The 56,133-nt window shown below is 70.6% G+C and carries 52 protein-coding genes, 3 tRNA genes and 2 pseudogenes (1 of these 57 only partly in view); 36 read left to right on the plus strand and 21 right to left on the minus strand.

The features are described 5' to 3' along the window. Positions 1–101: 101 nt before the first annotated feature. Entirely contained in the window at positions 102–836 is a 735-nt protein-coding gene (locus AB0J86_RS27130) for a hypothetical protein (RefSeq protein WP_363860439.1), read from the minus strand. A 121-nt stretch (positions 837–957) separates the two neighbouring features. Here AB0J86_RS27130 and AB0J86_RS27135 point away from each other — a divergent pair, with 121 nt between their 5' ends. Then, positions 958–1,488, plus strand: coding sequence for a peptidylprolyl isomerase (locus AB0J86_RS27135; RefSeq protein WP_363860440.1), 531 nt, complete (start codon positions 958–960; stop codon positions 1,486–1,488). Positions 1,489–1,515: 27 nt separating this feature from the next. Beyond that, positions 1,516–2,427 carry a rhomboid family intramembrane serine protease gene (locus AB0J86_RS27140; protein ID WP_363860441.1) on the plus strand — a complete coding sequence of 304 codons (912 nt, stop codon included), beginning with the start codon at positions 1,516–1,518 and terminating at the stop codon, positions 2,425–2,427. Between the two features lie 70 nt (positions 2,428–2,497). Here AB0J86_RS27140 and AB0J86_RS27145 read toward each other — a convergent pair whose 3' ends face one another. Continuing rightward, on the minus strand, positions 2,498–2,938 hold the full coding sequence (locus AB0J86_RS27145) for a PH domain-containing protein (RefSeq protein ID WP_363860442.1): 441 nt from the start codon (positions 2,936–2,938) through the stop codon (positions 2,498–2,500). 158 nt (positions 2,939–3,096) lie between these two features. Here AB0J86_RS27145 and AB0J86_RS27150 point away from each other — a divergent pair, with 158 nt between their 5' ends. From AB0J86_RS27150 to AB0J86_RS27180, 7 genes and pseudogenes are all read left to right on the plus strand, one after another. Next, the gene (locus AB0J86_RS27150) at positions 3,097–4,275 is read left to right on the plus strand and encodes an acetyl-CoA C-acyltransferase (RefSeq protein ID WP_363860443.1); all 1,179 of its coding nucleotides are present in this window, start codon (positions 3,097–3,099) and stop codon (positions 4,273–4,275) included. 125 nt (positions 4,276–4,400) lie between these two features. Further along, positions 4,401–5,081, plus strand: coding sequence for a transporter (locus AB0J86_RS27155; protein WP_363860444.1), 681 nt, complete (start codon positions 4,401–4,403; stop codon positions 5,079–5,081). Between the two features lie 147 nt (positions 5,082–5,228). Continuing rightward, positions 5,229–6,338 (plus strand): glycosyltransferase, encoded by a 1,110-nt coding sequence (locus AB0J86_RS27160; RefSeq protein WP_363860445.1) that lies wholly within the window; start codon positions 5,229–5,231, stop codon positions 6,336–6,338. Between the two features lie 220 nt (positions 6,339–6,558). Continuing rightward, complete coding sequence (locus AB0J86_RS27165; RefSeq protein WP_363860446.1) at positions 6,559–7,080, plus strand: hypothetical protein; 522 nt, start codon at positions 6,559–6,561, stop codon at positions 7,078–7,080. 110 nt (positions 7,081–7,190) lie between these two features. Next, a complete protein-coding gene (locus AB0J86_RS27170) occupies positions 7,191–7,886 on the plus strand; it encodes a response regulator transcription factor (RefSeq protein WP_363860447.1) in 696 nt (231 codons plus the stop codon). Next, positions 7,879–9,283 (plus strand): annotated as a pseudogene (locus AB0J86_RS27175) (HAMP domain-containing sensor histidine kinase). Before AB0J86_RS27170 ends, AB0J86_RS27175 begins: the two are co-directional and overlap by 8 nt. A gap of 58 nt (positions 9,284–9,341) precedes the next feature. Further along, on the plus strand, positions 9,342–9,938 hold the full coding sequence (locus tag AB0J86_RS27180; protein WP_363860448.1) for a hypothetical protein: 597 nt from the start codon (positions 9,342–9,344) through the stop codon (positions 9,936–9,938). 56 nt (positions 9,939–9,994) lie between these two features. Here the strand turns inward: AB0J86_RS27180 and AB0J86_RS27185 are convergent, their stop codons facing one another. Continuing rightward, positions 9,995–12,265, minus strand: a complete 2,271-nt coding sequence (locus AB0J86_RS27185; RefSeq protein WP_363860449.1) for a hypothetical protein — start codon at positions 12,263–12,265, stop codon at positions 9,995–9,997. A 131-nt stretch (positions 12,266–12,396) separates the two neighbouring features. On the opposite strand from AB0J86_RS27185, the gene AB0J86_RS27190 reads away from it, so the two are divergent. Further along, positions 12,397–13,104, plus strand: a complete 708-nt coding sequence (locus AB0J86_RS27190) for a glycosyltransferase family 2 protein (protein ID WP_363860534.1) — start codon at positions 12,397–12,399, stop codon at positions 13,102–13,104. A 90-nt stretch (positions 13,105–13,194) separates the two neighbouring features. Here the strand turns inward: AB0J86_RS27190 and AB0J86_RS27195 are convergent, their stop codons facing one another. After that, positions 13,195–14,073 (minus strand): transketolase, encoded by an 879-nt coding sequence (locus tag AB0J86_RS27195; RefSeq protein ID WP_363860535.1) that lies wholly within the window; start codon positions 14,071–14,073, stop codon positions 13,195–13,197. A 5-nt stretch (positions 14,074–14,078) separates the two neighbouring features. Further along, the gene (locus AB0J86_RS27200) at positions 14,079–14,891 is read right to left on the minus strand and encodes a transketolase (RefSeq protein ID WP_363860450.1); all 813 of its coding nucleotides are present in this window, start codon (positions 14,889–14,891) and stop codon (positions 14,079–14,081) included. A 49-nt stretch (positions 14,892–14,940) separates the two neighbouring features. Between AB0J86_RS27200 and soxR the strand changes: the two genes are divergently transcribed. Continuing rightward, positions 14,941–15,381, plus strand: a complete 441-nt coding sequence (soxR, locus tag AB0J86_RS27205; RefSeq protein WP_363860451.1) for a redox-sensitive transcriptional activator SoxR — start codon at positions 14,941–14,943, stop codon at positions 15,379–15,381. Here the strand turns inward: soxR and AB0J86_RS27210 are convergent. Continuing rightward, positions 15,368–16,345, minus strand: coding sequence for an NAD(P)H-quinone oxidoreductase (locus AB0J86_RS27210; protein WP_363860452.1), 978 nt, complete (start codon positions 16,343–16,345; stop codon positions 15,368–15,370). The two genes, soxR and AB0J86_RS27210, sit on opposite strands and share 14 nt — an antisense overlap. 268 nt (positions 16,346–16,613) lie before the next feature. Here AB0J86_RS27210 and AB0J86_RS27215 point away from each other — a divergent pair. The 5 genes from AB0J86_RS27215 (at position 16,614) to AB0J86_RS27235 (ending at position 19,103) form a co-directional block, all read left to right on the plus strand. Beyond that, a tRNA-Ser gene (locus AB0J86_RS27215) sits at positions 16,614–16,702 on the plus strand. Between the two features lie 219 nt (positions 16,703–16,921). Then, complete coding sequence (locus tag AB0J86_RS27220) at positions 16,922–18,151, plus strand: helix-turn-helix transcriptional regulator (protein WP_363860453.1); 1,230 nt, start codon at positions 16,922–16,924, stop codon at positions 18,149–18,151. A 210-nt stretch (positions 18,152–18,361) separates the two neighbouring features. Beyond that, positions 18,362–18,580: a hypothetical protein gene (locus tag AB0J86_RS27225; RefSeq protein WP_363860454.1), complete on the plus strand. Its 219-nt coding sequence runs from the start codon at positions 18,362–18,364 to the stop codon at positions 18,578–18,580. After that, positions 18,571–18,834 (plus strand): hypothetical protein, encoded by a 264-nt coding sequence (locus AB0J86_RS27230; RefSeq protein ID WP_363860455.1) that lies wholly within the window; start codon positions 18,571–18,573, stop codon positions 18,832–18,834. Before AB0J86_RS27225 ends, AB0J86_RS27230 begins: the two co-directional genes overlap by 10 nt. After that, positions 18,831–19,103, plus strand: a complete 273-nt coding sequence (locus AB0J86_RS27235) for a hypothetical protein (RefSeq protein ID WP_363860456.1) — start codon at positions 18,831–18,833, stop codon at positions 19,101–19,103. The genes AB0J86_RS27230 and AB0J86_RS27235 overlap by 4 nt, the downstream gene beginning before the upstream one ends. A 6-nt stretch (positions 19,104–19,109) precedes the next feature. Here AB0J86_RS27235 and AB0J86_RS27240 read toward each other — a convergent pair whose 3' ends face one another. Further along, a complete protein-coding gene (locus AB0J86_RS27240; RefSeq protein WP_363860457.1) occupies positions 19,110–20,303 on the minus strand; it encodes an FAD-dependent monooxygenase in 1,194 nt (397 codons plus the stop codon). An 87-nt stretch (positions 20,304–20,390) separates the two neighbouring features. Between AB0J86_RS27240 and AB0J86_RS27245 the strand changes: the two genes are divergently transcribed. The 3 genes from AB0J86_RS27245 to AB0J86_RS27255 all read left to right on the plus strand — a co-directional run bounded on the left by AB0J86_RS27245 (position 20,391) and on the right by AB0J86_RS27255 (position 23,892). After that, positions 20,391–21,089: a TetR/AcrR family transcriptional regulator gene (locus AB0J86_RS27245; RefSeq protein WP_363860458.1), complete on the plus strand. Its 699-nt coding sequence runs from the start codon at positions 20,391–20,393 to the stop codon at positions 21,087–21,089. Positions 21,090–21,468: 379 nt separating this feature from the next. Next, complete coding sequence (locus tag AB0J86_RS27250; protein ID WP_363860459.1) at positions 21,469–23,202, plus strand: PIG-L family deacetylase; 1,734 nt, start codon at positions 21,469–21,471, stop codon at positions 23,200–23,202. 147 nt (positions 23,203–23,349) lie between these two features. Further along, the gene (locus AB0J86_RS27255) at positions 23,350–23,892 is read left to right on the plus strand and encodes a YbhB/YbcL family Raf kinase inhibitor-like protein (protein ID WP_363860460.1); all 543 of its coding nucleotides are present in this window, start codon (positions 23,350–23,352) and stop codon (positions 23,890–23,892) included. Between the two features lie 171 nt (positions 23,893–24,063). Here the strand turns inward: AB0J86_RS27255 and AB0J86_RS27260 are convergent, their stop codons facing one another. Continuing rightward, the gene (locus AB0J86_RS27260) at positions 24,064–24,774 is read right to left on the minus strand and encodes a methyltransferase domain-containing protein (protein ID WP_363860461.1); all 711 of its coding nucleotides are present in this window, start codon (positions 24,772–24,774) and stop codon (positions 24,064–24,066) included. A 284-nt stretch (positions 24,775–25,058) separates the two neighbouring features. Between AB0J86_RS27260 and AB0J86_RS27265 the strand changes: the two genes are divergently transcribed. Then, positions 25,059–26,936, plus strand: coding sequence for a hypothetical protein (locus tag AB0J86_RS27265; protein ID WP_363860462.1), 1,878 nt, complete (start codon positions 25,059–25,061; stop codon positions 26,934–26,936). An 11-nt stretch (positions 26,937–26,947) separates the two neighbouring features. Here AB0J86_RS27265 and AB0J86_RS27270 read toward each other — a convergent pair whose 3' ends face one another. Further along, on the minus strand, positions 26,948–27,730 hold the full coding sequence (locus AB0J86_RS27270; RefSeq protein WP_363860536.1) for a hypothetical protein: 783 nt from the start codon (positions 27,728–27,730) through the stop codon (positions 26,948–26,950). Between the two features lie 367 nt (positions 27,731–28,097). Between AB0J86_RS27270 and AB0J86_RS27275 the strand changes: the two genes are divergently transcribed. Next, a complete protein-coding gene (locus AB0J86_RS27275; protein ID WP_363860463.1) occupies positions 28,098–29,621 on the plus strand; it encodes a peptide deformylase in 1,524 nt (507 codons plus the stop codon). A 107-nt stretch (positions 29,622–29,728) separates the two neighbouring features. Here AB0J86_RS27275 and AB0J86_RS27280 read toward each other — a convergent pair whose 3' ends face one another. Beyond that, positions 29,729–30,844: a globin domain-containing protein gene (locus AB0J86_RS27280; protein WP_363860464.1), complete on the minus strand. Its 1,116-nt coding sequence runs from the start codon at positions 30,842–30,844 to the stop codon at positions 29,729–29,731. A 297-nt stretch (positions 30,845–31,141) separates the two neighbouring features. On the opposite strand from AB0J86_RS27280, the gene AB0J86_RS27285 reads away from it, so the two are divergent. After that, positions 31,142–31,912, plus strand: coding sequence for a CPBP family intramembrane glutamic endopeptidase (locus AB0J86_RS27285; protein ID WP_363860465.1), 771 nt, complete (start codon positions 31,142–31,144; stop codon positions 31,910–31,912). A gap of 79 nt (positions 31,913–31,991) precedes the next feature. Here AB0J86_RS27285 and AB0J86_RS27290 read toward each other — a convergent pair whose 3' ends face one another. Next, on the minus strand, positions 31,992–33,362 hold the full coding sequence (locus tag AB0J86_RS27290) for a hypothetical protein (protein WP_363860466.1): 1,371 nt from the start codon (positions 33,360–33,362) through the stop codon (positions 31,992–31,994). A 152-nt stretch (positions 33,363–33,514) separates the two neighbouring features. Between AB0J86_RS27290 and AB0J86_RS27295 the strand changes: the two genes are divergently transcribed. Both AB0J86_RS27295 and AB0J86_RS27300 read left to right on the plus strand, forming a co-directional pair. Beyond that, positions 33,515–33,605: transfer RNA gene (locus AB0J86_RS27295), tRNA-Ser, on the plus strand. 35 nt (positions 33,606–33,640) lie between these two features. Next, positions 33,641–33,713: transfer RNA gene (locus AB0J86_RS27300), tRNA-Arg, on the plus strand. A gap of 339 nt (positions 33,714–34,052) precedes the next feature. On the opposite strand, the gene AB0J86_RS27305 is transcribed toward AB0J86_RS27300, so the two are convergent. Next, positions 34,053–34,244, minus strand: coding sequence for a tyrosine-type recombinase/integrase (locus AB0J86_RS27305; protein WP_363860467.1), 192 nt, complete (start codon positions 34,242–34,244; stop codon positions 34,053–34,055). A 164-nt stretch (positions 34,245–34,408) separates the two neighbouring features. Next, entirely contained in the window at positions 34,409–34,813 is a 405-nt protein-coding gene (locus AB0J86_RS27310; RefSeq protein WP_363860468.1) for a hypothetical protein, read from the minus strand. A gap of 21 nt (positions 34,814–34,834) precedes the next feature. Here AB0J86_RS27310 and AB0J86_RS27315 point away from each other — a divergent pair, with 21 nt between their 5' ends. Further along, positions 34,835–35,002, plus strand: coding sequence for a hypothetical protein (locus tag AB0J86_RS27315; RefSeq protein ID WP_363860469.1), 168 nt, complete (start codon positions 34,835–34,837; stop codon positions 35,000–35,002). 2 nt (positions 35,003–35,004) lie between these two features. Next, positions 35,005–35,486, plus strand: a pseudogene (locus tag AB0J86_RS27320) (hypothetical protein). A gap of 10 nt (positions 35,487–35,496) precedes the next feature. On the opposite strand, the gene AB0J86_RS27325 reads toward AB0J86_RS27320, so the two are convergent. Then, the gene (locus tag AB0J86_RS27325) at positions 35,497–36,093 is read right to left on the minus strand and encodes a helix-turn-helix domain-containing protein (protein WP_363860470.1); all 597 of its coding nucleotides are present in this window, start codon (positions 36,091–36,093) and stop codon (positions 35,497–35,499) included. Positions 36,094–36,249: 156 nt separating this feature from the next. Between AB0J86_RS27325 and AB0J86_RS27330 the strand changes: the two genes are divergently transcribed. The 3 genes from AB0J86_RS27330 (at position 36,250) to AB0J86_RS27340 (ending at position 39,649) form a co-directional block, all read left to right on the plus strand. Next, positions 36,250–36,807: a hypothetical protein gene (locus tag AB0J86_RS27330; protein WP_363860471.1), complete on the plus strand. Its 558-nt coding sequence runs from the start codon at positions 36,250–36,252 to the stop codon at positions 36,805–36,807. 1 nt (position 36,808) lies between these two features. Further along, entirely contained in the window at positions 36,809–38,251 is a 1,443-nt protein-coding gene (locus AB0J86_RS27335; protein ID WP_363860472.1) for an NAD(P)/FAD-dependent oxidoreductase, read from the plus strand. A gap of 213 nt (positions 38,252–38,464) precedes the next feature. Then, positions 38,465–39,649: a low temperature requirement protein A gene (locus AB0J86_RS27340; protein ID WP_363860473.1), complete on the plus strand. Its 1,185-nt coding sequence runs from the start codon at positions 38,465–38,467 to the stop codon at positions 39,647–39,649. Between the two features lie 307 nt (positions 39,650–39,956). On the opposite strand, the gene AB0J86_RS27345 is transcribed toward AB0J86_RS27340, so the two are convergent. The 4 genes from AB0J86_RS27345 to AB0J86_RS27360 form a co-directional block, all read right to left on the minus strand. Then, entirely contained in the window at positions 39,957–40,727 is a 771-nt protein-coding gene (locus AB0J86_RS27345) for a leucyl/phenylalanyl-tRNA--protein transferase (protein ID WP_363860474.1), read from the minus strand. 206 nt (positions 40,728–40,933) lie between these two features. After that, on the minus strand, positions 40,934–42,844 hold the full coding sequence (locus AB0J86_RS27350; RefSeq protein ID WP_363860475.1) for an anthranilate synthase family protein: 1,911 nt from the start codon (positions 42,842–42,844) through the stop codon (positions 40,934–40,936). Then, entirely contained in the window at positions 42,841–43,242 is a 402-nt protein-coding gene (locus tag AB0J86_RS27355) for an isochorismatase family protein (RefSeq protein ID WP_363860476.1), read from the minus strand. The genes AB0J86_RS27350 and AB0J86_RS27355 overlap by 4 nt, the downstream gene beginning before the upstream one ends. A gap of 172 nt (positions 43,243–43,414) precedes the next feature. Continuing rightward, positions 43,415–43,723 carry a hypothetical protein gene (locus AB0J86_RS27360; RefSeq protein ID WP_363860477.1) on the minus strand — a complete coding sequence of 103 codons (309 nt, stop codon included), beginning with the start codon at positions 43,721–43,723 and terminating at the stop codon, positions 43,415–43,417. Between the two features lie 705 nt (positions 43,724–44,428). Between AB0J86_RS27360 and AB0J86_RS27365 the strand changes: the two genes are divergently transcribed. From AB0J86_RS27365 to AB0J86_RS27395, 7 genes are all read left to right on the plus strand, one after another. Further along, on the plus strand, positions 44,429–45,424 hold the full coding sequence (locus AB0J86_RS27365; protein ID WP_363860478.1) for a LuxR C-terminal-related transcriptional regulator: 996 nt from the start codon (positions 44,429–44,431) through the stop codon (positions 45,422–45,424). Between the two features lie 318 nt (positions 45,425–45,742). Beyond that, positions 45,743–46,453 carry a hypothetical protein gene (locus AB0J86_RS27370; RefSeq protein ID WP_363860479.1) on the plus strand — a complete coding sequence of 237 codons (711 nt, stop codon included), beginning with the start codon at positions 45,743–45,745 and terminating at the stop codon, positions 46,451–46,453. A 120-nt stretch (positions 46,454–46,573) separates the two neighbouring features. Further along, positions 46,574–47,338, plus strand: a complete 765-nt coding sequence (locus AB0J86_RS27375; RefSeq protein ID WP_363860480.1) for an aminotransferase class IV — start codon at positions 46,574–46,576, stop codon at positions 47,336–47,338. 15 nt (positions 47,339–47,353) lie between these two features. Further along, positions 47,354–48,589, plus strand: a complete 1,236-nt coding sequence (locus AB0J86_RS27380) for an MFS transporter (protein WP_363860481.1) — start codon at positions 47,354–47,356, stop codon at positions 48,587–48,589. A gap of 40 nt (positions 48,590–48,629) precedes the next feature. After that, the gene (locus AB0J86_RS27385; RefSeq protein WP_363860482.1) at positions 48,630–49,319 is read left to right on the plus strand and encodes a cyclase family protein; all 690 of its coding nucleotides are present in this window, start codon (positions 48,630–48,632) and stop codon (positions 49,317–49,319) included. Positions 49,320–49,332: 13 nt separating this feature from the next. Then, positions 49,333–50,967, plus strand: a complete 1,635-nt coding sequence (locus AB0J86_RS27390) for a condensation domain-containing protein (RefSeq protein WP_363860483.1) — start codon at positions 49,333–49,335, stop codon at positions 50,965–50,967. 30 nt (positions 50,968–50,997) lie between these two features. Beyond that, positions 50,998–52,734, plus strand: a complete 1,737-nt coding sequence (locus tag AB0J86_RS27395; protein ID WP_363860484.1) for a non-ribosomal peptide synthetase — start codon at positions 50,998–51,000, stop codon at positions 52,732–52,734. A 306-nt stretch (positions 52,735–53,040) separates the two neighbouring features. Here AB0J86_RS27395 and AB0J86_RS27400 read toward each other — a convergent pair whose 3' ends face one another. The 3 genes from AB0J86_RS27400 to AB0J86_RS27410 form a co-directional block, all read right to left on the minus strand. Then, on the minus strand, positions 53,041–54,042 hold the full coding sequence (locus AB0J86_RS27400) for a glycoside hydrolase family 11 protein (RefSeq protein ID WP_363860485.1): 1,002 nt from the start codon (positions 54,040–54,042) through the stop codon (positions 53,041–53,043). A gap of 491 nt (positions 54,043–54,533) precedes the next feature. Then, a complete protein-coding gene (locus AB0J86_RS27405; RefSeq protein ID WP_363860487.1) occupies positions 54,534–55,193 on the minus strand; it encodes a response regulator transcription factor in 660 nt (219 codons plus the stop codon). Beyond that, on the minus strand, positions 55,190–56,133 hold the 3' portion of the coding sequence (locus tag AB0J86_RS27410; protein ID WP_363860488.1) for a histidine kinase. It continues 211 nt past the right edge of the window; the window shows 944 of its 1,155 coding nt (coding positions 212–1,155); the start codon falls outside the window, past its right edge; it ends in the stop codon at positions 55,190–55,192. The genes AB0J86_RS27405 and AB0J86_RS27410 overlap by 4 nt, the downstream gene beginning before the upstream one ends.

A 56,133-nucleotide genomic window follows, 5' to 3' on the forward strand; every position in this document is an offset into this window, starting at 1 on the left:
CCGGGTGACGACGAGCCCGGCCTCCTCCAGCACTCGAAGGTGCTTCATGACCCCGAACCGGGTCACCCCGGCCGGGGCCGGCGCGATAGCCGGTACCCGGATCAGCCGTGGCTGTTGCGGGACGAGGGAGCGGCGGCGGTGTTGCCGAGCAGGCCGTCGGAGGACTCCGCGCCCTTGGCCGCGGGCTGCTTGGCCCGTTCCGCCGTGCTCGTCTTGTTCATGGCGCCCGCCTTCTCGCCGGCCGTCGCGGCTTTGCCGCCCGGCTCCCCGGCGGCCTTCGCCTTCTCCGCCACCACCGCGGCCTTCGGCGACGCGCCGGGCTGCGGCGCGTTGGCCGAGGAGGTGCCGATGATCGACTCGGCGTCCTCGCGGACCGACTCCAGCATCTGGTGCGAGTCGTACGACTCCCAGTCGGCCTGGTTGCGGCGGCGCGCCGCCACGGTACCGACGGCGCCGGCGACGGCTCCCGCGGCGAGCAGGCCGGCCAGGATGGACCAGCGCCTGCGGGCCGAATGCGACCTCTTCTTGCCCATCTTCTGCACCTTCTTCGATGTCGCCTTCCCGGTGGCCGAGCCGGCCTGGCTGGCACCGATGGCCGCCGCGGCGGCGAGCGGGGCGAGCCGTGCCATGGTCGAACTCATGCCGCGCGACGCCGTCTCGCGGACCCGGCCGGCGGCCGGAGCCAGGTACTCGCGAGCCGAGTTCGCCCGCGGGCCGACCGTCTCGCCCACCCCGTTGGCGGCGTGCGTCGCGGCGCGCACCAGATGTCCGAGGCTCTCGCCCAGCTCGGCCTTGACGAGTTCGCCGCGCGTCCTGCGCCGCCCAATGCCAAACACCGGTACCCACCTCCTGGGTTTCGTTACCCCCGTCATCCTGCACCTTTGGATGCCTTCGCACTGGCAGAACGGGCACATGGGAGGATCCGCATGGAACCTGACCACCTACCGAGGAGTACCCGTGGCCGAGGCTGTCTACGCCACCTTGCACACCAACGCCGGCCCGATCCGGCTGGAACTCTTCCCGAACCACGCACCGAAGACCGTTCGCAACTTCGTCGAACTCGCCGAGGGCACTCGCGAGTACGTCGACCCCCGTACCGGCCAGCCCGGCTCCGGGCCTTACTACGACGGCACCATCTCGCACCGCGTCATCAGCGGCTTCATGATCCAGATGGGTGACCCGACCGGCACCGGTCGGGGCGGCCCCGGCTACAGCTTCGGCGACGAGTTCCACCCGGAGCTGCGCTTCGACCGGCCGTACCTGCTGGCCATGGCGAACGCGGGCCCCGGCACCAACGGCTCGCAGTTCTTCATCACGGTCAGCCCGACCCCGCACCTGAACAACCGGCACACCATCTTCGGCCAGGTGGCCGACGAGGAGTCGGTCAAGGTGGTGGACGCGATCGCCAACACGCCGACCAACCCGGCGGACCGCCCGCTGCAGGACGTCGTGATCGAGCGCGTCGAGATCGAGCGCAAGAACGCCTGACGTCGATCTCGGGGTACCTTTGCCTGCATGAGTGAGTCTCCGCCCACCGCTCCGGTCTGCTACCGCCACCCGGGGCGGGAGACCTACGTCCGCTGCACCCGGTGCGAGCGGCCGATCTGTCCCGACTGCATGCGGGACGCCTCGGTCGGTCACCAGTGCCCGGAGTGCGTGACCGAGGGCAGGCGTGCCCAGCGGCCGGCGCGTACCGTCTTCGGCGGTGGTACCGCCGGCCGCCAGGGCTACGTCACGAAGGCGCTGGTCGCGCTCAACGTGCTGGCGATGCTCATCTCGATCTACTCGGACCGGGGCGGCGACTCGGTCATCGGCGGCTCGGGCTTCGGCGGGCTGGCGGGCGGAGGTACCCCGATCACCAACTGGGGGTCCGTGCTCGGCCTGGCCATGACCCCGTCCGGCGAGCTGGAGGGGGTCGCGACCGGCGACTACTACCGGCTGATCACGGCGATGTTCCTGCACTACGGCGTGATCCACCTGCTCATGAACATGTGGGCGCTCTGGGTGCTCGGCCGGACGCTGGAGGCGGCGCTCGGGCCGGCGCGTTTCCTGGCCCTCTATCTGATCGCCGGGATCGGCGGAAACGTCGCCGCGTACGTCTTCAGCTCGCCGAACACCGCCACGGCCGGCGCCTCGACGGCGATCTTCGGGCTCTTCGCGGGGCTCTTCGTGATCATGCGACGACTCGGGCGGGACACGTCGGCCGTCATCCCCGTCCTGGTGGTCAACCTGGCCTTCACCTTCCTCGCGCCCGGCATCTCCATCGCCGGACACCTCGGTGGCCTGGTCACCGGGGCCGCCATGTCGCTGCTGCTGGCGTACGCGCCTCCGTCGCGGCGGACGTTGGTCCAGGCGGTCGGGGGCGGCCTCATCCTGCTCGGCCTGATCTTCCTGACCCTGGCCAGGACCGCCGCGCTCGCCATCTAGTAGGGAGCGCCTCGGCGGGGCCCGGGGCGGGGCCTCAGCCGACGGCTCGGGCTCAACCGATCATTCGGGCTCAGCCGACCGCTCGGGCGCGGGCGGCGCGGAGGGTCGCGGCGACCTCGTCCGGCGCCGCGTCGAGGTCGTAGCGGCCGAGCAGATAGAGCGCCTCGCCGGCGTCGATCTCCAGGGTGTTGGTACGCAGCCCGAGCCGGGGTCGGGTGTCGATCTCGATCCGATCGATCTCCGCCCAGCTCAGCCGCCGTCGGGACGCGAAACCGGTGACCACGGTGATCCCGTCGGCGTCCGCGGCCAGCCGCACCGGCGCGACCAGGTCGCGTACGCCCCAGACGACCAGACCGGCGGCGACCAGCAGCGCCAGGCCCGGCCGGACCGGATCGCCGTCGGCGAGCCAGAGCCCGGCCAGCACGAGCGCGATCGCGCCGCCCAGCTTGAGTACCGGCAGCGTGGGGGCGACCCGCCAGCGGGTCGGCGGTACGGAGTGATCCGGTTGCACGGCGTCAAGGATGCCAGCGCGCGGGCCCGCACGCGCCCCCGGTCACCCACCCGCGCCATCCCCGCCACCGGGCCGTGCTCGCGGGCCCGGGGCGGGAGGGGCGGCGGACGGTGTCCCGACGTAGGATCGGGACGTACTCAAGTTACCGGGGAGTAAGCATGAGGGACGCGGTCATCGTCGGCGCGGTACGCACCCCGGTCGGCCGGCGCAAGGGTGGGCTCGCGGGCGTACATCCGGTGGACCTCTCGGCTCACGTGCTGCGCGCGCTGGCGGAGCGGACCGGGCTGGACCCGTCCGACGTGGACGACGTGGTCTGGGGCTGCGTCTCCCAGGTCGGGGAGCAGGCGTGGAACGTCGGGCGCAACGCCGTGCTGGCGGCCGGCTGGCCCGAGGCGGTACCGGGCACCACCCTCGACCGGCAGTGCGGGTCGAGCCAGCAGGCGCTGCACTTCGCCGCCGCCACCGTCATCGCCGGCCAGGCCGACCTCGTGGTCGCCGGCGGGGCCGAGTCGATGACCCGGGTGCCGATGGGCGCCAGCGCGCAGCTCCCGGGCGGCGGGCTTCCCTACGGCGACCAGGTGCGCGAGCGCTACCGGGGGGTGCCCGGCTTCGCCGACGGCGAGCCGGTGCCGTTCAACCAGGGCGTCGGGGCCGAGCTGATCGCCCAGCGGTGGGGCCTGCCACGTACCCGGCTGGACGAGTTCGCGCTGGCCAGCCACGAGAAGGCCGCCGCCGCGCAGGACGCGGGCGCGTTCGAGCCGGAGATCGCCCCGGTGCCGGTCGCCGACGGCAAGTTCGCCCTGGACGAGGGGATCCGGCGGGACAGCACGCTGGCCCGGCTGGCGGAGTTGCCCACGCCGTTCGCCGCCGACGGGCGGGTCACCGCCGGCTCCGCGTCGCAGATCTCGGACGGCGCGGCGGCCCTCGCGGTCACCACCTCCGAGCGGGCGCACGAGCACGGCCTGCGGCCGCTGGCCCGCGTCCACACCGCGGTGGTCGCGGCCGACGACCCGGTCACGATGCTCACCGCGCCGATCCCGGCCACCGCGAAGGCGCTGCGCCGCGCGGGGCTGGGCATCGAGGAGATCGGCGTGTACGAGGTGAACGAGGCGTTCGCCCCGGTACCGCTGGCCTGGCTGGCCGAGACGGAGGCGGACGAGCGCCGACTCAACCCGCGCGGCGGCGCGATCGCGCTGGGCCACCCGCTCGGCGGTTCCGGGGCCCGGATCATGACCACGCTGCTCCAGCACATGCGCGACAACGGCATCCGGTACGGGTTGCAGACCATGTGCGAGGGCGGCGGGATGGCCAACGCGACCATCGTGGAACTCCTGTAACCGGACCGCCCCCGGGAGAAGATCGACGACCACCCGCCACGGGCCGGACACTCGGCTGCAATGATCTTGCTGTTATCACCGTGTTCCCTGGACGACTCATCGACACGGGGAGACTGCGAGGGACAGTGGCGACCACAGCGGCGGGACGAGAGGCATCCGAGCGGTCCGACGGTACGGCGGCGTCGCCACCGGCGACCGGCCCGGAGACGGCGCGACCGACACACCCGGGGGCCGAGCTGGTGGTCCGGATCAAGCGGCACGTACAGCTCATGCACATGGCCTGGGGGATCGCCTGGTTCGTCGGGTACGGGCTCCGCTTCGTGAACGACGGCCCGGGCGGCCGGACCTTCGTGGACCTGCCGGACGCGCTGCCGCTGGCGGTACTGCTGGGGCTGCTGGCCGCCGCCGGGGTGACCACCGCCGTGCTCGGTGTCCGGGTCTTCGGTCGGGGCGCGGCCGACGCGGACTCGACCCTGCGCGCCAAGAGGTACGGCACCGCCTGGCTCGTCGGCTTCGTGGGCCTGGTGATCACGATCGGGAAGATCGGTCACGAGCTTTCGCCGCACCAGTCCGAGCTGCTCTGGGGCAGCACCACCACCGGGCTCGTCGCGGCACTGCATCTGGCCGGCAGCGCGATCTGGCTGGACCGGACCCAGTTCCGGATGGGGCTCTGGCTGACGCTGGTCAACGTCGCCGGGGTCCTCGCCGGACCGGGCTGGCAGGCTCTGCTGATCTCGATCGCGGCCGGTGCGGTGACGCTCTTCCTCGGCATCCACGGCTGGCTGCGGCTCGGCGCGCGGTCCTGACGGGCGTTTCGCACGCCACGATCCCTCTCCCCCGGTTCCCAGGTTCCCAGGGCCGGCTCCGCATCGGCGCCGACACCCCAGTCCGATGGAAGGCTGTTCCAGGAAATGCGTCTGATCTTCGCCTCGATAGGCGCCTACGGGCATCTCATGCCGCTTCTTCCGCTGGCGGCGGCGGCGCGCGACGCGGAACACGAGGTGCTCTTCGCCACCGACCGGCAGTACCACCCGATGCTGGCGGAGGCCGGTCTGACGCCGGTGGCCGCCGGGTCGACCGTCCGGGAGGTGATGGCGTCCCTGCGGGCACAGGCGCCGGCCGGGCAACCGTTCGACGCCTCCGCTCGGGCGTTCGGCGACGTACTGGCCCGACGCATGGTTGCCGACCTGGCACCCGTACTGGCCGACCGGCGACCCGACCTGATGGTCTACGAGGTGCTCACCCCGGGCGCGGGAATGGCGGCGATGCGGGCCGGTGTCCCCGCGGTCTGTCACGGCATCGGCCGGCTCACCGGCGGACCGGTCTGGAAGGCGATGTCCGACACCTGGCTCGCCACCGCGGCGGAGTTCGGCATCGGGGCCCCGGCGCACGACGCGGAGTTCCTCGGCAACCGGTACCTGGACGTCTGCCCGCCCTCCCTGCAGCTGCCCGGATTCGCCCCCGCCCGGGAGCCCATCCCGATGCGGCCGGGGACCTGGCGGCACGCGGCCCCGTTGCCCGCGACGGTGCGGGAGCGCGACGAGAGCCGCCCACTGGTCTACCTGACGCTCGGTACCGCCTTCGGCACTCCCGACCTGTTGCGTCAGGCGGTCACCGGGCTGTCGCGGCTGCCGGTGGACCTGCTCGTCACCGGCGGCGGTCGGGGCGGACAAGGCGGACTCGGTGCGCTACCGCCGAACGTGACCGTCGAGGGCTGGGTGCCGCAGGGCGACCTGTTGCCCCGGGTGGACCTCGTGGTGAGCCACGGCGGCGGCAGCACCGTCCTGGAAGTACTGTCGAACGGGTTGCCCCACCTGATGCTGCCGCAGGGCGCCGACCAGTTCAGCAACGCGCGGGCGGTGGTGGAGGCCGGTGCGGGACGGCAACTCCTGCCCGGTGAGGTCACCCCGGAGGCGCTGGCGGAGCAGGCGGAGGCGCTGCTGCACGACGAGTCGGCGCGGCGCAGCGCCGGCAGGCTGGCCGGCGAGATCGCGGCGATGCCGTCGCCGCGGGAGGCGCTCGACCGGCTCCTCGACACCGTCGTCGGCCCCGGCGGATCCTGAGCCGTACGGCCGCCGGGCGCCGGCGGATCCCGAGCCGTACGCCCGCCCGACCCCGGCCGGTGCAGGTACCGGCCGGGGCCGGCGGCCGGATGAGTCCGGGATCGTCGCGAGTATCCGCAGCTCATGGCGGGCTTCTTCGGCCGGCGTGGAAGTTCTGTAATTTCATTTTCATCCATGCCGGCACCGCGACACATCCCGGTGGCTCCTCGTTGAACCGGTCATGGACGTGTTCTCCCGGACGTTCCTTCCCGCCGCGGTAGCGGCCGGGGTGACCCCATCGACCGTCAGTCGCCACATACCCGTCTTCCGCCGGTGTGTGGAGTCCCGCGACACCACGGTCCTGGTCGCCCGCTGTACCCGTCTCGACCGCCCGATGCAGGGCGAATATCTGCTCCTCCTCACCCACCAGCGGCTGGTGGTGACCCAGCAGACCCGACTGCTGCACCGGCTGCGACTGCACCTCAACACCGAGCTGCGGCACCTGAGCAACGTGACCTGGAACGCCGACCCCCAGCTCGGTACGGTCGAGCTGGCGGCCACCGCGGTCGACGGCATCCGCGAGCGCTTCCTGATCAAGGTCGGCGAGCCGAAGCAGGTCTGGCACCTCGACGCGCTGCTCGCCAACGCGTTCCGCGACCGGACCGCCACCACACCGGCCGCGCTCTGGGGCACCCGGGCCGCCACGCCGGTCGGTACCAGCGAGGCGCGCAACCGCAGCTTCAACCCGGCGGTCGCGATCTGACCGACCAGGCCGGGTGCGTCGGCGTCGAGTGGTGGGCGTACCGGGTTCTTACCTGATCCGAACATGGCGGTACGTGGCCGGTGGCGCGCCGGTCGGACATCATGGGCGGCGTGACCGTCGACGTACCGCGGCGCGGCCTGGTCCTGCTCGTGGAGGACGAGCCGGCCATCGCGGACCTGGTGCGGCTCTACCTGAGCCGGGACGGGTTCGGGGTGCACGTCGAGCGCGACGGTGACGCCGGGCTCGCCGCGGCCCGCCGGCTGCGCCCGGTCGCCTGCGTCCTCGACATCGCGCTGCCCGGCCTGGCCGGTACCGAGATCTGCCGCGAGCTGCGGGCGGCCGGGGACTGGACCCCGGTGATCTTCCTGACCGCCCGGGACGACGAGGTCGACCGGATCGTCGGCCTCGAACTCGGCGCCGACGACTACGTCACCAAGCCGTTCAGCCCGCGCGAACTGGTCGCCCGCGTCCGCGCGGTGCTGCGCCGTACCGCGGGTGCCCCGGACGGCGCCGGACGACCCCGTACCGTCGGCCCGGTCACCCTGGACCCGGGCCGCCGGACGGTCACCGTGGCCGGCGTCCCGGTGCAGCTCACCTCGACCGAGTTCGACCTGCTGGCGCACCTGATGAACCGTCCCGGCCGGGTCTTCACCCGGGAGGAGCTGCTGGCCAGCGTCTGGGGGTACGCGTCGCACAGCGGCACCCGCACGGTCGACGTGCACGTGGCCCAGGTACGCGCCAAGCTCGGCACGGGCGCGGAGGTGATCCGTACCCATCGCGGCGTGGGGTACGCCGCCGATGGCTGATCGGCGCCGGCCCGGCCGTACCCTGACCGCCCGCGCGGTGCTGGTCAGCTGCGCGGTCGCGCTGGTCTCGGTGCTGGTCACCGCGCTCGTGGCGGTACCGATCGCCGGCCGCGCGGCCGACCGGCAGGCCCAGGCGGCGCTCTCGGCGCAGGCCGGACTCGCCGTGGAGGCGTTGCGGACCCGCATCGGGCGGGGCCGTACGGCCGACGAGGAGCGGATCATCCGGCAGCTGCGCCAGCAGCGGATCGACGCGTACCTGATCCGGGGCGGGAAGGCCGACCGGCCGGGACTGCCGGCCCCGGTGGTGCAGCGGGTGGCCGGCGGGCACAACGTGAGCGCCCGGCGGCCGGTCGCCGGCCGGCTCGCCCGGGTCGAGGGGCGCTGGCTGCCCGGCGGCGACGGCGTGGTGCTGGCCCGGCCGTTGACCACCGGCCTCTGGCGGCAGGTGGGCCGCAATCTCTGGCTGCCGCTGCTCGCCGGGCTCACGGCCGGGGTGCTCGCCGGACTCTTCCTCGCCCGGCGGCTGGCCCGGCCGATCCGCACCGCCGCCGCCGTCGCGGCCCGGCTGAGCGCCGGCGAGCGCGACGTCCGCCTGCCGGTCGAGCCGCCCGCGGAGGTGGCCGAACTCGCGTACGCCCTCAACGGGCTGGCCTCCGCGCTGGCCACCAGCGAGGGGCGGCAACGGGAGTTCCTGCTCTCGGTCTCGCACGAACTCCGTACGCCGCTGACCGCGATCCGGGGCTACGCGGAGGCGCTGGCCGACGGGGTGGTGGGGCCGGACGGCGCCCAGCGCGCCGGCCAGACCATGCTCGCCGAGGCGGAACACCTGGACCGGCTGGTCAGCGACCTGTTGGCGCTGGCCCGGCTGGAGGCGGCCGACTTCCCGCTGGAGCCGGTACCGGTCGACCTGGCCGAACTGGTCGCCGGTGCGGCCGAGCCGTGGACCGCCCGCTGCGCCGCGCTCGGCGTGTTGCTCCGCCCCGAGCTGCCGGCCGGTCCGGTGCCGGTCCGGACCGATCCGGGGCGGATCCGGCAGGTGCTCGACGGGCTGCTGGAGAACGCCCTCCGGGTCGTACCCCCGGGGGCGCCGATCGTGCTCGCGGTGCGGGCCGAAACCGGCCCGGCCGGTCCGGGCGGCGCGCTGGAGGTGCGCGACGGCGGGCCGGGCTTCACCGACGAGGACCTCGCCGTCGCCTTCGAGCGCGGCGCGCTCCACCAGCGCTATCGGGGCGTACGCAAGGTGGGCAGCGGGTTGGGGCTGGCCCTCGCGGCCGGCCTGGTCCGCCGGCTCGGCGGGAGCATCGCGGCAGCGCACGCCCCCGAGGGCGGGGCCCGGTTCACGGTCTGGCTGCCGTCCCCGCCGGCCTGATCCTTACCGGATCCGAACATCGGCCTGATCGTGCGCTCGTCCCTCGGCGGCAGGCTGGGCCGGACACCTACGGGAGAGGGAGAGCGATGCGACGTTGGGGAGTGCTCACCGCGACCGGGCTGGTCGCCGGGGCGGGGCTGCTGGGTCTGACCGGTTGCGGCGCCGCGGGCCCGGTCGCCGCGCCGGGTCCGGTACGGGACGGGGCGGTCGAGGTGGCCTCGGTGCTCGGCACCGAGGGGCAGGCGCTGGCCGCGCTCGGGTTCGACACGGCGGACGTCGACACGGCGGACGTCGCCACGGCGGACGTCGACGCGCCCGGTCCGTCCGCCTCGCCGGGCGCCGGCACGAAGGCCGACCGGCCCGGGCACCCGCGGTCCCGGGCCCGGGTGCTGCTGCGCCGGGGCACGCTGCACGGGGAGGCGGTGGTGCGCACGGCCGACGGCACCCGCACGATCGCCGTGCAGCGCGGTACCGTCACCGCGGTCGACGACGCGTCGATGACCGTACGCTCCACCGACGGCTTCCAGCTGACCTGGAAGTTCGACCAGAAGCTGCGGGTGGTCGAGCGGCGTACGACGGTACAGCCGAGCGCCGTCAAGGTCGGTACGGAACTCGGCGTCGCCGGGAGCAAGGACGGCGACCGGGGCGTCGCCCGGCTGATCGTGATCCCCGTGAAGAAGTGAGGACCCGATCTCGGGGAGACGATTCCCGGCGCGGAGCGAGCACCCCGGCCGGGCGGTCAGCCGCCGGCGGCGGGCGGTAGGGCGAAGCCGACGTAGTCGCGGAACTCGATCCGCCAGCCCGGCGGGACCAGCCGGCTACAGGCGCGACGGTCGCCGGTGCAGACGATCGCGTCGACGCCGCGCGGGTCGGCCGGCGGCCGGTCGGGCAGTACGGAGACCAGCGAGACGATCTCCCGCTGCCCGGCCGGCTGCCCGGCGGCACCGTCGCGCAGCAGCAGCCACCAGGGGTACTCCCAGTTGTCGTTCTGCTGAACGAGGCCGATCCGGTTGGCGCCGGAGGCGTTCACCCGCTGGGCCGCCCAGCGGAACTCGTCCGCCCACTGGGGGCGCCGCAGGAAGCGGGTGTCCCAGTCCGAGGTGGTCAGCAGCGAGCCGGAGCCGACCAGCCGGCGGGGGAAGCCGTACGAGATAGCGAGCACGCCGGCCAGCGCGGACGCGGCGAGCATCGCGGTCGCCAGCAGCACGGCGACGCCGCGACGCCCGCGTACCGGACCGGTCGTCCCGGCGGCGCCGGCCCCGGGCTCGGTCGCGCCCGCGCCTGCCCTGGGCCCCGCCGCGCCCGCGCCGGACTCGGTCGCGCCCGCGCGTCCACGGAAGAGCGCGTCGAGCCAGAGCCCGGCCAGCGGTGCGGCCAGCACCAGGGCGAAGAGCAGCAGCCGGTTCCCCCACGGCTGCCACTTGATCGTCGCGGTGTAGAGGAGCACGGCCACCGTGACCACCGCCGCGTACGCCCGCAGCGCGCCCGGGTAGCGCGCGGTGACCCGGCGGGGGCGGGCCAGGGCGATCAGCCCGCCGACCAGCGCCAGCGAGCCGGCGATGGGGAAGGAGACCCGGTCCTCGTCCGGGTACCAGGCCGGCACCGGGAACGTGCTCGTCCCGAAGGTGATGGCCCGGTCCTGCGGGTCGACGCCGATCAGGCCGGCACCGTCCTCGATCGCCGACGCGGACGCGCTGCGCAGCGGCGCCAACGGTGTGTCCAGGGCGGTGTGCCCGATCCGGGCCGCGTTGACCAGGATCGAGGCCGGGTCGTGCCGCTGCATCGGGATCGACTCGCGGAGCCGGGGCGGGCCGAGCGGGTTGCCGAACTCGGCGTAGACCCGCAGCAGGAACGGTCCGGTGATGACGGCGGCCACGGCCAGGATCGCGAGCGCGGCACCGGCCGTGCCGAGCACCCGTACGGCCGGGCGTCCGCCCGTGCGCGCCGCGCCGGAGCCGGCGGCCGGCGTGCCGGCCTCTTCCGCTCCGGCCGGCGTGCCGGGGGCCGCCGCGCCCGCCGTGCCGTGCGGGTGCACCAGCTGCGCGGGGGCGTGCGCCGGCGTGCTGGCAGCCGCCGCGCCCGCCGCCGGCCGCGCGGCGAAGGCGAGCCGGAGCTGGGCCAGGCCCCAGAGGACCAGCACCGGACCGGCGCCGAGCAGGCCGCTGGTCTTGGTGACGGCGGTCAGCCCGGTGGCGGCCCCCAGCCCCAGCACCTGCGCGGCGCCGGCGCGGCGGGCCAGCCCGTCCAGGGCCAGCGTCGCCACGCAGCCGGTCCAGGCGGCGGCGACCAGGTCGGTCTGGGTGCTGGTCGCCTGGAGGGCGACCATCGGCGTGGTGGCGAGCAGGAACGCGGCGAGCAGCTGGGCCCGCCGGCCGCCGCCGAGCTGGGCGACGATCCGGGTGGCGACCACCAGGCAGCCGATCCCGGCCGCCCACTGGAGCAGGTTGTAGAGGGCGTCGCCGCCGGTGAGCAGCCGCAGGTGCAGCAGCAGGTACTCCGCGCCGGGCGGGATGGTGACCTGGCGGTGGATGGCCGTCGGCCAGAACTCCAGGCTGCCCTGGGCCGCCCAGTGTTCGATCTTCGGCAGGTGGTAGGTCTGCGAGTCGAAGTTGTTCGGCTCGGCGAGCAGCGCGATGACCAGGTCGACGAGGACCACCAGGCCGGTCGTACCGGCGAGCAGGCGCTCGCCCCGGCCGGCCGCGCGCCAGCGGGCGACTAGCCGCAGGCGCGCCGGCGACCAGGGGCGCCGACGCCGGCGGCGGGCCGCCAGCAGGGCCGCCACCAGCAGGAACAGCAGCCAGGCCAGCGCCAGGGCCGGCGCGGTCAGCCGGCGCAGCGCGCCGCAGACCTCGACGACCAGCACCGCGTACGCCCCGGTGGCCAGCGCCGCCCGGATCGCCGCGAGCCGCAGCGGCGCCACGACCCCGTCCGTACCCGGGTGCGTCGCGTAGAGCAGCGACAGGAATGCGGCGATGGGCGCAAGCACGAGCACGGACCATGCTGCTGGCATGGCGGGAAGTAAACACCACGCGGCTGTGGGGTCTTCGGACCCTCCGCCCCTCGGCCTTGCGCCTGACCCCGATGGAGACCGCGCCCAGGCTAGGCTAGGGCGGATTTGTCGTCCGCACCGTGGAGATTCCAGTGAAGCTCTCGATCCTTATGCCGGTCTACAACGAGGAAGAGCGCATCGCGGATGCCCTGAAGCAGGCATTGGCGGTCGACTACCCGTGTGAGATCGAGCTGGTCGTGGTGGACGACGGTAGCCGGGACGGCACGGCCGAGATCCTGGGACGGGCGGACGACGCGCGGGTCCGCGTGATCACCCACCCGCGCAACGCGGGCAAGGGCGCGGCGATCCGTACGGCGGTCGACAACGCCGAGGGCGAGTACATGGTCATCCTCGACGCGGACCTGGAGTACGACCCGCAGGACATCCCGAAGCTGCTCGACCCGGTGCTCGACGGGCGCGCCACGGTGGTCTACGGAAATCGGACATTCGGCAGCCACAGCGCGTACAGCTTCTGGTACGTGATGGGCAACAAGGCGGTCACCACGGCCGCCAACGTCCTCTTCAACTCCTACATCGGCGACCTGGAGACCTGCTTCAAGCTGATGCCGGTCGCGCTCTACCGGTCGCTGAACATCCGCTCCCGCGGCTTCGGGATGGAGGCCGAGGTCACCGGCAAGCTGCTGCGCCGGCGGATCCGGCCGTACGAGGTGCCGATCAGCTACCGGGCCCGCAACCGCGAGGAGGGGAAGAAGATCACCTGGAAGGACGGCGTCGAGGCGGTCTGGATCCTCGGCCGCGAGCGTGCCCGGCGTCGGGAGAACGCCGCCGGCAACCGCTGAGGCGTACCGGACCCGCCCGGAGCGGCACCGGCCTGTGCCGAGCCGCCCCGAACAGCCCCGGTCCTGGCGTCAGCGAGGCCAGGAACCGGATCAGGACAGGAACTCGCCGATCGACCGCCGCAGGCCCGCCGGGTCCAGCCCGTGCCAGCGCGCGTGGTCCGCCGGTGTCCCGTACCGGTGCAGGTCGGCGCGGCCCACCCCGAGCGCGAGGGCGCGATGCGGCCGGTCCGCGAGCGCCTCGGCGAGTTGGCGGCTGGATGTCCCCGCCAGATAGGGCTCCACCAGGACCACCTCGGTCCCCGCGAGGGCGCGCAGACCCTCGCCGTCGAACGGCCGGGGCGTGTGGGTGTACGCCACCGTCACGTCGAGCCCCTCGACCGCCGCCAGCACCGGGTCGAGCATCGGCCCGACCGCCACCACCAGCGCCCCGCCCGGCGTACCGCGCCGCACCGTCCGCAGCCTCCCGTCCGTCCCGTACGACGCCGCGTTGACCTGCGTCGACAGCCGGAGGTAGACCGGGTCGTCGTGCCGCATCGCGGCCCGCAGCAGCCCCGGCACCTCGTCGGGATGTCCCGGGACGTGCACGGTCCAGCCGTCGAGCGTGTCGAGCAGCGCCACGTCCCCGGGCGACATGTGGGTACGCCCCATCGTCGACCCGTCGTACGAGGCGCCGACGCTGACCAGCACCGCACCCACGCCCTGGTGGTCGAGGTCCAGCTTGACCTGCTCGTACGCCCGGTCCAGCACAAACGTCGCGTACGAGTGGGCGATCGGGCGCAGTCCGGTGAGGGCGAGCCCGCCGGCGACGCCGATCATCAGCTGCTCGCGGATGCCGACGTTGATCACACGGTCGGGATGTGCTCGCCGGGCCGGGTCGAACGCGGCCGCGGAGATGTCGGCGAGCACGAGCGCCGCCCGCGGATCCTCGGTCAGCAGATCCGTCGTCGTCTCGATGAAGGCCTCCCGCATCATGGTCACTCCTTCGGCTCGACGACCGCGACGACGACGTGCGGCCGGTCCGGTCGGTGCGCGCGGAGCGCGGTGTGGATGGCGTCGTGGTCGCGACCGTCCACGGTGGAGGCGCTCCAGCCGTTGACGGTGAACCGGCTCGCGATGCCGCCCGGCCAGCCGTGGGTCGCCGACTGGTTGTCCAGCACGATCGCGGTGAGGTTGGCCAGTCCGGTGGCGCCGGCGTACGCGATCGCCTCGTGGTTGCTGCCCTCGTCGAGTTCGGCGTCGCCGACCAGCACGTACACCCGGGGGTCGAGCAGGCCCTGGGCGCGCAGCCCGAGCGCGGTACCGACGCCCAGCCCCAGCCCGTGGCCGAGCGAACCGGAACCGATCTCGACGCCGGGGATCAGCAGCCGGTCGGGGTGGTGTCCGAGCCGGCTGTCGGCGCCGGCCATGTCGTCGAGCCACTCCTCGGGGACGAACCCCTTCGCGGCCAGCACGGCGTAGTAGCCCGCCGAGCCGTGCCCCTTCGAGAGCAGGAACCGGTCGCGCTCCGGGTCGTCGACGGTGTCGGGGGAGACGCGCAGTACGCGGTCGTAGAGGACCCAGAGCACGTCGAGGGTCGAATGGGCGCTGGCCTCGTGCTTCTCGTCCCCGGTGAGGCGGCGCAGCAGCGGGTGCAACCGGGCGGTCGGCAGCCCGGAGCCGGTACGCCGGGACGCGGTGGCGGGCGGCCCGGGCGCTGCCGGCGGAACGGGCGGCGCTGCCGGCGGGGCGGTTGCCGGCGGGGCCGGCAGATGATCTTGCGCATTCGCGTTGGTCGTTGTCGCGGTCATGCGACTAGGCTGCAAGTTGAAGCTAACTTTAAGTCAAGGTGATCGGCGGATGCAGGAGAAACTCACCATCGGCGAGCTGGCGGTCCGCTCGGGCGTGGCCGCCTCGGCGCTGCGCTACTACGAGCGGCTCGGGCTGATCCGGGCCGCCCGTACCGGCGGCAACCAGCGCCGGTACGACCGGGCCGAGCTGCGCCGCGTCGCGTTCATCCGGATCTCACAGCAGGTCGGCATCTCGCTGGACGAGATCAAGGAGGCGCTCGACTCGCTGCCGGAATCCCGTACGCCGAGCCGGGCCGACTGGGCCCGGCTCTCCGCGCTCTGGCAGGACCGGCTCGACGAGAAGATCCGGATGCTCAGCAAGCTGCGCGACAACCTCACCGGCTGCATCGGCTGCGGCTGCCTGTCGCTGAAGCGCTGCGCCCTCTACAACCCGGAGGACAGGCTCGCCGCCGAGGGGCCGGGCGCCCGGCTGCTGCTCAAGCGCGAATGAGCAGCAGCTTGCCGAGGTGATCGCTGGACTCCAGGATCCGGTGCGCCTCGGCCGCCTCGGCCAGCGGCAGCCGCCGGTCCACGACCGGCCGGATCGTGCCGGACTCCAGCAGTGGCCAGACCTCCTCGCGCACCCCCCGTACGATCGCGGCCTTCTCGGCCGCCGGCCGGGCCCGCAGCGTGGTGGCGGCGACCGTGGCCCGCTTCGCCATCAGCGTGGCGATGTTCAGTTCGCCCTTGCGACCGCCCTGGAGCCCGATCACCACGAGCCGACCGCCCGTGGCCAGCGCGTCGACGTTGCGGGCCAGGTACGCGCCGCCCATGATGTCGAGGATCACGTCGGCGCCGCGACCGCCCGTCGCCTCCTTCGTCCGCGCGACGAAGTCCTCCTCGCCGTAGTCGACGACCTCGTTCGCGCCGAGTTCGCGCAGCCCGGCGTGCTTGGCGGAGCGGGCGGTGGCGATGACGGAGGCGCCGAGCGCCCGGCCGAGCTGGATGGCGAAGGTACCGATGCCGCTGCCGCCGCCGTGCACGAGCAGGGTCTCCCCGATGCCGAGCCGGGCGAGCTGCACCACGTTCGACCAGACCGTGCAGGCGACCTCGGGCAGCCCGGCGGCGTCGGCCAGGTCGACGCCCGCCGGCACCGGCAGCAGCTGACCCGCCGGCACCGCCACCCGCTCGGCGTAGCCGCCGCCCGAGAGCAGGGCACAGACCTCCTGGCCGACCTGCCACTCGGTCACCTCGGGCCCGATCGCGCTGATCACACCCGAGCACTCCAGACCCGGGTACGGCGCGGCGCCCGGCGGCGGCTCGTACCGCCCCTGGCGCTGGAGCACATCGGCCCGGTTGACCGCGCTCGCGCGTACGTCGACGACGACCTCGCCCGGTCCGGGCTCCGGGTCGGGCACCTCGGCCCAGACCAGTGCTTCGGGTCCGCCGGGCTCCGGAATCGTGATCGCGTGCATGCCACCATCCTGGTCCGGATCGACCGATCCCGCTACCGGCGCCCCGGCGGTTCGTCACGTCCGCCCGAGCGGTTCGTCACATGCCGGCCGGGCTATCCGGCACGTGGTGGGCAGGTCACCGTACGTATGCCGGTGCGGCGGCGACCGGCCGGAATTGAGTGTTCCGGAGGGCCGGGTTGGGTGATGCGGTGGCCGTGGGCCGCCCGGGATCGTGGCACACTAGGCACGGCGACGGGCCGCCGGAGTTCGACCACCGGCCCGCGCACCGGGAGGGCTCGCCTAGTGGCCGATGGCGCTGGTCTTGAAAACCGGTAAGGGGAGCGATCCTCTTCGTGGGTTCGAATCCCACGCCCTCCGCCTGTCCCGCTCTTTCGCCGCCCAGGTCGTGGGCCGCGCGATCCGACCCTACAGATCAACTTAGGGGAGAGGTAGGGGACCTGCCGGCGGTCACCGCGCCGCTGTCGCTCCCAGCCGCATTGGCACAGTAGCGGACGGTAGTGGCGGCGCGTACCCTCCGAGTCGGAGGATCGACCCGTGCGGGGTCGACCGCCCTCGTGCGGGAGGGGGCACCCGGGCATGGCCACCATCGGAGACAACGTCGCGGCCCTGCGCCGCCAGGTGCCCATGACGCAGGAGCAGCTGGCCGAAGCGTCCGGCGTCGCGGCCGTGACGATTCGCAAGCTGGAGACGAACGAACGTACGACCGCCCGGATGGCGACGTTGAGCGCGCTGGCGCGGGCCCTCGGGGTGACGACATCGCGTCTCCTGGGCGATGCCAGCTCCGCCGCCGCCCGACGTGAGCCCACGGCCGCGCCGCTGGCTCTGCTCGACATCCGCCGGGCGCTCACCCCGGTCCGTGGTCTGGACGGCGAGCTGATCGCCGCCAGCGCCGAGGCCGAACCGCCCACGGCCGGCCAGGTGCGGGAGTCGCTGCGGGCCGCCTCCAGGCTCTACCACACCAACGACTACGGCGCCGGCCTTTCCGTCCTGCCCGGGCTGCTGGCCGAGGCGCGGGCTGCCGTGGAGGTCGACGACGACGAGGCGCAGGCGTACGCGCTCCTGTCGCAGGCGTACCAGCTGGCGGGCCGGCTCCTGATCCAGTTCCGCGCGGTCGACCTGGCGTACACCGCGGTGGCCGCGTCGCGCGACGCCGCCGCCCGGTCCGGCAGCGATGTGATCGCCGCGGCCGTCGTCGGGCCGATGTGCTGGCTGCTGCTGCGTCAGGCCCGGCTCGGCGAGGCCGAGCAGCTGGCCGTGCACGCCGCCGACCAGGTCGAGCCGACCCGGATCAGCCGCGCCGGTACCGATCACGTGGCCGCCTGGGGGTGGCTGCTGGTCGAGGCGTCGGCGGCGGTCATGCGCGACGGCCGAGACGGCGACGCACAGGAGATGCTCGACCTCGCGGAAACGGCCGCCACCCGGATCAGCAACCACCCACCGACGGGGCTGTCCATGATCGACGGTTTCGGGCCGGGGAAGGTCGCCGCCCTCCGCACTGAGGCGGCGGCGGTTGCCGGCGACCCGCGCCGGGTGTTGACGCTCGCCGAGCGGCTACCGGTCGACGACCGGCGCATGACGGCCAGCTGCTACCAGCGCCACCGGCTCGATGTGGCGTGGGCGCACACCGAGCTGGGCGACTACGCGCAGGCGACGGCCGTATTGACCGATCTGCGCGACCGGGCGCCGGCCTGGTTGCGGCAGCAGCGGTACGCCCGCGACATCGTCCGCTCCATCTCCGCCGGCCGGCGGCGGGCGATGACCGAGGAGCTGGCGGAGCTGGCGCGTCTGGTCGGCGCGGCCGAGTAGCCCGACCGGTACGGCACGCATCGGTTGTCACCAGGCGGCCGACCGCTAGTACGTCGCGCACATTCACTATCGGTGACCACCCTCGGAACATGGGGTGACCGGGCGCGGCCCCTGGCTCCCCCCAGGTGCCGCGCCCGGGCCATCGGGTCGCGGCGATACAACTCCGAGTCGGAGCCGCGCCCCCTCGACCTCAGCGGAGGGGACATCACCGTGCGCCTCTATCCACACCGACTGCCCGGTGAGTCGCGGCCCGGCCGGCCGCTGCCGCCGCACCCCAGCGACCCGCCACCGCCGCAGGATCCGCAGCCCGAGCCGCCGCAGCCCGAGCCGGACGGTCGGCTCGGCGCCGGGTACGCGCTGATGGTCCTGCGGGAGAGCGCCGTCGTCCTCGGCGCACTGTGCGCGCTGATGGTGCTGCCATGGCCGTGACCGTGAGCGGACCGGCCCACGACTACCTACGGCCGGACTGGACGTGCGGTGGCTGTCCGTCCGGCACGCCCTGGCCGTGCTCGCCCGCGCGCGTCGAGTACGGCGAGCGGTACCGCGACCTCGGCCTGACGGTGGTGATGCGGAACCTCCTCGACCTCGCCGCCAAGGACCTCGCCAATTCCGGGCAGATCTTCGACCCCTCGGAGTTGCACGACCGGTTCATGGCGTGGACCCGCACCGGCGGTCAGCGATGACGTTCCGGGCCGGGGACGCCATCCACGTCGGCGCGGCGGCCTCCGTCCAGTTCGCCGACGGGTCCGCGATCCTCGTCCGGCTGATCCGGGTCGAGAACTGGCCCACCTACCACGGGTGGGCGTGGCTGGACGTGTACGTGATTGATCGGAAGGGCGTCGCGATCGAGCGGCGACACATCTACGTCCAGCTGGCCGGCCTGCGGCCGGTACGGTCGGGACCCGCGGCGCGGCCGGGGGTGCGCAACCAGCGCACCTACACCACGGCGTGAGCCTGATCAGCCGATCAGCGCGTACTCGGGCAGGCCGGCGTCGGTCGCCAGCGACTTCGTGCTGCCGAGCAGCATCTTCTGGAACAGCCGGCTGTCGAACAGGGTGTTGCGGAATCGCAGGCCGAGGGCGCTGGCGGGGGCCAGGAACTTCCCCGGGTTGGCGCCGCGCTGCCAGCGGGCCGCGTACGGTCGCATCCGCCGCTCGTACGCCGCGAAGCCGGCCCGGTGGTCGCCGCCGGCGGCGGCCAGCTCGCCCGCCAGCACGTACGCGCCGACCAGCCCGGTGCCCACGCCCATGCCGCCGAGCGTCACGCCCCAGGCGGCGTCGCCGAGCAGCGCGAACCGGCCGGACGTCCAGGCCGGGACGCTGACCCGGCTGATCGAGTCGAAGTACAGCTCGGGCGCGTCGCGCAGCCCGGCGAGCAGCAGCGGTACGTGCCAGCGCAGGCCGGCGAACGCCTCGGCGATCAGCTTCTTCTGCCGGTCGAGGTCGTGCCAGTCGTGGTCGAGCGGGGGCGAGGCGAAGACCGCGAACGCGCCGGCCTTGTCCGGGTCGCGCGGGTCGGCGGCGACGCTCGCCATCCGGCCGGGAACGTTGTACTGCCGGGGCGTGGCGTCCACCCCCAGCGAGTTGGGCAGTTCCCAGCCGGCCAGGTAGTAGCCGAGGTGCCGTACGTAGCGCTCCTCGGGCCCGAAGGCGAGGCGCCGTACGCCGGAGTGCAGCCCGTCGGCACCGATCACGATGTCGAAGCCGCGCGAGCCGTGCCGGGCGAACTCCACCTCGACGCCGCCGGCCGTCTCGGTCGCGGCGGTGATCCGGTCGCCGAAAAGGTACTCGGCGTGGTCGGCGCCGCGCTCGTACAGCACCCGGGACAGGTCGCGCCGGAGCACCTCGATGTCGCCCCCGGCGAACTCGGCGGGCAGCTCGAAGATCTGCCGGCCGTGCTCGTCCACGCAGCGGATCGCCCCGCCGTGGGTCTGTAGGGCGCGCAACTCGTCGAGGACGCCCATCCGCGACAGTACGCCCAGGTGGGTGGGGCCGCGGAAGTCGACCGCGAAGCCGGAGGTGCGCAGCGCGGGCGCGGCCTCGACGACCGTGGTGGCCGCCCCGTACCGGGACAGCCAGTACGCCAGCGCGGGGCCGGCGACGCCGGCTCCGGAGATCAGGACTCGCAGGCCGCGCAGCGGGGAGGTGGTCACGGCGTTCTCCTCTCACGAAAAACTGTGTCTCTCAGACACAGTGTACGATAGACGCAGTTTTACGCCGAGGGCAAGCGAGGGGTGCGGATGGCGGCCGAGGTGACGGCGACGGAGCTGCTCTGGGGCGAGCGGACCGCCCCACGGCGCGGGCCGAGGCCGACCCTGACCCTGGAGAGCATCGCGGCGGCCGGCATCGGGATCGCCGACGCCGAAGGGCTGGCGGCCGTGACCATGCAGCGGGTCGCCGAGCGGCTGGGCGTCACGAAGATGGCCCTGTACCGGTACGTGCCGGGCAAGGTCGAGCTGGTCGCCCTGATGACCGACCTCGCCGTCGGCGGACCGCCCCGGCTGGACGAGGTCGGCGACGGTTGGCGGCCGAGGCTCGACGCGTGGGCGCGGCGGATGTTCGAGCGCTTCTGGGCCCACCCCTGGGCGATCGAGGCGACGGTCGGCGCCCGCGCCATCGGCCCGAACGAACTCGGGTGGCTGGAGCAGGCCGCCGCCGCGCTGACCGGTACCGGGCTGACCGGCTCCGAGATCCTCGACGTGGCCGCCACCCTCGTCGGGCACGTGCGCACGGTCGCGCAGCAGGGCGCGGCGATTTCCGCCGGGAGCCCGGAGCGGGCGATGAATGACGCCGTGGTCGGGCTGCTGGCCGGCCGGGAGGATCGGTTCCCCGCCCTGGTCGCGGCCCTGGCCGACCGGGGCGGCGAGGACCAGGCGCTCGACTTCGGCCTGCGGCGCATCCTCGACGGCGTGGAGCTGCTGATCGACCGCCGGCGCTGACGGGCCGGGCCGCCGACCGGCATTGACCGGCCGGCCGACGATCGGCGTCGCGGGCAGCCCGAACCGGCCCGCGTCGTGGGCGATGGCCGGGCGACGGGGGCGCCGCCGTCCACAGTGGCTCGGCCGGAGCGGCACGCTCGGTCCACCGTGTACGGACGCGATCCCCGGCCGTACCGGGGGATCGGCGGCGCCGTCCGGCCGACCAAGATCGTCCGTACGGCCGGAGTGCGGGACGTGATGGTGACAGACAACCGTTCGCGGGCGGAATAGCGTCCTGTTCCCCGGGCGACACCGCTGCCGCGGCGCACCGTGGTCACCCTTCACCCGCACCGTCCATTCGGTACGGGCACCACTCCGCCACCCCCCATGGAGGGTCCCCTTGTCCCTACCGATCCTGCACGTCGTCTCCCACCCCGACGACGACCTGCTGTTCATGTCGCCGGACCTCGCGACCGCCGTACGGTCGGGCTCGCCGAGCGTCACCCTCTTCCTCACCGCCGGCCAGCTGACCGGCGCCGGCTCGACGGACGGCCAGCGCGCCCGCTCCCGGCAGCGCGGCATCCAGGACGCCTACGCGGTGATGGCCGGCCTCACTCCGAACGGCGACCAGTCCGAGTGGACCGGTGACCTCTTCAACGTCAACGGCAAGCTGCTCGAGCGCTACACCCTCGACGGCACCGACGTGCAGGTGGTCTTCGCCGCGTTGCGCGACGGGCAGCTAGACACCCTGTACGCGGGCACGCCGCAGCAGACGGTGGTGACTACCGGCGGGCTCGGCGCTCCGCTGTACGGCTACAACAAGACCGACGTCATCAACCTGATCAAGACGGTCGTCTCGGTCTACGAACCGGGGGAGGTCCGCTCGCTGGACCCGATGCCCGAGGCCCGCTACACCCCGCACGACCACGCCGACCACACCGCCAGCGCCCGGTTCGTCGCCGACGCCGTCACCGACGTGCCGGTGGTCGCGTACCGCGGCTACAGCATCTCGTCGCTGCCGGTCAACCTCGCGCCGGAGGTGGCCGCCGCCAAGCTCGCGGCCTTCCAGGCGTACGCCGCCTACGACCCGCGCGCCGCCGCCAACGGCTGGACCGAGCGCATGGTGTACCGGTGGCCGCGGGGCACCTCCTGGGTCGGCCGTAACGCCGACGGGCGGCTGCAGGTCTTCACCGTCAACCAGGGCAAGGTGCTGACCTGGTGGCAGCTCGTGGGCGGCGGCTGGTCACAGCCGCAGTTCCTGCCGAGCGCCGGCGGACGGCTCGCCCCGACCATCGCGGTCGGCCGGGACGCGGACGGACGGTTGGAGGTGTTCGCCCGCCGACTCTCCGACCACCGGATCATGGTGATCTGGCAGACGGCGCCGAACGCCTCCTGGGCCGGCAGCTGGGCCGATCTGGGCAACCACAACGCCGGCATGTCCAACGCCGACCAGATGGGCTGCCCCGTGGTCGCCCGGCACGCCGACGGGCGGCTGGTGGTGTTCGTGAAGAACGGCGGCGGCGGGGTCAGCGGCAAGGCCCAGACGGTGGCCGGTGGCGGCTGGGGCGCCTGGCAGGACCTCGGCGGCGGCGACGTCCAGGACGGGCTGGCCGCGGTGAACGCGCCGGACGGCCGGATCGAGCTCTTCGCGGCCACCACCACCGGGCTGCTGCACTGGTACCAGTCGGCCGTGAACGGCTCCTTCACCCTGAACACGGGCCTGCCCTGCCTGGCGCCGGCCGGCCCGCCGACCGCGGTGCTCGGCTCCGACGGGCGGATCAGGGTGGTCTACCGCAAGGGCGGCGGCGTCGACGTGGCGGTCAGCCGCCAGGCGTCCCCGAACGGCGGCTGGGCCCCGCCGGTCGCCGGACCGGGGCCCGGCGGGACGGGCCACCTTGCCACCGCCGTGCTCGGCGACGACGTGCACGTGGTCGGCCGGGACGCCGACGACGGGATCTCGGTGGCCCCGCTCGACGGCGACTGCCTCCCGTTGGACTGGAACGGGCTCGGCGGGCGGGTCGACTGCCCGGCCGTGGCGGTCGACGGCGGCGGCCAGGCGGTGGTCTTCGCGGTGAACGGCCGGCCCGCGTACCACGGATGGGGCACCGTCGGCGCCTGGACGACGCTGCCCTGAGCGGGCCGAGGGCCGACCGGTGGGGCGGGATCCGGGATGGGCAACCGGGGATCATGCGCGGGAACGAGCAGTAACGTATGGGCGATAGAGCCCGTGAGTGGGTAGAAGACCACGCGCTGACCCGAATTCTTCGAAAGAGGATGGACCATGAGCCTGGAACGAGCGATCCCGCCCGATCCGTACGAGGTGCTGCCGCCCGTACCGTCGTTCACGCTCACGAGCGACGACGTCGCGAACGGTGAGCCGATGGGCACCGAGTTCGCGCACGGCAGCGTGGGCGGGGAGAACCTCTCGCCGCAGCTGGCCTGGTCGGGCTTCCCGGACGAGACCCGGGGCTTCGCGGTGACCTGCTTCGACCCGGACGCGCCGACCGGTAGCGGCTTCTGGCACTGGGTGCTCGTCAACGTGCCGGTCGAGGTGACCCAGCTGCCCCGGGGCGCGGGCGGGGGCGCGTCGACCGACGTCGGCGCCGCCTTCCACGTGCGCAACGACTACGGCGACCGGGCGTACGGTGGCGCCGCGCCGCCGGCCGGCGACCGGCCGCACCGGTACGTCTTCGCGGTGCACGCGCTCGACGTCGACCAGCTGCCCGTCACCCCGGAGGCGACCCCGGCGTACGTCGGGTTCAACCTCGCCTTCCACACCCTGGCCCGGGCGGTGATCCGTCCCACGTACCAGGTGAAGGAGTGACGCGAGTCACCCTCCGTGGCGCTCGTTGAGCGGCGTCACTCGCGGCCGGTGTCGGGGTCGATCCTCGGCACCGGCCGTACCGCGTCGGGCCCCACCCCGCCGCTCGACCTCCCGGTTGGCCGCGCGACGCGACGGCGGGCGGGTGGGAGCCGGCGGGCGAGCCGGCGGAGATCAGGACGGTACGCGGGCGACCGCGAAGACCGACTGCCCGAACGGCGGCCGGAACACCTGCTCGGCGGCCTTGGTGACGGGGAGCACGAGGGTGTCGTAGATCTTCACCATCGGCCCCTCCTTCGGCATCAGCCGGAAGACGCTGGTCGCCATGAAGTAGCCGATGAGCCCGAGCGCGTTGGCGTAGTGGAGCTTCTCCACCTCCAGGTCGGCCTCGGTCAGCGCCGCGCGCATGGTCTTCTTGGTGTAGCGCCGGACGTGGCCGGTCGCGATGTCGGCCGGGCTCATGGCGAACTGGAAGGCCGGCACGATCAGGACGATCGCGCCGCCGGGCCGGACCAGGTCGCGCATGCTGCGCAGCGCCCCCACGTGGTCGTCGATGTGTTCGAGCACGTTGTACGAGACCGCGCCGCTGTAGTCGCCGCGCTCCGAGTGCGGCAGCAGCATCTCCCGTACCTCGATCTTCGGCTCGACGGAGAGCCGCTCCTTGAGCGCGACCAGCCGGTCCGGGTCGGCCTCGGTGGCCGTGAACCTGCTGAAGTGCGGTGCCCACTCCAGCGCGTAGTCGCCGAGCCCACTGCCGATCTCGATCGGGTTGTCACCCAGGTACGGCAAGGCCAGTTCCACGAACCAGCGCCGGTGGTTGACCGCTGTCGCGAGCCCTTCCAGGACCTCGGACTGCACCCGCTGATCTCCAGTGATTTCCGCCATGCGTCGATTCCTCGCGATCTGAACTCGACCTGCACCTGGACCGACAGAGTGAACCATCTACGACGACCGTAGGGAAATCGGGGCAGGGGTTACGGAACCGAGATGTGATGTGGGCGGTTGCCCGCCCATGTCAGGGACGTTACGGGACAGAGCACGCGGCCCCCGGTGAAGGGGACCCGACGCGTCCGCGGATCACTACGCTACGAATTGTTATGACGACCCAGGGTGCTGGCACCACCGGGGTGCCTGGTGAACCCGCGGCCGAGTCCACCGCCTCAGCATCGATGGACCCCGTCCCCGACCGCGTCGACGGCGGGATCGGCGAGACCGAAAGCCAACGTACGCAGGAGAACGTCCCGGCGGCCGTGCCGTCGGCCGGGACGCCGGCCCCCCGTACCGGGCGGACCGGACATCCGGCGTGGCGCTGGCTGCGTGCGGGGCGGGCGCGGGACACGGCCGCGGTACTGAGCTTCGTCGCGTTGGCCTTCTGGGTCACCGCCCGGCTCTGGCTGCACCCCGACCGCGGCCTGCGGTCGAACCCGATGGACCAGGCGTTCTTCGAGTGGATGCTGGCGCACGGCGCCCGGGTGCTGACCCATCTCGACTACCCGTTCGTCTCGTACCGGATGAACGTCCCGGACGGGATCAACATGATGGCGAACACCTCGGTGCTCGCCATCTCGCTCCCCCTGGCCCCGCTGACCCTGCTCCTCGGTCCACGGCCGACGTTCAACATCTTCCTCACCGCCGCGCTGGTCGCCACCGCGGTTGCCTGGTACTTCGTCCTGGCCCGCCACCTGGTCCGGTCCCGTTTCGCGGCCTGGATCGGCGCGCTCTTCTGCGGCTTCGCGCCGAGCATGGTCTCGCACGCGAACGGCCACCCGAACATCGTCGCGCAGTTCCTGGTACCGCTGATCGTCTGGCGGACGCTGCGGCTGCGGCAGCACGGCCGCTGGCTGCGCAACGGCGTACCGCTCGGGCTGCTGATCGTCTGGCAGGCCTTCATCAACCTGGAGATCCTGTTGATGACGGCGATCGGGCTGGGGGTGGTCGCGGTCGTCGCGCTCCTGCGCCGCCCCGAGGTACGCCGCGACGTCCGCCCCTTCGTCGCCGGGCTGGGCGTCGCCGCCGTGGTCGCGCTGGTGCTGCTCGCGTACCCGCTCTCGGTCCAGTTCTTCGGCCCGCAGTCGTACCACGGCCTGCCGCCCCTCATCCGCGGCTACGGCGCGGACCTCGGCTCCTTCGTCGCCTTCTCGCGCGAGTCCATCGGCGGTGACGCCCGCACCGCCAAGTTCCTGGCCCAGAACCCGACCGAGGAGAACGCCTTCTTCGGCTGGCCGCTGGTGGTGCTGGTGCTGGCCCTGGTGGTCTGGCTGCGGCACAACATCGCGGTGGTCGGCCTCGCCGTCACCGGCCTGCTCTTCGCCCTGCTGTCGCTCGGCCCGCAGATCGAGTACGAGGGGCGGCCGACCGGGATACCCGGGCCGTGGCGGCTGGTGGTGAACGTGCCGGTGCTCGACTCGGCCGTACCGACCCGCTGGGCGCTGGCGATCGCCCCCGTCATCGGGCTGCTGCTCGCGATCGGCGTCGACCGGGCGGTCGAGCTGACCCGGCGGTACCCGCGGGCGGCCGTGCCGATCCGCGCGGCGGGAGTGACGATGCTGGCGATGGCGCTGGTCCCGCTCGTGCCGACGCCCCTGCCGGCCGCGAAGATCGCCCCGACCCCGGCGTTCGTCAGCTCGGGCGCCTGGCGGCAGTACGCCGACGGCGGGCGCAGCGTGGTGACCCTGCCGCTGCCGGCGACCCAGTACACCGACCCGCTGCGCTGGTCGGCGCAGACCGGGTTGGACATGCCGATCCCGCGCGGCTACTTCCTGGGCCCGGACGCGCACCCGGACCGGCGGGCCGCCTTCGGTGGTCCGACCCGCCCCTCCAGCCTGCTCTTCGCCTGGGTGAGCAAGAGCGGCAAGGTGCCGAAGCTCAACGCGGAGAACCGCCGGGAACTCCTGACGGACCTGCGGTTCTGGCGGGCCGGCGTGGTGATCCTCGCGCCACAGCGCAACTCCCTCGCCCTGCGGCAGACGATGACCGGTCTCACCGGCATCCAGCCGACGAAGACCGGCGGGGTCTGGCTCTGGGACATCCGTCCGTTGCTCGGCTGAGACCGGGCGGGTCAGTCCTGGCGCAGGCAGCAGCCGCTGCAGACCTTGGGTCGGGGCAGCGTGAAGGCGAGGCAGCAGGTCTTGCGCTGCACCGTCGGCTCGCCGTTCGGGCCGGGTACCAACTCGATCAGGTCGGCGACGTCGAGGGCGTCGAGCAGCGCGTCGACGGAGGCGACCGCCGAGCCGGGCAGCGCGTCCGCGGCGCGCAGCACGCCGTACGCGACGCCGGAGGCGACCGAGCCGAGCAGCGTACGGGCACCGACCCGGACCCGGGCGTGGATCGCGTCGAGCAGCGGGGTCAGGTGCTCGTCGAGCATCGCCGTGCGCAGCGCGGCGAGCAGGGCCCGCTCGTCGGCGACGACCCGCACGTCGGGCCGCCCGGCCAGCGCCAGCGGATCCGAGGGGAGGACCGCGACGGTGATCGAGCGGCGCAGCCCGAGGCTGAGCAGGGGACCCGGGCCGCCGAGGCGGACCAGCACCTCCTCGGGGCGTACCAGCGGCACCCGCCGGGCGGAGGCCCAGCCCAGCACCGTCGGCAGCGCCAGCCAGTAGGTGTACGACTTCCAGGCCAGCGTGGCGGCGGCGTGCGGGGAGGCACCCCACTGCCGCGCGGCGGCGTCGAGCAACTCGGGCAGCCGCACGCCGCTGATCAGGTCGGTGGCGGGAAACCAGTCCGCCTCGTCCGCGACGATCAGTTCGCCGGGGAGACTGCCGAGGTCCGCGGTGCCGAACATCGCCCGCAGCGTGGCGGTGACCGGCGCGAGCGGGGCCACGGCGTCAGCGCGGCTGTCGATCGTTGCGATCATGCCTGCCCTTTTCCCCCGGAACGGCGATGTGACACCGATGGTCACCCTGGCGATTAAGGTTAGCCTAACTTAGGTGGCCGGCCTGGGCGGGGGTTGAGGCGCAGGTCACTGCCGCGTCGGTCGGCGCGCGGGGGCGGGCGGGGCCCGGCGGGGCCGCGGCAGGCGAGGGAGCGTTCCCGTCGTCGCCATCACTATTCGTAGCCGGGTCGCGGCGGCCGGCGACCAATGGGGTCGCGGTCCGGGACAGGATCGACGATAATGGTTGAATAGTCAAGGCAAATGTCGGTAATGCGGCATTCATGTATGGCTGGGTGAGGCAACGGAGAGACTGAGACTCCCGGCCAAGAGGAAGCCCATGACTACCTCGCCCATCGAACGGGCTGCCGACTCGTTCGCGGCCGAGCTCTCCCGGCGGCGGGTCGAGCAGGGTATGACCAAGAAACAGCTCGCCGCGCGGATGGGTTTCGACCCGTCGTACGTCAGCCATGTCGAAGGTCGTCGACACCGCCCCACCGAGGACTTCGCCCGCCGGGCGGAGGCCGTCCTCGGCGCGGCGGGCGCGATCTGGCAGCGTTTCCAGGAGTACGACGAGCTCCGGCACGCCCGGGCCGCCGTCAACCCGCACCGTGACCCGCCGGTACCCGAGAAGTGGATGCCACCGGGCACCGGCCTCATCGTGGAGCAGGAGGTGGCGACGCTCCGGTACGAGAACGGCCGGTACCGGTGCGCCATCCGCCGCGCCCTCTACAACCAGGGCACCGAGCCCGTGACCCGCTACCTGGTGCGGGTCGCCGTCGACCGCTACCCCGGCGACCCGGGCCGGTCCAACCGTCACCACCGCGAGCACCCCCTCACCTTCGGCGAGCTGGACCTGCAGGCGTACTACGACGACCAGGGCAGCCGCGAGCGGATGGAGTGGCGCAAGAAGCAGGACCGGGACGCCTTCAAGGAGGTCTGGCTCCTCTTCGAGAACGGGCAGGGGCGGTTCCCGCTCTACCCCGGCCGCCGCGCCGTCATCGAGTACGCGTACACCGTCAGCGAGGACAAGTGGGGCACCTGGTTCCAGCGGGCGGTCCGCCTCCCCACCAACCAGCTGACCGTACGGCTCGACCTGCCCGTCGAACTCGACCCGCAGGTCTGGGGCGTGGAGACCTCCACCGCCGAGGAGGGACCGCTGCGCACCCCGGTGGTGCACACCGAGGAGGACGGGCGGGCCCGGTTCGAGTGGTCCACGGAGAACCCGCCGCTCAACGCCCGGTACCGCCTGGAGTGGCGGTACCGCAGCGAACCGCCGGCCGGCCCGGTGCGCGGCGCCGAGGGCGGCACCCGGGCCAGCGACCGGATGCGCGCCGCCGGGATCGTGCAGCGCGGGGCCGACCTGCTGCGCCAGCCGGCCCGCCAGTTCGACCTGCCCCGCGACGCCGGGGTGGCCCGGGACGTGGTGGCGCGGCTGCGGGCGGCGCTGGACCGGGTGGACGAGCTGCACCCGTTCAGCAAGGGGCTGGGTCTGGCGGCGCCGCAGATCGGGCTCTCCTGGGCGGCGGCGATCGTGCAACCGCCGGACCGTGAGGCCGAGCCGGTGGTGCTGATCAACCCGCGCGTCGTCGACGCGACGCTGGAATCGGACGAGCAGTACGAGGGCTGCCTGTCGTTCTTCGACTCGCGCGGGCTGGTGGCACGCCCGCTCCGCCTCGACGTCGAGCACGCGAACGTGGACGGTACCCGGGTGATCACCTGTTTCGAGTTCGCCATGGCCCGGCTGGTGGCGCACGAGCTCGACCACCTGGACGGCCGGCTCTACGTCGACCGGATGGCGCCCGGGATGCCGCTGGTACCGGTCGAGGAGTACCGGGAGAGCGGTCGCCCCTGGCACTACTGACGCCCCCGGCCACCCGGCGGGTCGCGTCGTGCGGCCCCCGACGCGGGTTGAACCGGGTCTCGTGCCCTGTGCGGGCAGGGCACGAGACCCGGCGGGGGGAGGATGGTCTAGACGGCGCCGAAGGTGTCGTACCGGATCTGTTCGGCCGGTACCTGCTGCTCGGCGAGGGTGCGCAGGACGGAGCGGACCATGGCCACCGAGCCGGAGACCAGGCAGTCGTGCGAGGTCCACGGCCCGTAGCGGGCCACCACGTCGGCGACGTCGCCCTGCTCGCCGCCGAAGGCGGGATCGTCCCCGCAACACGGGATGATCATCAGCCACGGGTGCCCGGCGGCGAGTTCGTAGAGTTCGGCCAGGGCGTACAGCTCCTCCTCGCGGCGTACGCCGTAGAAGACGTGCACCCAGCGGGTGCGGTTGTAGCCGCTCAGCTCCTCGACGAGCGCCTTGATCGGGGCGAGCCCGACGCCGCCCGCCACGCAGAGCACGTCGCGGGTCGAGTCGCGGTCGAGCGTCATGGAGCCCATCGGAGCGGCCAACCGCAGCAGGTCACCCGGTCTGATCCGCCGTACCAGGGTGCCGGAGAGCCAGCCGGCGTCGAGCGACCGTACGTGGAACTCCAGGATGTTGCCCTCGTTCGGAGCGTTCGCGATCGAGTACGTCCGCCAGACCCGCGGGTGGTACCGGGGCGCCTCGATGCTCACGTACTGGCCGGCGCGGTACGGCAGCGGGTACTGCAACGGCTGGCAGGTGAAGACCGCCACGTCCGAGGTACGCCGCTCGTGGGTGAGCACCTCGGCGTGCCAGAACGGCGGGTTGTCGTCCTCCGCCGCCCCGGCCTGCATCCGCTCGGAGATCACCCGGTACGCGTCGGCCCACGCCTGGTCGTACTCGATGCTCCACTGCTCGGCCGCGCAGGTCCGCAGCGCGTCGAGCAGCGCGGCACCCATGATCGTGAAGTGCTCCGGCAGGACGTGGTACTTGCGGTGGTCCCGGCCGAGCGCCCGGAGGTAGTCGTCGAGGTGCTCGGGATCGTCGATGGTCTGCATCGCCGTCACGATCGCTTCGAGCAGCCGGTCGCGCTGGCCGCTCATCTGTACCGGAAAGAGGTCGCGCAGGGCCGGACTGGTGAGGAACATGCGCGCGTAGAAGTGCTGGGCGAGCTTCTCCTGCCGGTCCTCGACCAGGACCCAGCTCTCCTTCAGCAGCTGCGCGAGGTTTTCCATGTCCGCCCTTCTCGGTGATGGCGCGCGTCGGAGACGCGCGAGCTGGCCGGTCAGATCGGTGTTGCGTGGCGGTGCGGTGGTGCTTCGTGGCGGTGCCTTGCTTGCGTCCGTGGTCCCTGCGTTGCGTGGCGGTGCGTCGGTCGCACGGCGGTGCGTCCGGGCTGGCTCACAAAGGGTGAACACTGAGGGTCATGGTCCATCGGACAGACAGTGCGATCAGTGAGTGATGGCCCGATATGCCCCGCTACGTACCGTGGCGGTGTTCGGGTCCGTCGCCCATGCGGCAGAGTTGGTCGGGTGACGCTTGATCTCGCTCGGCCGGTCTCCCGCAGGACGACCGGCGTCGAGGTGCTCCTGGTCCTCGGCCTCTCGCTCGGGCAGTCCGCGATCTACTCGCTGGTGACCATCGTCGGGCGCCTCACCGCCGACCGGCCGCTGTCCCAGCAGACGGCCACCCTCAACCCGTCCCAGTCGGCCCGGCCCTGGCTCGACCTCGCGTACCAGCTCCTGGGCATCGCCTTCGCCCTGGTCCCGGTGCTGCTCGCGGTGCACCTGCTGAATCGCGAGGGCGGCGACGCCCGGCAGCGGCTCGGCCTCGACGCCGCACGCCCGCGCGCCGACCTCGGCTGGGGCGCCGCGCTGGCCGCCGCGATCGGGCTGCCCGGACTCGGCCTCTTCGCCGTCGCCGCGTGGCTCGGGATCAACGCCAACGTGGTACCGGCCGCGCTGCCGCACGTCTGGTGGGCGGTACCGGTCCTGGTGCTCTCCGCCGCCCAGAACGCCATCCTGGAGGAGGTGATCGTCGTCGGGTACCTGGTCACCCGGCTGCGGGAACTCGGGTGGCGGATCGGCGCGGTGATCGCCGCGAGCGCGGTACTGCGCGGCTCCTACCACCTCTACCAGGGCTTCGGGGCGTTCCTCGGCAACGCCGTCATGGGCGTGGTCTTCGCGCTCTTCTTCCTGCGTACCCGGCGGGTGATGCCGCTGATCGTCGCGCACACGCTGCTCGACGTGGTCGCCTTCGTCGGCTACACGCTGCTGCCGGACGACTGGTTCCGCTGGCTCTAGCGCCTCGGGTCCGGGGCGGCCCCCGAGGTCGCGGAGCACCCCTCGCGGGCTCCCTGCGGAGGGGCCCTCCCGACGCCGGCTAGCGCCGGTAGCGGGCCACCGCACGGGCCGCGAGCCGCTGCGCGACCGCCGTACCGCCCGCCGCGGCGGCCAGCGCCGCCGCGCCCGGGAGCAGCCGGGCCGCCGCGCGCAGCGCCAGCCAGCCACCGGCCTGGGCGGCGAGCGGTACGCCGAGCCGCCACGCCGCCTCCAGCGCCCGGTCCAGCGCGTCCTCGCCCTCCGGGCCCGCCCGGCCCGCGGCGGCGAGCGCGTCCCGGGCGGCCGCGTCGTCCGGGTGCACCCGGGTCAGTACGAGCAGGTCGGCGGCGCGGTCCGGGTGCGTCGGCTCGTGCCCGTACGCGGCGGCCAGGTGCAGCACCAGCCCCGCCTGGGTCCAGGCGACCACCACCAGCTCGGCGAGCGGCGCGAGCAGCCCGGCGCCGGCCGAGACGGCACCACCGGTGCCGGCGATGCGGACGAACCGGCGGGTCGCCAGTCGGGCCAGCCCCTCGGGCGTGGCGCTCGGGTAGTCCGTGCGGACCCGTTCGGCCCAGGCCCGCGCCCCCGGGCCGAGGGACTCGACGGCGGCCGTGGCCAGCAGCTCCGGGGCGTACCCCGGGTGGGCGAGCAGGCGCGCGGTGAGACCCGGTGCGGGCTCCGCCGGGGTACGCCCCGCACCGGCCGGCGCCGCCGCGACCGGCTGCGGACCGTCCGGGGGCAGCAACGTCGCCGCGTCGCCGGCCGCCCTGCGCGGCCTCGGCGCGGTCTTGCGCGCCTTCGCCGCGGTTCCGCCCGCCTTCGTGGCGGCTTTGCCGGCGGCCTTCGCGGCGGCCTTGGCCGGCCTCGGACGCGTCTCGTCCGGCTTCGCGCCTGCGTCGTCCGGCTTCGGGGGCTTCGGGGGCGTCTCGTCCGACCTCGCGCCTGGATCATCTGGCTTCGGGAGCGTCTCGTCCGGCCGGGTCGCGGCGGGCTCCTGCTCCGCCGGCCCGGCCGCCGCCGACGTGGCCGCCGCCTTGCGCGGCGCCCGCTTGGCCGGCCTCGTGGCCGCGACCGGCGCTGCCGCCACCGGCTCGCCGGTCGCGGCTGGCTCGACCGCTGCGGGTGGCTCGGTGGCTCCGGCCGCCCGCCGGGGTCTTGTGACCTTCGTCGCTTCCGGTACGCGGGCCGGGCTCGCGTCCGCTTCCGGCGTCTCCGTCCCCGGCTCCGCTGCCGCGGGTACGGTGGGATCCTCCGCCGGCGGCTGGAAGAGCACGGGCGGAGCCTTGGCGCGGCGGGTACGCGGCACGGGCGCCGGCTGCGGCGCCTCGCTCGCCGGCGGGTTGAAGGCCGGCCGGGCCGTACGGGATCGCGGCGTCGACCGCTCCGGGGGCCGGCGCTCGGGTGAGGGGTCGGTGGACGACTGCTCCTCCATATCGAAAAAGCCTAGTCCCCGTGGTGGATATCGGCCTGCCGAGCGCTTCGTGCCCGGCTGGCCGGGTCGTCCCGGGCGGAAGGGGGATAGCGCTTTGCCCCCGGCCGGGGTGGCCCTGTATCCTCGGTCGGCGGTGGTCTACAGGCCACCGAGGAGACTTCGCCTAGTCTGGTCTATGGCGCCGCACTGCTAATGCGGTTGGGGTTTTAAAGCCCCTCCCGGGTTCGAATCCCGGAGTCTCCGCGCCCCGGCCGGGTGTGTAGACTGGCCGAGCACCAGCGCCCGTAGCTCAACGGATAGAGCATCTGACTACGGATCAGAAGGTTAGGGGTTCGAGTCCCTTCGGGCGCGCAAGATCATGAGGGGCCTGAACTGCGGGAACGCGGTTCGGGCCCTTCTTGCTGCCTGGCCTGCGTGGATGGTGGGTGTCACGTGGGTGCGATGTGGGTGCCAGCCCTGTTGGCGAGTTTTTCTCGCGCTTGGTGGCCTTGACCTGGGGCTTCGGGACCGCGCCCGGGGTGCTGGGGGCTGGAGCACCTGTTTTCGGTCGGCGGGTGGGTCGGTTCTTCCGGGCCTTGTTTTTGATCTTTTTGCGGGTGCGGCGGGCCGCGGCGAGGACGAGGTGGGCGGCGGCGTCGGCGCTGTGTCGCTGCACGTCGGGTAGGACGCTGGTGTAGGTGTCGGCGGTGGTCACGATGCTGGAGTGGCCGAGGAGATTTGCAGGATCTTCAGGTCGGCGCCGGCCTGGTGGGCCAAGGACGCGGCTCCGTGCCGCAGGTCGTGCAGCCGCACCGGGGGTAGTCCGGCGCGTTGGACGAGTGTGCGGAATCGGGTGGTGGCGTAGTTCGGGTTGATCGGCTGGCCGTCGGAGCGTACGAACACCTACCTGGTGTCGGTGCACGCCTTGCCATCCGCGGTGGCGTCGCTCCTCTGGTCGAGTTGTCGGCGGAGGTGCGCGCGTAGGACCTGGACGGTGCGTTTGTCCAGGGCGACCGCGCGGCGTCCGGCGGGGGTCTTCGGGTAGGGCCTAACGGGGGAACCGCAGCTCATTCTTCGCCTTCTGGCGGCATATACCAATCTTGACTCCGAAGCCATTTTAGATACGAGTCGTAGACGTTTAGCAATCCATCTGCCGAATCTCGGACAGCCAGAAAAGCAGTCAGCTGATCAAACAGGACACTGATAGCCCTCTGCTCGTCTTCCACAGAGAGGTTGGCGACCCCTCCCAGGCAACCATCCGGAAAGGTGAGCCGCAATATCAACCCACGCCAGGTCAAATTTGCACCATCACCCAGCCGGACCACAAGCCATTCTCGGAAGCCTCGCAGCAGGCCACCGTTCTGGCCTGCATCCATTCCAGCGAGAAAAGCTACCGTCTGCCCGAACGAACCGTCAACGCCGAGCATTCCTGGCCGCGTCCGGAGCAGTTCTAGAGTGCGTTGCAGTTGCATCAACTAACCTCAAAATCCAAATTGATATCATCCCTGAGTGAGGCGAGCACGGTTGACGACCTGAACGCGTGGCTCAACGCCGGCGTGCTCCTGCGGCTGTGGCCCACTCTCTGGCTGCCACCCCGGCTACGGCAGGACTGGGAAAAGGCCTTCCCCGAACTCGCCGCGACCCGTACGAACACCGCATAACGGTGAACTCCTTTCACGAACGACTCGCCCGCACCGGGCTCGCGCCTGCTCGTCGATACGGTTTCGCTCTCGCCGGCGGTTACGTGGTCCAAGCCGCCGGACTTCTCGAGCGGCCCAGCGAGGATGTCGACTTGTTCACGGCGTGGGACCGGTACTACATCCCGACGACGCGGTCGCGAACAAGATGAGCGCTCTCTACGGGCGAGCATTCGCCCGTGACTTCATCGATATAGACGCCGCGCTCCGATCCGGCCGCTACATCATCAAGCTGTCCTCGACCTCGCGCAACAAACTGATCGTAGGGTTCGGCCGACGCGTCTTCGCCAATGCTCTCGGGCAGGCCAACGTGCTCGATCCTGATGACTTCGCCCAGTACGGCGTGACCGGTCAGGCATTGGACAACCTCCGTGACCGGTTTGAGGCATGGCGCCGCGAACTACTCGCCGGGGAAGACCTCGCGGGAGCTGACGGCTCCGTCCTGTGACGCACGCGGTTCAGGATGGCTGACGTGCGGCGTGGGTCCGGATGAGTTCCTCGACGCCACGGAGGAAGGTCTCGCAGATCAACGCCGGGTCGAAGAGGCAGCCGGCCGCCATGGCGCCGTCGCGGAGCATGACGAAGTGCTGCGCGGCGGACTCGGCCTCGGTCCTCTCGATGCTCGCGAGCAAGGTGTTGACCGTGTCGAGGAACCACCGCCGGTGCGCGAGGACGGCCTGGTGCACCGGGTGGTCGGGATCGGGGTACTCGGCCACGGCGTTCAGGAAGGCACAGCCGCGGAAGCCGGCGGACCGGATGCTCCCGGCAATCGACTCGGCGATGGCCCGGAGCGTGTCGGGCGCCGGTAGGCCGGCCGTGATGGCCGTCTCGACCTGCTCGCGGATGGCCCGGTCGGCCGCCTGCAGATAGGCGAGAACCAGATCCTCCTTGCCCGGGAAGTGCCGGTAGAAGGTGGCCCGGGTCACTTTCGCCTCGGCGATGATCCGGTCGACGCCGACCGAGTGGATGCCCTCCCCGTAGAAGATCCTGGCCGCCGTGTCGAGGAGCCGCTGTCGCGCCTCGGACGGCCGGGTCTCGGTCTCGGTACGTGCCATGGGCCCATAGTAGTGACAGAACGTTCGGTCTTGACAGGTCGGCGCGGACTCGTCATTCTTGGCAAGACAGAACGTTCGTTCTACTTGATGGCAGTCCTGAGCGCGGCGCCCGTTGCGTCGCGGTTTCCCCCCTCGGTCGCCACCGGAAGGATCACCATGACCACCGTCACCGCCCCCGGCATCTCGACGACGGCGTCCGCACTGCGGCGGCTGTACTTCGTCCGGTTCGGGTTCGCCATCGTCTGGGCCCTCGTGATGTTCCCGCTCGCCAAACACCTCGATCCGCTCACCACCACGCTGCTCGTGCTATACCCGCTGTTCGACGTGGCCGCCGCCATCGTCGACGCCCGCGCGTCGCGCGCCACCGGGTCGCCCACCCTGCTGTACGTGAACGTCGCGGTCAGCCTGCTCGCCGCGGTCGGCCTGGCCGTCGCCGGCGCGTCCGGCGTACCGGCGGTGCTGCGCGTGTGGGGTGCCTGGGCGGTCGTGGCCGGGCTGGTTCAGCTGGTCGTGGCGGTCACCCGGCGCCGGATGGGTGGCCAGTGGCCGATGATCATCAGCGGCGGGATCTCGGTACTCGCCGGCGGGTCGTTCATCGCCGGTGCCTCGGCGGACCACCCGGTGCTGACCAACGCGATCGGCTACGCGATCCCCGGCGCCATCTTCTTCCTCATCTCGGCCATCCGTCTCGGCCGCGCCGCCAAGGCGAACTGACATGGAGAACGCCACGTACGACGTCGTCGTCATCGGCGCGGGGCCGGTCGGGGAGAACGTCGCCGATCGGGTCGTGCGGGGCGGCCTGACCGCCGCCGTCGTCGAACGGGAACTGGTCGGTGGTGAGTGCTCGTACTGGGCCTGCATGCCGACCAAGGCGTTGCTGCGCAGCGCGACCGCGCTCCGGGCGGCACGCCGGCTGCCCGGAGCGCGGGAGGCGGTGACGGGCGACCTGGACGCGGCAGCCGTGCTGCGCCGCCGCGACTCCTTCGCCTCGAACTGGTCCGACGACGGGCAGGTGTCCTGGCTCGACTCGGCCAGGATCGCCCTGTACCGCGGCCAGGGCCGGATCAGCTCCGAGCGGGTCGTCGAGGTCTGGACCGGCGGGGACTTCCCGACGGTCTCGCTCACCGCTCGGCATGCGGTCGTCGTCGCGACCGGCAGCGGCGCACTGATTCCGGACGTCACCGGTATCCACGAGGTGGCGCCCTGGACCAGCCGGGAGGCCGCCGCCGCGACCGAGATTCCCGGTCGGCTCGCCGTCATCGGTGGTGGCGTGGTGGCGTCGGAGATGGCGACCGCGTTCGCGAGCCTCGGATCCGAGGTGACGGTGCTGGCCCGCGACGGTGTGCTGCCGCGGGCGGAGCCGTTCGTCGGCGAGCGGGTCACGCGGTCGTTGCGGGCGGCCGGCGTGTCCGTACGCCTCGGTGCCGAGGCGGCGTCGGTGAGCCGGGACGGCGACGGCACGCTGCACGTCACGCTCACCGACGGCGGGCGGATCGAGGCCGACGAACTCCTGGTCGCGACCGGCCGTACGCCGAACACGCAGGACATCGGCCTCGACCGGGTCGGCCTGAGGCCCGGTACCTGGCTCGCGGTCGACGACACGCTGCGGGTCGTCGACGACGACGGGGCGCTGGTCGGCGCCGGATGGCTGTACGCCGCCGGTGACGTCAACCGGCGCGCCCTCCTGACCCACCAGGGCAAGTACCAGGCTCGCGCGGTGGGTGACGTGATCGTGGCGCGGGCCAGGGGCGAGGCGGTCGACGACCGCCCGTGGGGCCGGCACGTCGCCACCGCCGACGAGCGTGCCGTGCCGCAGGTCGTCTTCACCGACCCGGAGGTCGCGTCGGTGGGGCTGACCGCGGCCGCCGCCGAGGCCGCCGGGCTGCGGACCCGGGTCGTCGACTACGACCTGGGCGCCGTCGCGGGATCCGCCCTGCACGCCGACGGATACCAGGGGCACGCCCGGATGGTCGTCGACGAGGACCGGAAGGTGATCGTCGGTCTTACGCTCGTCGGTCCGGACGTCGCGGAACTGCTGCACGCGGCGACGATCGCGGTCGTCGGCGAGGTCCCGCTGGATCGGTTGTGGCACGCCGTTCCCGCGTACCCGACGGTCAGCGAGGTCTGGCTGCGCCTGCTGGAGGCGTACGGCCGCTGAGCGCGAGCCGGGTACCGCTCGACCGGTCGCGGTACGTGGTGGCACGAGGCGCGAACGAAGCGGCCATATCGCACAGAAGGCGCTTTTCTGCAATTTACCGCTATTTTGGTCTGCCTTCTGTTCAACTGGCAGAGCGGTGGCGCTCCCCATCTCGAAGGCCCGACGTCTGGCGGACGGGCGGACGGGGCGCCCGGTTCACGGCGGGAGGAGAGAATGCGCGGAAGGGCGCGGCCCGGCCTGATCAGGGACTTCAACGAGTCGAAGCCGGTCACCTACGTCGAGCTCTTCTTCGATCTGGTGTACGTCTTCACGATCTTCCGCCTCTCGCAGACCCTGCTCACCCGGCTCAACTGGGTCGGGTTGTTCGAGACGGCGGTCCTGCTGCTGACCGTCTGGTGGGTCTGGGCCTACACCAACCTGCTCACCGACACTCTCGACGCGCGGCTGATCCGGCTGCAACTGCTGGTCATCTTCACCGCGTTCGGCAGCCTGCTGCTCGCGACCGCGATACCCGAGGCGTTCGAACAGCGCGGGCTGCTCTTCGCGATCGCGTACCTGGCGATCAACCTGGGACGCAGCGTGGTGCTCGCGATCGCCCTGCGCCGACACATAGTCGGACTGCGGCCCCGACGGGCGGCGCTGTGGTTCCTCATCTCGGGCGTGCCGTGGCTCGTCGGCGCCGAGGTCGACGGGACGCCCCGGCTGGTGCTCTGGGGCATCGCCATTTTGATCGACTACCTGACGGCGGAGGTCGGGTGGCCGGCGCCGCGGATCGGGCGTACCGCTCCGAACGAGTGGAACCTCGCGAGCGAGCACTTCGCCGAGCGGTACCGGCAGTTCGTGATCGTCGCGCTTGGCCAGACCATCGCGTCGACCGGCGCGGCGTTCCACGCCAGCGACTTCACGCTGCACCAGGGCTCGGCGTTCACGGTGTCGTTCCTCATCACGGTGCTGCTCTACTGGATCTACTTCCACCGCACCCGGGAGAAGCTCGGGCCGACCTTCTCGGGCGCCCGGGAGCCGTCGATCCGGGCCAGGGAGGCGGGCTTCGCCCATCTGCTGATGGTGGCCGGCGTCGTCGGCATCACCGTCAGCGACGAACTGGTGATCAGGGGCGCCGCGCACCGGGTCGGGGCGTACGGGGCCGCCGTCTCCCTCGGCGGGGCGGTGCTCTTCATCCTCGGACACGCGCTGCTCGGGCGACACGTCTTCATCGACGTGGCGACTCCCCGGCTGATCGGGGCGGGGGTCCTCCTCCTCGCGTCGCCGCTGCTGGTCGGGCTGCCCATGCTCGCCGTCTCCGGGGCGGTCGCCGTGGTGCTGGCCGGCATCGTGATCTGGGACCTGCTGCGCACGGGCGAGGACCTGGGCGAGCAGACGGTGACGCATCGGCTCTGAACCGCCGTGCCGGCGCCACAACCCGGGTCGGCACCGCAACCAGGTCGACGCCGCAACCCGGTCGGCGCCCGGCCCGGGTCGACGCGGACCGGGATGCGGGTCGTGACCGCCTCGGAAGGTCCTTGACCAACATTCCCCGGGCCCCTCACGTAGCCTTCGCCTGAAGCTCATCTCGCAGCTACCATGGTTCAGGAGATAGCCGGCTGATCCTGGGAATGTATGCCAGAAACCGGCCTTCGAGGTAAGTTCCCGCTTCTGATGGAGCGGTGGCTACGCCGCGCCAAATTTTCGGCAGATATTCGTGCCGTTATCTTCGTAACGGTTGTTCCAAAAGCCACTGCAGCGGCCTCTGTTCTTCCGGTAGGCTGACTTTCAGCCGGTTCTGGCCTCGAACAAGTCCGACGAATTCCTGCCGGGCCATAACTCGGCCACCCACGTCGGCGCCGTGCCGCGACGGCCACTGCAGGTCGATGACGTCCACTCCGCAGGTTTGCGCGCGCAATGCAATATCGACCATCGCGATCTTTGACGCCTCGGGTCTGGCTTGAAAATGTGAATCGACGGATAGGGTCGAGCCGAATGCAAGACCGAATGCGCCCCCGACAAGTTCGCCATCATCCCAGATCTCAAGGCTGTAGGCCCAGCCATCGCGGTGCAGGCCAAGCAGGGCATCCAAAAAGTCGTCCGTGAGCCATCGAGGCTCGCGGCCAGCGCGGCATGCCTCGGCTACCTGGCGGAACGCTGTGTTGACCGTGCTGACCCAGCGGCCACGCCGTATCATCGCCCGCTGCTTTTTCCGGGTCCTGGCCTCACCGGCTGGTATGACGAATCGAGGATCAGGGCACCACCAGCTCAAGGAGAATGGGTCTGCTGTTCCGCCTAACCCGGCTATCGTCCCGGCCAGGAGATCGTTTTCATGAAGGAGCCGCAATATGTGGCGTTGGATGGGCGCTGCGGGCATGGCGAACAACCCCGCCTGGGCAGCAGACAGCAATGAGCTGCTGTCGAGCTGCCCGCCGAAGGCCACCGGCTGGTCCGCGGACGCCGGATGAAGCGTGATTTCTTCCCAATCTGTCACTCCCGCCTCCGCAGGCTCGTGGCTCAAGACATGAACAAGCGGTACGCGCCATCCAGATGCGTCAACCGAGACCGTACCGGGTTGGTACCCCGGCAGCCCACGCAGACCGCGCCCCGAGACCGAACCTGAGGTCGGGCCGTACTGCGACGGCAAGGGCGCCCTTGTGCTGCCGTTTGTCGCCTCGCGCAGCCTTCGCGTCCCTCCCCTCAAACGGCTCCGGGGACGTGTACTCGGACATGAAGCACTTCCATTATCGCGTCGGCAATAATTCGCGGGCCGTCGACGGTGAGGACCGACTCGGCGTGGAACTGCATGGATGCGAAGGACGGGCCACGCAGCGCGTGTACTTCGCCCGTTTGTTGGTCCCGGCTGATTTGGATCAGCCCGACCCCTTCGACATCGCGCCTGTCTGTGGCAGAGTGCGCGGCAAACGTGTTGTAAAAGCCCACCCTCTCACGCTGACCGAATAAGTCGATCTCCCGCTGAACACCTTGATTGGGAGCGTGCCGCCGAACCAGGTCGAACCCCAGCCGCCGACTCAGCACCTGATGGCTCAGACACACCGCCAGCAACGGGCGAGATGAGGCCAGGGCCTCGTCGAGCGCGCTCGCCAAGTGTGCGATCTTGGGGTGATTGGCTGCCCGTGGGTCGCCAGGACCGGGCCCCAGCACGAGGAGATCCGCTCCGGCCGGGTCGTAGTGCTCGTCAAAGCGGCGGATCATGACCACGAGGCCGAGCGCTTGCAACTGCTGGGCCAACATCGTGGTGAAGGTGTCCTCCGCGTCGACCACCAGCGCGGTAAGCCCGTCCAGCGCGGCGACCGTCGATGTACGGTTGTCGCGCTCCCGGAGCCAGAAGTCCGCGATGCCGTGATTGCGCCGGCGAAGTGCCGCCTGCACTCCGGGATCTGCGGCAAACCGTCCATCCTCACCGGTCCGCATGGCGGCCAGCAGCGCGGCCGCCTTGGCGGCGGTCTCCGCGACCTCGGCTTGCGGGTCCGAATGACGCACAAGCGTGGCGCCGACTGGAATGGTCAGCTCGCCGTCGAGGCCGATGTCGGCCGTGCGAATGAGGATCGCGGAGTCGAGCGACTGCTCGCCGTTCGCGTTTCGGCCGATCAGCGCGGCAATCCCGCTGTAGTAACCACGCCCGTCCCGCTCGTAACGGTCGATGACCCGCGCCGCGCTCTCCACCGGGCTGCCCATAACCGTCGGGGCGAACATGGTCTCCCGGAGGATTTCCCGGGCATCAAGGTTGGTCCTCCCCTCGATGAAGTACTCGGTGTGGGCGAGCCGCGCCATCTCCTTTAGGTACGGTCCCACGACGCGTCCGCCAGCATTGCACACGCGCCCCATCATCTTGAGTTCCTCGTCGAGTACCATGTAGAGCTCGTCGGTTTCCTTGGCGTCGGCGAGAAAGTCCAGCACCCCGCGCAGCGTGGGACCCCCGGCCGGGTAGCGGTACGTTCCACTGATCGGGTTCATGACCGCGGTGCCACCCGCAAGCGTGATGTGCCGTTCGGGGGTGGCTCCCAACAGCGTGCGAGCGCCGGTATGAATCAGGAAAGTCCAATAGGTGCCGTGCTCGCGTTCGATGAGCCGCCGGAGGAAGAACAGCGCGTTGGCCGTGGTGAAGTCGGTAATCTCCGCTCGGTAGGAGCGCTTGATGACAAAGTTCGCGCCCTCGCCGGCTCCGATCTCGTCGTGGACCACTCGCTTGACCACCTCGGCGTAGCCGGCATCGTCGGGCTCGAAGCGTCCGCCTACGAGCTTGGCCGGGGCGTGTGGTATCCGCGCGAGGACGTCAGCCAGCGGCATCGTCGCCTGCTCCGTGATGGTGATCGCCACCAGCGGGGTGTTGTCGTCCTTCGCAGCGAACCCCCGCTCGCTGAGCTGCCGGTACGGGACCAGCGCCAACACGTCATGGCCGGCGCCTCGGCCGGCTCGCGGACGATTCGTCACGGGTATGTCTGCCAGCGACCCGTGCTCCGTGACCTCGCCAATCATTACGTCCAGGACGTCACGCCCCGCGCTTTCCGGGCGGTACAACAACGCGAACGCGGGTGCGTGCCCGGCCAGCACTCGGTCGAGCAGATCGTTGCTGGCACTCGCCGTCATCGCCGCACCTGCCTGGTGACGATTCCCCGCGGCCAGGACCCCGTGGCGCGGCCGACGGCCAACCGGTGCTCGGGTGCCGGGAAGTCGCCCAGCGCGTCGGCGACGAACGGTTGGATGTCGTTGGAGAGCGTGCCCAACGCGGTGACAAGCACGCCGACCTGCCCGCGCGGACCGCATTGGACGGGCTGATTGCGGTCGGCGGCCCGTATACGCGGCAAGAGGGTCGAGCCGTGGAAGACGCGGTGGCGCCACCTTGTGAACACCCCGTCGTCTGGGTGGGCTTCTAACTCGGCGATGACACGCTGCATGGGCGGCGCCCGGTCCACCGACGCGACCCGGGGAACGAGGCTGTCGGTGCTGAGAACTGCATGCGATGCGACGGCGGGAACGCCAGCCATCGAGGTTCTCCTTTCGCCGCAGTGCCTGGTGCGGTGGAGCGGGTGTAACGCTGGGAGGCTGGTGTTGGAATTCGTTTCAGGACGACTGATCTGGCTCCATGGAAGGGCTGGCGGGCTCGGACGCAGGCAGAGCGCCGGGGACGCTGCTCCACTGCAGTGCCAGGCCTCGTCGCTAGTGCTCCAGCAGCCGGTTGTAGTACGGGGCGGGCATCGCGGCGCCGCACGACACCAATGTGTAGCCGCGCAGGCTGTCATGGGTCTGCAAAGCGCGCCGAATTATCGTCTGTGCCGCGAGTTCGCTGCTTTCCAGGGACGGCGCCAACAGGAGCAGGCCGAGGACCGGACCCGGGCTGGCATCGGCGTGCACCACGACGTGCTGGAGTCCGTCCTCCGGCTGTGCGCTTTGCATGACCAGCGCGGCCGTGTCGGGCGGCAGCGCTGCGTGGCCGTCGCCGGAAAGTAGCGCGTGGATGAGGTACATCGCCTGATTCTCGGGGCTGGCCAAGGCGAATGCACTGTTGAGGCAGGGACGCTTTATGACATGGCCGCAAGAGGCCATCGACTTCGGCACGCCCAGGCCCGCACTGCAGTCCCGGATATTGAAATTTGTTTGACGACTGTTGAGCGGCCGTATCGTATCGCGCGATACCGCTCGACCCTTTGCCGGTCGACCTTGCGTGGCGGCTCGCCGTCATCCGGATCGGCGGGTGGCAGCGCCGTTCGCCCGGGCACGACACAAAGAGCGAACGGTACTGGGGGCGCTCGCGTCGTGGTCAAGGTCCAGCCGCCGACGGCCCGGCACCTCCGTATCCTGCTGATCCGCCAGGACACTGCGCGAAGATCGCTATCAAGCATCCCGACGGGACCGATGAGCGGGGTACTTCCTGGCCCACCACGGCGCCGAGGCCCCGGCGTCGGAGCTGATCACCGTAGCCACACCCGATGGCACATCGAAGGCGACAATCAAGGCCGGCCGGAATGGCAACGGGCCCGGTCAAACCGGCGCCACGGCCAACGACCAGGGGCCCACGCGTCGAGTGATACCCGTCCACCTTCCCACCGAGATCGGCCGAAACGAAAGCGCCTGCCCGGCTCATCGCAACATCAGAGGCTGTAGTACCGGGACCGAGATATGCGAACATTGCTATCTGCGGTCGGGATGAGATGCCACGGGGCGGAGACACGGATGCTGGAGCCACTGGGGATTGATGCGCTGTCCGAGCAGGTATACCGGTCAATGTTGTCCTATCCTGACGAGGGCGTTCCCGAGCTGGCGGTCCGTCACGGCGTCTCGGAGGCGCAGATCCGCCTGTCGCTGGAGCAGCTGAGTACACTGTCGCTGATCCATGCGTCGCGGCGGCGCGGCAGCGGTTTCTACGCCGTCTCGCCAGACATCGCGATGGAACTCCTGCTCACGCAGCAACAGGCTCGGCTTGCCGCCGAGCAGCTCAAGGTAGAGGCCTCCCGTGTCGCGGCCGCCCATCTGATCGCCGAATATTCCGCGACTGTCCACGGGGCGAGCGGGCCGGACTCCGAGCGGCTTACCGGCGTGGAGGCGATCCGCGAACGACTCGCCCACCTCGCTAGGACCAGTCAGTACGAAATATTGACGTTTGCCCCGGGCGGCGCACATTCGGTCGAGGATCTTCGGGCCGCTCGCGCCGCCAACACCGCCCTGCTCCAACGAGGCGTCCGCAGTCGCACGGTCTACCTCGACAGCGTGCGCAACGATCCGCCGACCCTGGAACACGTCAACTGGTTGATCAGTCGCGGAGCGCAGGCGCGGACCACCGTCGCACTGCCGACCAGGCTGATCATCGTTGACCGCAACCAGGCGCTTCTGCCGATCGACACCGCGGATACCAAGCTTGGTGCGGTGCTCATCTGGAACAAGGGAGCGCTGGCCGCGCTGTGCGCGTTGTTCGATGCCATCTGGGCCGAGGCCACGCCGCTCGGCACGAAGCAGGCACTCGACGGGCAGCGTCTCCCCCGCCAGGAGGCGGAGGTCCTGCGGCTGCTGGCCACGGGTCTCACCGATGTAGCGATCGCGAACCGGCTCGGTGTCTCACCGCGTACCGCCCGACGTATCGCCGCCGAACTGATGGAACGGCTCGAAGCCCGCAGCCGGTTCGAGGCGGGTGTACGTGCCGTGCAGAACGGCTGGCTGCCGCAGGAGCGTTGAGCGCTTCCGGGAGCACCACCAGCCGCTGCGACCAGGAAACCGGACGATGCCGCACGCACGGGACAGGTAACGTGACCCGAATAGGTCATGGACGCTTGCGTCCAGCCGCATCCTCTTCCCAGCTCGACGGTGATTGCGCAGAGTGAATCTGACAGCGGCTCGCGAAAGCGAGTGAAGCGGCCGAGATTCCCCTAGCAGTCCGCAGCCCCCCAGCATGCGGGAGAGGAGACGTGAATGTTCATCGTGGGTATCACCCGAGCGCTCATTCCCGCTAACGAGGCCACCAGAGGCGATCTCATTTGGGGCAAATGACGCCACATGTCGAAAAACCGTGAAGAGACCATGTTCGTTCACGTCGAATTCAGAACAGATCTGCGGCGGCGGTCCTTCAAACGCTTAGCAGCGTCGTTTCCGGATATCCGATCCGTGATGCTCGATCCGCTAGATCTTCCCGACCGGGAGTACCGAGAGGTTGCTCTGTCGGAGCAGGCTGACCGGTGGCTGTCCCACAACTCAACGCCGGCAAGACGTATCCTAGTTGCGGCATACTGCACAGGTGCCGCCTTTGGGCTTACATTGGCGACCACCATCCAGGCGCGAACAGACTCGGAGGTCGTCGCGCTAGTCGTCGACCCAGCGTTCGTAACTCGCCCTGATGTCGACGCGTCCGTTGCCGAGATGCTGAACGTATTCGGCTATCATGGCCGGCTTCCATCGGACTTCGGCTCGACCTTGGCCATGTTCAATACCGCCGAGCGGGCCTTGGTCGAGTCATTGCCAAATGATGAGCCTACCGCGTTTCGTGAGCTCGTGAAGCAGTATTCGAGGTGGACATCCTACCTATGGGCATGTGTAGGCGCCAAACCCGCGTACGTCGACTTTCCGGTTCACGTGCTCAGCGATGATACCGAGCCGGCCGACCTGACCGGCCCCGCAATCCATTACCACGCGCTGCCGGTAGGGGAAATCCCGAGGATCGTGGGTGCGGTTCTGGGTCTTACTACCGAAGGGCGGGAGCCGACTAACTAGCCGCACTCGGCTGCAGACCCTGGAGGACTTGTGGCTCGTCAAGCAACAACCTGCCTGGCTGTATACGGCCGAGGCGCAATAAACCCCGACGTCGGATTCCTCTGCTTTGACGATCTGGGCGTGCTACGGGGCGACGGCGCGTTCGAAGTCATGCGGATCCATCAGGGCGAGATTTTCTTCTTGGCTCGACACTTGGTTCGCCTCGCCCATTCGGCAGCGCGGTTGGAACTGACCCTGCCCGACCTGACGCGTCTTCGTAACTTCATCCTGGAAACCGCCGCAGCGTGGCCGTCCGACACGGAGGGAATGCTCCGTCTCGTCTGCTCCCGAGGCCGTGCCGGAACGGACATCGCGACCGTCTACTGCGCCGTAACGGAGCTCGGACCGGAGACAGCGAGATTCCGCCGAGACGGCGTTCGCCTTTGCACCGGCGCCAGCGGATTTTCGGCCGAGGCCAGGGCATCGGCCCCTTGGCTCCTCGGTGGCGTGAAGTCCCTCTCGTATGCCGTGCACATGGCTGGTGCACGATGGGCCGCCCGCAACGGCGCGGACGACCTGTTGTGGACCACGACAGCGGGTCAAATTCTGGAGACCACGGGGTTCAGCATCGTCTGGATCGACGGCCGCCGCCTGTGTACCGTCCCGGCGGACACCGGCGTCGTGGCCGGCACGACGGCGGGGGCGCTGCTCGCGAAGGCGGGCGAGCTGGGCCTCGCGCCAGCCGAGCGCATGGTGACGGTGAACGACCTGACGAAATCGGACGGAGTCTGGGCGACCGGATCTCTGAGCGGTGTGGTTGCCGTCCGGAGCATCGATCGCAGAACGATGCCGGATTCGCCCCTGATCGGACAGGCAAGAAGCCTTCTCGGTTATCCGGCCGAATAAAGGGAAACGCCGGTAATGAAAACCTTCCTTCCTGCCGATCGTACCGAATGGCGGCTGTCGATCGGCAGCGCGGTGGATTCGGTCGGCTACGGACTGTTCATAGCTGGCGGCCTCATCTACTTCACGTCCGCCCTCGGGCTCACCCCGGCCCAGGTCGGCGCAGGGCTCTCGATATCTGCACTACTCGGATTTGCCGTAGCCGTCCCTGCGGGAATCCTCGCCGACGCGTGGGGCCCGCGACGGATCGCCATTCTCATGGCGTTGGCGCAGGCGGCAACGATGGCGTCGTTCCTGTTCGTCCGATCCTATGGGATGTTCCTCGTGGTGGCGTCCTTGTTCGCCTGTGCCGAGCGGGGCGGAATCACCGTACGGCGGGCCCTGATCGGAGCACTTATCATCGACAGGTCCCGGGTGCGGGTGCAGGCATATCTGCGGAGCGTCTTCAATGTCGGAATCTCGGTAGGCACCCTGGCGGCCGCTGCAGTGCTGCAGGCGAGGCGCCCGGAATTGTACGAGGTGCTGATTGTCGCCAACGCATTATCCTTCATTGGCCTTGCGGTGGCGAATTTGACGCTGCCGCAGACGCCAGCGGGCCGCCCGAGGAAGTCGGGCCCGAGGCGCGCGGCCATACAGAACGGAAAATATGTACAGCTCGGATTGCTGTCCGGCCTGCTCGGCCTCCATGTGAGCATTCTGGATATCGGTCTACCGCTATGGATCACCCTGCATACGGCCGCGCCGCCGTTCCTTATCGCATTGGTATTCCTCGTCAACACGGCGATCGCGATCGCGTTGCAGGTCCGACTCAGCCGCAGCTCCGGTTCAGTGCCGGGCGCGGCTCGCTCCCTGGGCCGCTCCTCGGCCTGCGGCGCGGTGGCCTGCCTCGTTCTCGCGCCGACCGGCTGGCTTCCCTGGTTTCCCGCAGCGGTCACCATCCTCGCCGCTGTCATGGTCCTCAGCATTGGTGATCTGTTGCAGGCGGCGGGCAGCTGGGGGCTGTCCTTCGGGTTGGCCGGGGGTGAGCAGCAGGGCGAGCATCTGGGAACCTTCTCGCTAGGTGAGGCGCTGCGGGACACTATCGGACCCATCTTGATCACCTCGCTTGTGGTTGGCTCAGGTGCCGCCGGATGGGCCGCCTTATCCGTCTTGTTCCTTCTGCTCGGTGCGCTCGTCGCGCCATTAGCCGCACGGGCCTCCGTAGCTTGCGAAATTGACCCCGCGCCGGCCCCGCTCAGGACACCGGCACATTAGATGTCTCATTTCTTTTCTGATTCGAAGGGATGTGTCGAACGTGCAGCTGATCGACATAACTCATGGCTTTTATGAGGGCATGCCGTCCTATCCGGCATCCTGGTACCCGAAATTCTCTCTTGATCGGGTGATGACTCCGGAAAGCGATCCGGCCGGTACGAGCCGCTTGTTCTCGCAGCTTCACCTGTTTCCTCACAATGGCACCCACATCGAAACCGGAAGGCATTTTTTCCCAAGCGGCCGAACTATCGACGAGGTGCCGCTCGAGGTCCTCTTCGGGCGCGCTTGTGTCGCCGACCTGTCGCATAAGCAGGAGCTTGACCCGATCGCTGCGGACGATCTCGACAAGGCCGTCGGCGAGTTCTGGGTACCGGGGGATCGGCTGCTTATCAGAACCGATTACCTGCACACGCACTGGGGGCGGGAGGACTATTGGGACCGCCCTCCGTACCTCACCAGCTCTGCTGCGGACTGGGCCGTCGAAAACGGTGCAGTTCTGGTCGGGCTGGACTGCCTCACCGAACGTCCTGGTGACCTTGAATCTCCCGTCCACCGGACGTTGCTGGCCGCGGACATACCGATTCTCGAGTACATCACCGACCTACATCTCGTTGGTGCTTCGGTGGTGACCCTCCTGGCGATGCCGATCAAGGTAGCAGACGCCGAGGCCGCGCCCGCGCGAGCGGTAGTCATGGTGGACGAGACCCCGCGACCGCAGGTCGAACGGTGAGGGTGAGGGTTTCATGCCTACTCCGACCGCGTCGCTGAGAGAGGTCGAGGAACAGATCACCGCCATCTGTCGCGAGATCCTCGATCGCCCAGATCTCTCTCAGGATGCCGACTTTTTCCGGTCTGGAGGCGACTCTTTGGCGGCAATGCGTCTTATCGGTAGGTTGCATCGATGCTACGGCGTGCAACTGGCGATGGCTGACCTACTTGATGCCCCAACAGTTGCCGGGATGACGCAACTCGTCCGGTCGATCCGGCCGCCGCAAACCGCGGCCGACGTTGAGCTCTCCGCAACTGCCTCCACATCAACGTCAGTGTTGCCGCTGTCGCCGGATCAGGCTCGCCGTCTCAATATCGAAGACCAGCGGAGTGCCTTGAGTCAGCCTCCTCAGGGGCACAACGTCGCAGTGGGACTGGTTGTTCGTGGCGAGTTGGACCTGGCGGTCCTCGATCGCTCGTTGACGACGGTTGCTCGACATCATGAAGCCCTGCGTGTCCAGTTCCTGAAGAAGGACGATGGGACTTGGACGCAACGGATAGCAGCGCCGCGAGACGTTGCGACCGAGATGATGAACTCGCCTGCGGCCCACGTGGGCATACCCAGCCTGTTACCCGAAGTTCGCCGAGCAGCCCTCCGGCCACTCGCCCTGGCCGACGGGCTTCTTATGCGATCGCAATGCTGGCAAGTCGACCACCATACCTCGATAGTTCTACTCCTGTTCGATCACACAGTCGTCGACGGCGTTTCCGTCGGCATTCTTCTCAATGACTTGGGCGCGCTCTACGGCAATGGCGGTAAGCCGGTCGACACCTGCTCTGACAACGAGTCGGGTCACTATCGCCGGTACCTTCAAGAAGAGCAATCATGGCTCACTTCCGACACGGCCGGCGCGGTCACCAGCTACTGGGCGAAAGAACTGCGTGGAAATTCGCCCTTCTGGCCCGCCACTCTAGAGTGGTCACGGCCTGAGAATGTGGCGTCGACACACTCCGGCGCCATTCACCTGAGCTTTGCGGACGACCTTACGGGCAGGCTAGACGAAGTCGTCACCGGATCGACTCTGACTCGGGCCAATGTGATGCTCGCGATGACTATGTTGGCTCTCGCACGACACGGCCGCGAGCAGAGGGTCGGTGTAATTGTCCCATTCGCTAATCGGGAAATGCTCGAGGCGGACAGGCTGGTCGCGGACACCGCCAACTGTGTTCCGGTCGCCGTGACCGTTCCAGCGTGCGGCACCCTACGACGATTTGCCGGAGAAGTGAGCAGGGTGGCGTATCGGGCACTCGCGTACCAACGGATGTCCGCTTCAGAGATTGCGCGTCGGCTGTGTCCACCGGATTTCGCAGGCCTGCCGCGTCGACCCTACGTTCTGTTCAACTTCATGCAGGGCGACGCGACCGACGAACTGAAGCCGCTGAATTTGTCCGGCCTCAGCGTCGAGTCGCTCGCCATCGGAACCGGCATAGCGAACGCGCCCTTGGCTATCCGCATTCAGGAGCATCAAGGCGGGCTTGACGTGGTTGTCACGTACGCACGAGAGATGCTTTCCGACGATGTGGCGCTCGCCGTGGTCGGTATCCTCACGGAAATTGTGGAAGGCTTCATCGCCTGTCCTGACGTCCGGCTCGAGGACCTTCCTTGTTGACCGACCCTACTCTCCCCCGGAGCGTGTGCGATGTATCTCCCACCTGTTGTTCGAGAGATTACGCGCGTCGCCGCGGAGCATCCCGACGCAATAGCGGTGACCGACGGGGTGAGGTCGGTGTCGTATGCCGAGTTACTGCAGCTCGCGCGTCAGGTTACGGCTACCCTCGTTGAGGGGGGCGTCGGCGAGGCGCAGGTAGCGGCATTTCCCGGTGTGCGGAGCATCGGCTCCATTGTGACCATGATGGGTATCCTCGGGGCTGGCGCTGGATATATTGCCGTGGACGCCAATTCGTCCGAACGAAGCAAAATGATTTTCGGCGAGGTAGGCGTCTCAGCCATAGCGACCGGCTTGTCCACAGCAGGGTCCGCCGAGGGATGGGAATTCGTTCCGGGCCGCGGAAAGCGCTGGGGCGAGGCTCGCGCGCACCCAGCCTACGCCATTTTCACCTCCGGTTCGACCGGTAAGCCCAAGGGGATACTCGTATCGCACGATTCGCTCGCCTGGCATGCGCGCGCGATACGCATCGCATACGAGCTCGAGCCCGGTGACAGGGTATTGCACTGCAGCTCGCTGCTGTTCGACGTCGCGATAGAGGAGATCTGGCCGACGCTGGCGGCTGGCGCGACCGTCGTGGTTCTGCCCGAGCCTTTGGGTAACCTCTCCTACGATCGCGCTACCGCCCTGCTCAGTGACCTTGGCATTTCGGTCTGCAACATCCCGAGTTCATACTTCGCCGGATGGGTCGAGCACCTCCGAACGTCGCCCTTGCCGTCCTCATTGCGTCTCGTGGTGGTCGGTAGCGAGCCCTTGCCTGGTTCAGCGGCTCGGGCGTGGCTCGGCCTGGAGCAATCGGCGGGGCGGCGACTGGTGAACGCATACGGCCTCTCCGAGGCCACTGTCACGTCGCTAATCTATGAGGTGCAGGCAGATGGCGGTGAGGACGCCTGCGTCCCGGTCGGCCGCCCGCTCCCGGGTATCGACGTGCTGATTGTGGACAAGTCAGGCAATCCAGTGTCGAAAGGCGTGACTGGGGAACTCTGGCTCGCCGGCGAGGGACTCTCGATGGGCTATACCGACGCTATCGCCGATGGCGGGAAGTTCGTGACAAGACGTGACTCTGGCTCTCCGCGACGGTGGTTGCGAACCGGTGACCTGGCGCGGTGGGACGGTGCTGAGATATCGGTCTGCGGCCGCACAGATGATCAGGTGAAAATTGCTGGCCATCGGATCGAGCCGGCCGAGCTTCTTGCAGCTTTGCTGAACCTAGAACAGGTGCGCGACGCCCGGATACTGCACCTCGACGGTGAACTGGTGGCGTTCCTTGTCGGGCGCCAGCAGTCGTATCAAGACGTGCTGGGCTCGCTTGCGAGGGTTCTTCCGTCGTATATGTTCCCGACCACGATCAAGTGGCTTGCCGAATATCCGACCACTTCCGGCGGGAAGGTCGACCTGGCGGCGCTTGGTGCGATTTATTACGAGGTTGCGGCTAGGCGCGACTTGACAGTGGATGGATTGGCTGAGGTATGGACGTCGGTGCTCGAAGTGCCCGACGTAAAATTTTCGGACGATTTCTTCGACCTCGGGGGAAACTCGCTCGCGGCTGCTCGGGTCATCTCTGCTCTTCGCCGGAGGTGGGATGCCCAGTGTACTCTGGCGGACGTTTTTTCGTCCCCGCGACTGGAAGATTTCGTCGAGCTGCTGGTATCGCGTGGACAAATGGTTGGTGACTCGACCGGGCTGCGGGAAGTGGAGAAGGTTCCGTAGAGGCGCCAGCGCCGGCAAGAGTTCGGTGGACAATGGATTCGGACGGCCGCAGGTCCATAAAAATCGCGGAGGAACACCGCCGAGCGCCGTGACCCGGTCAGCCCGACCGGGACGAGCGTCAGACCCGCGGTGGAGCTGGGGTGGCGACGGTCTGGCCTGGTACCCGAGCGTCACCGGCTCGCCCTGGGCCGAGTAGCCACGTACGGTCGCCCGGCGGAACCCCGGTGCGGGGTTCCGCCGGACGTCCTCGGTTCGTGTCGTGGGTGTACGCCACGTCGGCGACGCGCCGTACGCCCCGCCGCCGCGTCAGCCGGTCGCGCAGCTGGCCGTGGGCGTGGTGTTGTTGCCGTTCTTGTAGAGCGTGATGCCGAAGTTGTTGCCGTTGCCGTTCGGCCGCGCCGTCAGGGTGCCGCTGGTACCGCTGACCGAGGCGTTCCAGCTGTTCTGCAGGCTCTGGCTGCCGTTCGTACGGATGGTGACGACCCAGTTGCTGGCGCCGCTGACCGAGAAGTTCACGTTGAACCGGTCGCTCCACTCGTCGGCACGGCTGACGCTGACCGTGCAGCCGCCGCCACCGCCGGGCGGCGGGGTGGTCGAGCCGCCGCCGGAGCTACCGATCGTGATGTTGGAGTTGCCGCTGCTCTGGTAACCCTCGGTGGCCAGGATCTGGTAGTAGTGGTTGCCCAGGTTCATCCCGTACCGGGCCCACGCGTCGAAGTGGTTGCCCGTGGTGATGGTGCCGCCCACGCGCTTCGACTGCCGGACGCTCCAGTACTGGTAGAAGGTCTGGGTGCCGTCGATGGAGGGCGCGTTGACCCGCTGCGTCCGGTAGATGTCGTACGTGCCGCCGTCACTGCTGACGGTGCCCATGTAGCCTTGCCCGCCCGGGGGTCGGTAGTTGCCCCAGCTGTCGACGATGTAGTACTCGATGAGCGGGCTCCGCGTCCAGCCGTAGAGGGTCAGGTACGCGTTGCCGGACGGGTTGAAGCTGCCCGAGTAGGTCACCGTCCGCCGGGTGCCGGGGTTCCAGCCCTTACCGGCGACGAAGTTGTTGATGTTGCTCCACTGGGTGCTGTACTGGCCGCCGTTACCCATCTCCATGGTCACGTTGCCACTGTCTTTCCAGAAGGAATAGAAGTAGCCGTTGTGGGTCCCGGTCGAGTTCGACGTCACGGTCTGGGCCTGCGCGGGGCTGGCCAGGATTACGGTGGTTCCGGCCGAGATCAGTGCCACGGCGCAGGCACCGCCGATGATCATCCTGAGGCGCCCGCGCCGGCGGGCCCTCGGCGGGACGGGTGCGTCGTTCATGTACGTGCCTTCCTCCTCGTGACGGCTGGCGGGAGGCCAGCGGGCGCGGGCGACCCGGCGGGGCTGCCGGTGGCCGGGCGACGGCTGGACGTCGTACCGCGCGGTGGTGGTTGCCCGACCGCCGCGCACGGCGGCCGGAGGAGCAGGTGGCGGTGGGCGCCTCGACGAAGATTGAGGTCCGTCGATGGCGACAGTATTGGCACCGGGTCGTCCACTTGTCAACAACTATCGGAAAGGTTGTGGAAACCTCGTCCCGGCAGCGGCCTCCCGGCCGCGAGGCATCGGGCCTGACCAGTAGTCGTCTCCGGGCGGCAGGGGGCCGGGGCCGACCCGTCGCGGCTCCGGCCGGAGGGTCGGGATCGGGGTCGAGTCGGCCGAAAGTTCCGGAGGTCTTCCGGACCGTGCCGTGGTCACCCGGGGACGACCGGAGGCGCCGCCGGCGAGAACCGCGGGTCTCAGGTCACCAGGGGTCTCAGGTCACCAGCGGCTTTTCAGGTCACCAGGCCCCGGCGGTACGCGTAGACCACCGCCTGTACGCGGTCGCGCAGGTCGAGCTTCGTGAGGATGCGGGACACGTACGTCTTGACGGTCTCGTGGCTGATCACCAGCGTCGCGGCTATCTCGCTGTTGGAGAGGCCGTTGGCGATGAGGCGCAGCACCTCAAGCTCGCGCGGGGTCAGCCCGCTGTCGCCCGGCGTGCGGTCGGCCGGACGGATCCGCGCCGCGTACCGGCCGACGAGCTGCCGCGTCACCTCGGGCGCCAGCAACGCGGCGCCGCTCGCGACCGTGCGGATGCCGTGCAGCAGCTGCGCCGGCGGGGCGTCCTTGAGCAGGAACCCGCTCGCCCCCGCCCGCAGCGCCTCGTACACGTACTCGTCCAGGTTGAACGTCGTCACCACGAGCACCTTGACCGGGTGGGCCACGCCGGCGCCGGCCAGCAGGCGGGTCGCCTCGATGCCGTCGAGCACCGGCATCCGTACGTCCATCACCACCACGTCCGGACGCAGCCGGCCGGCGAGGTCGACCGCCCCGCGCCCGTCCCAGCACTCGCCCACCACCTCCAGGTCGGGTTGGGCGTCGATGATCGTCGCGAAGCCGGTACGGATCAGCGCCTGGTCGTCGCAGACCAGGACCCGGATGGGCGCGGTCACGACGGGCTTCCGGCCGGGATGCGGGCCCGTACGACGAAGCCGCCGTCCGCCTGCGGGTCCGCGCTGAACTCGCCGCCCAGGACCCCGACCCGTTCGCGGAGCCCGGCGAGACCCCGCCCGCTCCCGCCCGGAGACCCGGCGCGCGAGCCGGAGCCGTCGGTACCGACCTCCACGGTGATCTCCCTTTCGCCATGGTGCACGCGCACCACGGTCCGGCTGCCGTGCGCGTACTTGAGGGCGTTGGTCAGGGCCTCCTGCACGACCCGGTAGGCCGCGAGTTCCGCGCTGCCGGTCGACTCCGCCGGCCGGCCCTCCTCGGTGAACTCCACCGGCTGCCCGGCCCGGCGCGTCTGCTCCACGAGCGTGCGCAGTTCGCCGGCCGACGGCGTCCTCGCCTCGGTGCCGTGGTCGGGGTTGAGCAGGTCGAGCAGGTGTCGCAGGTCGGTGATGGCGCGCCGGCCTGTGTCGGTGACCGCGCTCAGCGCCTCGTCGAGGCGATCGGGTACGGCGGTCAGGTACCGCGCCGCCTCGGCCTGCACCACCATCGCCGTGACGTGGTGGGTCACCACGTCGTGGAGTTCCCGGGCGATCCGGGTGCGCTCGGCGGTACGGGTCGCCTCGGCGACGTGGCGGCGGCGTTCGGCCTCGGCGGCCCGGGTGGAGCGCAGCCAGGAGCCGATCCCCCAGGCGAGGGCCAGCGCCAGGTAGAACGTCACGTAGCCCTCGACCCGCTCGGTCGCGCCGAGCCGGTCGAGCGCGACCGCCAGCGGCACGTACGCCACCGAGAGGAGGACCGCGGCGGTGCGCCGGTGGCGCTCCAGATGGGCGCCCGCGCTCACCAGCGCGATGGGCAGCGCGGTGCCCGCGAACGCGTGGTAGCTGCGGAGCTGGTCGAGGGCGAAGCCGAGCGACACCAGGGCCAGACAGACGGCCGGCCACC

It is taken from the genome of Micromonospora sp. NPDC049559, assembly GCF_040676675.1.
In the GTDB taxonomy this organism is placed as follows: Bacteria; Actinomycetota; Actinomycetes; order Mycobacteriales; family Micromonosporaceae; genus JBFAPK01.

Bases quoted from the DNA above. Each gene is read 5' to 3' on its own strand.
- AB0J86_RS27290 (WP_363860466.1), bottom strand. From the start codon at position 33,362: ATGGAGGAGCAGTCGTCCACCGACCCCTCACCCGAGCGCCGGCCCCCG.
- AB0J86_RS27200 (WP_363860450.1), bottom strand. From the start codon at position 14,891: ATGACCGCGACAACGACCAACGCGAATGCGCAAGATCATCTGCCGGCC.
- AB0J86_RS27395 (WP_363860484.1), top strand. From the start codon at position 50,998: ATGTATCTCCCACCTGTTGTTCGAGAGATTACGCGCGTCGCCGCGGAG.
- AB0J86_RS27335 (WP_363860472.1), top strand. From the start codon at position 36,809: ATGGAGAACGCCACGTACGACGTCGTCGTCATCGGCGCGGGGCCGGTC.
- AB0J86_RS27370 (WP_363860479.1), top strand. From the start codon at position 45,743: ATGTCGAAAAACCGTGAAGAGACCATGTTCGTTCACGTCGAATTCAGA.
- AB0J86_RS27360 (WP_363860477.1), bottom strand. From the start codon at position 43,723: ATGTACCTCATCCACGCGCTACTTTCCGGCGACGGCCACGCAGCGCTG.
- AB0J86_RS27255 (WP_363860460.1), top strand. From the start codon at position 23,350: ATGAGCCTGGAACGAGCGATCCCGCCCGATCCGTACGAGGTGCTGCCG.
- AB0J86_RS27355 (WP_363860476.1), bottom strand. From the start codon at position 43,242: ATGGCTGGCGTTCCCGCCGTCGCATCGCATGCAGTTCTCAGCACCGAC.
- soxR (WP_363860451.1), top strand. From the start codon at position 14,941: ATGCAGGAGAAACTCACCATCGGCGAGCTGGCGGTCCGCTCGGGCGTG.
- AB0J86_RS27325 (WP_363860470.1), bottom strand. From the start codon at position 36,093: ATGGCACGTACCGAGACCGAGACCCGGCCGTCCGAGGCGCGACAGCGG.
- AB0J86_RS27230 (WP_363860455.1), top strand. From the start codon at position 18,571: ATGGCCGTGACCGTGAGCGGACCGGCCCACGACTACCTACGGCCGGAC.
- AB0J86_RS27350 (WP_363860475.1), bottom strand. From the start codon at position 42,844: ATGACGGCGAGTGCCAGCAACGATCTGCTCGACCGAGTGCTGGCCGGG.
- AB0J86_RS27140 (WP_363860441.1), top strand. From the start codon at position 1,516: ATGAGTGAGTCTCCGCCCACCGCTCCGGTCTGCTACCGCCACCCGGGG.
- AB0J86_RS27210 (WP_363860452.1), bottom strand. From the start codon at position 16,345: ATGCACGCGATCACGATTCCGGAGCCCGGCGGACCCGAAGCACTGGTC.
- AB0J86_RS27330 (WP_363860471.1), top strand. From the start codon at position 36,250: ATGACCACCGTCACCGCCCCCGGCATCTCGACGACGGCGTCCGCACTG.
- AB0J86_RS27265 (WP_363860462.1), top strand. From the start codon at position 25,059: ATGGACCCCGTCCCCGACCGCGTCGACGGCGGGATCGGCGAGACCGAA.
- AB0J86_RS27400 (WP_363860485.1), bottom strand. From the start codon at position 54,042: ATGAACGACGCACCCGTCCCGCCGAGGGCCCGCCGGCGCGGGCGCCTC.
- AB0J86_RS27150 (WP_363860443.1), top strand. From the start codon at position 3,097: ATGAGGGACGCGGTCATCGTCGGCGCGGTACGCACCCCGGTCGGCCGG.
- AB0J86_RS27195 (WP_363860535.1), bottom strand. From the start codon at position 14,073: ATGCGGGAGGCCTTCATCGAGACGACGACGGATCTGCTGACCGAGGAT.
- AB0J86_RS27390 (WP_363860483.1), top strand. From the start codon at position 49,333: ATGCCTACTCCGACCGCGTCGCTGAGAGAGGTCGAGGAACAGATCACC.
- AB0J86_RS27260 (WP_363860461.1), bottom strand. From the start codon at position 24,774: ATGGCGGAAATCACTGGAGATCAGCGGGTGCAGTCCGAGGTCCTGGAA.
- AB0J86_RS27380 (WP_363860481.1), top strand. From the start codon at position 47,354: ATGAAAACCTTCCTTCCTGCCGATCGTACCGAATGGCGGCTGTCGATC.
- AB0J86_RS27310 (WP_363860468.1), bottom strand. From the start codon at position 34,813: ATGCAACTGCAACGCACTCTAGAACTGCTCCGGACGCGGCCAGGAATG.
- AB0J86_RS27235 (WP_363860456.1), top strand. From the start codon at position 18,831: ATGACGTTCCGGGCCGGGGACGCCATCCACGTCGGCGCGGCGGCCTCC.
- AB0J86_RS27275 (WP_363860463.1), top strand. From the start codon at position 28,098: ATGACTACCTCGCCCATCGAACGGGCTGCCGACTCGTTCGCGGCCGAG.
- AB0J86_RS27365 (WP_363860478.1), top strand. From the start codon at position 44,429: ATGCTGGAGCCACTGGGGATTGATGCGCTGTCCGAGCAGGTATACCGG.
- AB0J86_RS27165 (WP_363860446.1), top strand. From the start codon at position 6,559: ATGGACGTGTTCTCCCGGACGTTCCTTCCCGCCGCGGTAGCGGCCGGG.
- AB0J86_RS27180 (WP_363860448.1), top strand. From the start codon at position 9,342: ATGCGACGTTGGGGAGTGCTCACCGCGACCGGGCTGGTCGCCGGGGCG.
- AB0J86_RS27220 (WP_363860453.1), top strand. From the start codon at position 16,922: ATGGCCACCATCGGAGACAACGTCGCGGCCCTGCGCCGCCAGGTGCCC.
- AB0J86_RS27185 (WP_363860449.1), bottom strand. From the start codon at position 12,265: ATGCCAGCAGCATGGTCCGTGCTCGTGCTTGCGCCCATCGCCGCATTC.
- AB0J86_RS27340 (WP_363860473.1), top strand. From the start codon at position 38,465: ATGCGCGGAAGGGCGCGGCCCGGCCTGATCAGGGACTTCAACGAGTCG.
- AB0J86_RS27245 (WP_363860458.1), top strand. From the start codon at position 20,391: ATGGCGGCCGAGGTGACGGCGACGGAGCTGCTCTGGGGCGAGCGGACC.
- AB0J86_RS27280 (WP_363860464.1), bottom strand. From the start codon at position 30,844: ATGGAAAACCTCGCGCAGCTGCTGAAGGAGAGCTGGGTCCTGGTCGAG.
- AB0J86_RS27160 (WP_363860445.1), top strand. From the start codon at position 5,229: ATGCCGCTTCTTCCGCTGGCGGCGGCGGCGCGCGACGCGGAACACGAG.